Annotated in this window: 52 protein-coding genes (2 of these 52 only partly in view); 26 read left to right on the forward strand and 26 right to left on the reverse strand. The window is 74.3% G+C overall.

All coding sequences use genetic code 11. The features are described 5' to 3' along the window. The 3 genes from ACIQPQ_RS17410 to ACIQPQ_RS17420 form a co-directional block, all read right to left on the reverse strand. Positions 1-764 carry the 5' portion of a glycosyltransferase family 2 protein gene (locus ACIQPQ_RS17410; RefSeq protein WP_401304748.1) on the reverse strand. Its footprint begins 358 nt before the window's first position, so only the first 764 of its 1,122 coding nucleotides appear in the window; the start codon lies at positions 762-764; its stop codon lies beyond the left edge, outside the window. After that, positions 761-1,603 (reverse strand): glycosyltransferase family 2 protein, encoded by an 843-nt coding sequence (locus ACIQPQ_RS17415; protein ID WP_401304751.1) that lies wholly within the window; start codon positions 1,601-1,603, stop codon positions 761-763. Before ACIQPQ_RS17415 ends, ACIQPQ_RS17410 begins: the two co-directional genes overlap by 4 nt. Before the next feature lie 618 nt (positions 1,604-2,221). Beyond that, positions 2,222-3,433, reverse strand: coding sequence for a S8 family peptidase (locus tag ACIQPQ_RS17420; RefSeq protein WP_401304754.1), 1,212 nt, complete (start codon positions 3,431-3,433; stop codon positions 2,222-2,224). Between the two features lie 313 nt (positions 3,434-3,746). On the opposite strand from ACIQPQ_RS17420, the gene ACIQPQ_RS17425 reads away from it, so the two are divergent. Beyond that, entirely contained in the window at positions 3,747-4,553 is an 807-nt protein-coding gene (locus ACIQPQ_RS17425) for an SGNH/GDSL hydrolase family protein (RefSeq protein WP_401304756.1), read from the forward strand. A 19-nt stretch (positions 4,554-4,572) separates the two neighbouring features. Here ACIQPQ_RS17425 and ACIQPQ_RS17430 read toward each other — a convergent pair whose 3' ends face one another. From ACIQPQ_RS17430 to ACIQPQ_RS17445, 4 genes are all read right to left on the reverse strand, one after another. Continuing rightward, on the reverse strand, positions 4,573-6,222 hold the full coding sequence (locus ACIQPQ_RS17430; protein WP_401304759.1) for a protein kinase: 1,650 nt from the start codon (positions 6,220-6,222) through the stop codon (positions 4,573-4,575). 36 nt (positions 6,223-6,258) lie between these two features. Further along, complete coding sequence (locus ACIQPQ_RS17435) at positions 6,259-8,025, reverse strand: nickel transporter (protein WP_401304761.1); 1,767 nt, start codon at positions 8,023-8,025, stop codon at positions 6,259-6,261. After that, entirely contained in the window at positions 8,022-9,740 is a 1,719-nt protein-coding gene (locus ACIQPQ_RS17440) for a tetratricopeptide repeat protein (protein ID WP_401304764.1), read from the reverse strand. The genes ACIQPQ_RS17435 and ACIQPQ_RS17440 overlap by 4 nt, the downstream gene beginning before the upstream one ends. A 201-nt stretch (positions 9,741-9,941) precedes the next feature. After that, a complete protein-coding gene (locus tag ACIQPQ_RS17445) occupies positions 9,942-11,471 on the reverse strand; it encodes a DUF4331 domain-containing protein (protein ID WP_401304767.1) in 1,530 nt (509 codons plus the stop codon). Positions 11,472-11,685: 214 nt separating this feature from the next. On the opposite strand from ACIQPQ_RS17445, the gene ACIQPQ_RS17450 reads away from it, so the two are divergent. From ACIQPQ_RS17450 to ACIQPQ_RS17460, 3 genes are all read left to right on the forward strand, one after another. Beyond that, positions 11,686-12,228, forward strand: coding sequence for a sigma-70 family RNA polymerase sigma factor (locus ACIQPQ_RS17450; RefSeq protein WP_383774880.1), 543 nt, complete (start codon positions 11,686-11,688; stop codon positions 12,226-12,228). A 104-nt stretch (positions 12,229-12,332) separates the two neighbouring features. Next, positions 12,333-13,145, forward strand: coding sequence for an anti-sigma factor domain-containing protein (locus ACIQPQ_RS17455; protein WP_401305233.1), 813 nt, complete (start codon positions 12,333-12,335; stop codon positions 13,143-13,145). A 126-nt stretch (positions 13,146-13,271) separates the two neighbouring features. Continuing rightward, positions 13,272-13,544, forward strand: a complete 273-nt coding sequence (locus ACIQPQ_RS17460) for a hypothetical protein (protein WP_401304769.1) — start codon at positions 13,272-13,274, stop codon at positions 13,542-13,544. A 318-nt stretch (positions 13,545-13,862) separates the two neighbouring features. On the opposite strand, the gene ACIQPQ_RS17465 is transcribed toward ACIQPQ_RS17460, so the two are convergent. The 3 genes from ACIQPQ_RS17465 to hmgA all read right to left on the reverse strand — a co-directional run bounded on the left by ACIQPQ_RS17465 (position 13,863) and on the right by hmgA (position 17,447). Further along, entirely contained in the window at positions 13,863-15,026 is a 1,164-nt protein-coding gene (locus ACIQPQ_RS17465) for a type ISP restriction/modification enzyme (protein ID WP_401304772.1), read from the reverse strand. Positions 15,027-15,320: 294 nt separating this feature from the next. Then, positions 15,321-16,070, reverse strand: a complete 750-nt coding sequence (locus ACIQPQ_RS17470; protein ID WP_401304775.1) for a GntR family transcriptional regulator — start codon at positions 16,068-16,070, stop codon at positions 15,321-15,323. Positions 16,071-16,097: 27 nt separating this feature from the next. Beyond that, positions 16,098-17,447, reverse strand: a complete 1,350-nt coding sequence (hmgA, locus tag ACIQPQ_RS17475) for a homogentisate 1,2-dioxygenase (RefSeq protein WP_401304778.1) — start codon at positions 17,445-17,447, stop codon at positions 16,098-16,100. A 204-nt stretch (positions 17,448-17,651) separates the two neighbouring features. Between hmgA and ACIQPQ_RS17480 the strand changes: the two genes are divergently transcribed. The 9 genes from ACIQPQ_RS17480 (at position 17,652) to ACIQPQ_RS17520 (ending at position 28,961) form a co-directional block, all read left to right on the forward strand. Next, positions 17,652-18,368, forward strand: coding sequence for a nuclear transport factor 2 family protein (locus ACIQPQ_RS17480; RefSeq protein ID WP_401304781.1), 717 nt, complete (start codon positions 17,652-17,654; stop codon positions 18,366-18,368). After that, positions 18,365-18,979, forward strand: a complete 615-nt coding sequence (locus ACIQPQ_RS17485; RefSeq protein WP_383774899.1) for a TetR family transcriptional regulator — start codon at positions 18,365-18,367, stop codon at positions 18,977-18,979. Before ACIQPQ_RS17480 ends, ACIQPQ_RS17485 begins: the two co-directional genes overlap by 4 nt. A 194-nt stretch (positions 18,980-19,173) precedes the next feature. Next, positions 19,174-21,477 (forward strand): molybdopterin oxidoreductase family protein, encoded by a 2,304-nt coding sequence (locus ACIQPQ_RS17490; protein WP_401304784.1) that lies wholly within the window; start codon positions 19,174-19,176, stop codon positions 21,475-21,477. 136 nt (positions 21,478-21,613) lie between these two features. Beyond that, positions 21,614-23,119, forward strand: coding sequence for a CitMHS family transporter (locus ACIQPQ_RS17495; RefSeq protein WP_401304787.1), 1,506 nt, complete (start codon positions 21,614-21,616; stop codon positions 23,117-23,119). Positions 23,120-23,287: 168 nt separating this feature from the next. After that, positions 23,288-24,535: an MFS transporter gene (locus tag ACIQPQ_RS17500; protein WP_401304789.1), complete on the forward strand. Its 1,248-nt coding sequence runs from the start codon at positions 23,288-23,290 to the stop codon at positions 24,533-24,535. Positions 24,536-24,642: 107 nt separating this feature from the next. Further along, a complete protein-coding gene (locus ACIQPQ_RS17505; protein WP_383774910.1) occupies positions 24,643-25,269 on the forward strand; it encodes a hypothetical protein in 627 nt (208 codons plus the stop codon). Further along, the gene (locus ACIQPQ_RS17510; RefSeq protein ID WP_401304791.1) at positions 25,256-26,272 is read left to right on the forward strand and encodes a class F sortase; all 1,017 of its coding nucleotides are present in this window, start codon (positions 25,256-25,258) and stop codon (positions 26,270-26,272) included. The genes ACIQPQ_RS17505 and ACIQPQ_RS17510 overlap by 14 nt, the downstream gene beginning before the upstream one ends. Before the next feature lie 137 nt (positions 26,273-26,409). After that, on the forward strand, positions 26,410-27,798 hold the full coding sequence (locus tag ACIQPQ_RS17515; RefSeq protein ID WP_401304793.1) for an aldehyde dehydrogenase family protein: 1,389 nt from the start codon (positions 26,410-26,412) through the stop codon (positions 27,796-27,798). 83 nt (positions 27,799-27,881) lie between these two features. After that, entirely contained in the window at positions 27,882-28,961 is a 1,080-nt protein-coding gene (locus ACIQPQ_RS17520; protein ID WP_401304794.1) for a Zn-dependent alcohol dehydrogenase, read from the forward strand. Positions 28,962-29,018: 57 nt separating this feature from the next. On the opposite strand, the gene ACIQPQ_RS17525 is transcribed toward ACIQPQ_RS17520, so the two are convergent. Further along, positions 29,019-29,729: a TetR/AcrR family transcriptional regulator gene (locus tag ACIQPQ_RS17525; RefSeq protein ID WP_401304795.1), complete on the reverse strand. Its 711-nt coding sequence runs from the start codon at positions 29,727-29,729 to the stop codon at positions 29,019-29,021. A gap of 109 nt (positions 29,730-29,838) precedes the next feature. On the opposite strand from ACIQPQ_RS17525, the gene ACIQPQ_RS17530 reads away from it, so the two are divergent. The 3 genes from ACIQPQ_RS17530 to ACIQPQ_RS17540 all read left to right on the forward strand — a co-directional run bounded on the left by ACIQPQ_RS17530 (position 29,839) and on the right by ACIQPQ_RS17540 (position 32,071). Further along, a complete protein-coding gene (locus tag ACIQPQ_RS17530; RefSeq protein ID WP_401304797.1) occupies positions 29,839-30,990 on the forward strand; it encodes an acyl-CoA dehydrogenase family protein in 1,152 nt (383 codons plus the stop codon). Between the two features lie 101 nt (positions 30,991-31,091). Next, positions 31,092-31,337 carry a YiaA/YiaB family inner membrane protein gene (locus ACIQPQ_RS17535; RefSeq protein WP_383779643.1) on the forward strand — a complete coding sequence of 82 codons (246 nt, stop codon included), beginning with the start codon at positions 31,092-31,094 and terminating at the stop codon, positions 31,335-31,337. Positions 31,338-31,444: 107 nt separating this feature from the next. Beyond that, the gene (locus ACIQPQ_RS17540; RefSeq protein ID WP_401304799.1) at positions 31,445-32,071 is read left to right on the forward strand and encodes a TetR/AcrR family transcriptional regulator; all 627 of its coding nucleotides are present in this window, start codon (positions 31,445-31,447) and stop codon (positions 32,069-32,071) included. 34 nt (positions 32,072-32,105) lie between these two features. On the opposite strand, the gene ACIQPQ_RS17545 is transcribed toward ACIQPQ_RS17540, so the two are convergent. After that, on the reverse strand, positions 32,106-32,567 hold the full coding sequence (locus ACIQPQ_RS17545) for a MaoC family dehydratase (RefSeq protein ID WP_401304801.1): 462 nt from the start codon (positions 32,565-32,567) through the stop codon (positions 32,106-32,108). A gap of 135 nt (positions 32,568-32,702) precedes the next feature. Between ACIQPQ_RS17545 and soxR the strand changes: the two genes are divergently transcribed. Beyond that, positions 32,703-33,173, forward strand: a complete 471-nt coding sequence (gene soxR, locus ACIQPQ_RS17550; protein ID WP_383779638.1) for a redox-sensitive transcriptional activator SoxR — start codon at positions 32,703-32,705, stop codon at positions 33,171-33,173. A 183-nt stretch (positions 33,174-33,356) separates the two neighbouring features. Here the strand turns inward: soxR and ACIQPQ_RS17555 are convergent, their stop codons facing one another. Beyond that, complete coding sequence (locus tag ACIQPQ_RS17555; protein WP_401304803.1) at positions 33,357-33,959, reverse strand: hypothetical protein; 603 nt, start codon at positions 33,957-33,959, stop codon at positions 33,357-33,359. Positions 33,960-34,244: 285 nt separating this feature from the next. On the opposite strand from ACIQPQ_RS17555, the gene ACIQPQ_RS17560 reads away from it, so the two are divergent. Beyond that, on the forward strand, positions 34,245-37,046 hold the full coding sequence (locus ACIQPQ_RS17560; protein ID WP_401305235.1) for a penicillin acylase family protein: 2,802 nt from the start codon (positions 34,245-34,247) through the stop codon (positions 37,044-37,046). A gap of 109 nt (positions 37,047-37,155) precedes the next feature. Here ACIQPQ_RS17560 and ACIQPQ_RS17565 read toward each other — a convergent pair whose 3' ends face one another. Then, positions 37,156-38,439 (reverse strand): exo-beta-N-acetylmuramidase NamZ domain-containing protein, encoded by a 1,284-nt coding sequence (locus ACIQPQ_RS17565; protein WP_401304805.1) that lies wholly within the window; start codon positions 38,437-38,439, stop codon positions 37,156-37,158. Between the two features lie 201 nt (positions 38,440-38,640). Here ACIQPQ_RS17565 and ACIQPQ_RS17570 point away from each other — a divergent pair, with 201 nt between their 5' ends. After that, positions 38,641-39,405 carry an SDR family oxidoreductase gene (locus ACIQPQ_RS17570; protein WP_401304807.1) on the forward strand — a complete coding sequence of 255 codons (765 nt, stop codon included), beginning with the start codon at positions 38,641-38,643 and terminating at the stop codon, positions 39,403-39,405. A 140-nt stretch (positions 39,406-39,545) separates the two neighbouring features. Further along, positions 39,546-40,139, forward strand: coding sequence for a TetR/AcrR family transcriptional regulator (locus ACIQPQ_RS17575; protein ID WP_383779632.1), 594 nt, complete (start codon positions 39,546-39,548; stop codon positions 40,137-40,139). Positions 40,140-40,192: 53 nt separating this feature from the next. Here the strand turns inward: ACIQPQ_RS17575 and ACIQPQ_RS17580 are convergent, their stop codons facing one another. From ACIQPQ_RS17580 to ACIQPQ_RS17590, 3 genes are all read right to left on the reverse strand, one after another. Then, positions 40,193-41,407, reverse strand: coding sequence for an acyl-CoA dehydrogenase family protein (locus tag ACIQPQ_RS17580; protein WP_401304809.1), 1,215 nt, complete (start codon positions 41,405-41,407; stop codon positions 40,193-40,195). Between the two features lie 5 nt (positions 41,408-41,412). Next, positions 41,413-42,435, reverse strand: a complete 1,023-nt coding sequence (locus ACIQPQ_RS17585; RefSeq protein WP_401304811.1) for a phosphotransferase family protein — start codon at positions 42,433-42,435, stop codon at positions 41,413-41,415. Between the two features lie 210 nt (positions 42,436-42,645). Next, a complete protein-coding gene (locus ACIQPQ_RS17590; RefSeq protein WP_401304813.1) occupies positions 42,646-42,942 on the reverse strand; it encodes a hypothetical protein in 297 nt (98 codons plus the stop codon). 172 nt (positions 42,943-43,114) lie between these two features. On the opposite strand from ACIQPQ_RS17590, the gene ACIQPQ_RS17595 reads away from it, so the two are divergent. Further along, positions 43,115-44,071 carry an NADP-dependent oxidoreductase gene (locus tag ACIQPQ_RS17595; protein WP_401304815.1) on the forward strand — a complete coding sequence of 319 codons (957 nt, stop codon included), beginning with the start codon at positions 43,115-43,117 and terminating at the stop codon, positions 44,069-44,071. A gap of 64 nt (positions 44,072-44,135) precedes the next feature. After that, a complete protein-coding gene (locus tag ACIQPQ_RS17600) occupies positions 44,136-44,738 on the forward strand; it encodes a hypothetical protein (protein WP_401304817.1) in 603 nt (200 codons plus the stop codon). Between the two features lie 58 nt (positions 44,739-44,796). Here ACIQPQ_RS17600 and ACIQPQ_RS17605 read toward each other — a convergent pair whose 3' ends face one another. The 4 genes from ACIQPQ_RS17605 to ACIQPQ_RS17620 form a co-directional block, all read right to left on the reverse strand. After that, positions 44,797-45,153 carry a DUF202 domain-containing protein gene (locus ACIQPQ_RS17605; RefSeq protein ID WP_401304818.1) on the reverse strand — a complete coding sequence of 119 codons (357 nt, stop codon included), beginning with the start codon at positions 45,151-45,153 and terminating at the stop codon, positions 44,797-44,799. Continuing rightward, positions 45,150-45,542 carry a YidH family protein gene (locus tag ACIQPQ_RS17610; protein WP_383779619.1) on the reverse strand — a complete coding sequence of 131 codons (393 nt, stop codon included), beginning with the start codon at positions 45,540-45,542 and terminating at the stop codon, positions 45,150-45,152. The genes ACIQPQ_RS17605 and ACIQPQ_RS17610 overlap by 4 nt, the downstream gene beginning before the upstream one ends. A gap of 28 nt (positions 45,543-45,570) precedes the next feature. Next, a complete protein-coding gene (locus ACIQPQ_RS17615; RefSeq protein WP_401304820.1) occupies positions 45,571-46,131 on the reverse strand; it encodes an NUDIX hydrolase in 561 nt (186 codons plus the stop codon). 111 nt (positions 46,132-46,242) lie between these two features. Beyond that, entirely contained in the window at positions 46,243-47,136 is an 894-nt protein-coding gene (locus ACIQPQ_RS17620) for a DMT family transporter (protein ID WP_401304822.1), read from the reverse strand. A gap of 772 nt (positions 47,137-47,908) precedes the next feature. Between ACIQPQ_RS17620 and ACIQPQ_RS17625 the strand changes: the two genes are divergently transcribed. The 3 genes from ACIQPQ_RS17625 to ACIQPQ_RS17635 all read left to right on the forward strand — a co-directional run bounded on the left by ACIQPQ_RS17625 (position 47,909) and on the right by ACIQPQ_RS17635 (position 50,609). Then, complete coding sequence (locus tag ACIQPQ_RS17625; RefSeq protein WP_401305237.1) at positions 47,909-48,868, forward strand: hypothetical protein; 960 nt, start codon at positions 47,909-47,911, stop codon at positions 48,866-48,868. Between the two features lie 174 nt (positions 48,869-49,042). Continuing rightward, the gene (locus ACIQPQ_RS17630) at positions 49,043-49,984 is read left to right on the forward strand and encodes a molybdopterin-dependent oxidoreductase (RefSeq protein WP_401304824.1); all 942 of its coding nucleotides are present in this window, start codon (positions 49,043-49,045) and stop codon (positions 49,982-49,984) included. Then, a complete protein-coding gene (locus tag ACIQPQ_RS17635) occupies positions 49,968-50,609 on the forward strand; it encodes a cytochrome b/b6 domain-containing protein (RefSeq protein ID WP_401304826.1) in 642 nt (213 codons plus the stop codon). Before ACIQPQ_RS17630 ends, ACIQPQ_RS17635 begins: the two co-directional genes overlap by 17 nt. Before the next feature lie 128 nt (positions 50,610-50,737). On the opposite strand, the gene ACIQPQ_RS17640 is transcribed toward ACIQPQ_RS17635, so the two are convergent. Both ACIQPQ_RS17640 and ACIQPQ_RS17645 read right to left on the reverse strand, forming a co-directional pair. Further along, a complete protein-coding gene (locus tag ACIQPQ_RS17640) occupies positions 50,738-52,135 on the reverse strand; it encodes a GntP family permease (RefSeq protein WP_401304828.1) in 1,398 nt (465 codons plus the stop codon). 128 nt (positions 52,136-52,263) lie between these two features. Continuing rightward, positions 52,264-52,797 carry a gluconokinase gene (locus ACIQPQ_RS17645; RefSeq protein ID WP_401304830.1) on the reverse strand — a complete coding sequence of 178 codons (534 nt, stop codon included), beginning with the start codon at positions 52,795-52,797 and terminating at the stop codon, positions 52,264-52,266. A gap of 130 nt (positions 52,798-52,927) precedes the next feature. Between ACIQPQ_RS17645 and ACIQPQ_RS17650 the strand changes: the two genes are divergently transcribed. Next, positions 52,928-53,629 carry a FadR/GntR family transcriptional regulator gene (locus tag ACIQPQ_RS17650; RefSeq protein ID WP_401304832.1) on the forward strand — a complete coding sequence of 234 codons (702 nt, stop codon included), beginning with the start codon at positions 52,928-52,930 and terminating at the stop codon, positions 53,627-53,629. Positions 53,630-53,642: 13 nt separating this feature from the next. Here ACIQPQ_RS17650 and ACIQPQ_RS17655 read toward each other — a convergent pair whose 3' ends face one another. From ACIQPQ_RS17655 to ACIQPQ_RS17665, 3 genes are all read right to left on the reverse strand, one after another. After that, complete coding sequence (locus tag ACIQPQ_RS17655) at positions 53,643-54,017, reverse strand: YchJ family protein (protein WP_401304834.1); 375 nt, start codon at positions 54,015-54,017, stop codon at positions 53,643-53,645. A gap of 88 nt (positions 54,018-54,105) precedes the next feature. Next, entirely contained in the window at positions 54,106-55,449 is a 1,344-nt protein-coding gene (locus tag ACIQPQ_RS17660) for a M1 family metallopeptidase (RefSeq protein WP_383779607.1), read from the reverse strand. Between the two features lie 74 nt (positions 55,450-55,523). Then, on the reverse strand, positions 55,524-55,983 hold the end of the coding sequence (locus tag ACIQPQ_RS17665; protein WP_401304835.1) for a Pls/PosA family non-ribosomal peptide synthetase. The gene runs 3,395 nt beyond the window's last position; only the last 460 of its 3,855 coding nucleotides appear in the window; its start codon lies off the right edge, out of view; it ends in the stop codon at positions 55,524-55,526.

The following is a 55,983-nucleotide window of genomic DNA, read 5'->3' on the forward strand; positions in this document are numbered from 1 at the left end:
GTGCGGGTGCGGAAGTAGGCGAAGCGTTCCCGGACCTCGGGCACCTTGTGGTGGATGACGGCGCGGTCGTCGACGAGGAGGACCGCGTCGGGCCGGGCCCGGCTCAGCCGGATGCACAGCTCGGTCTCCTCGCCGCCCAGCGGTCGCCGGTCGCCGTCGCGGCCGATACCGGTCGCGAAGCCGCCCGCAACGTCGAACGCCGTACGCCGGAACGAGGCGTTGCCGCCGAGGACGTTGCGGACCCGGACCCGGCCGGGCGGCAGTCCGCGGTAGGAGCAGCCCACCACCCAGTCGAACTCGTCGGGGAACCAGGCGGGCCGCCGCCCCGACGCCCACACCGGGACCGTCCGGCCGCCGACGGCCATCACCCGCGGGTCGCGGTAGCCCTCGGCGAACCAGTGCAGCCAGTCGCGTTCGGCCACGGCGTCGTCGTCGAGGAAGGCGACGATCTCGCCCCGCGAGGCGGCGATGCCGGTGTTGCGCCCCGCCGACAGCCCCCGGGGCCCCGCGTTCGCCATCACCCGCACCGCGCCGCCCCCCTCGCCCGCGCCGCCGTCCCCCTCCAGGTCTTTGTAGTGCCGCGTCAACCGGTCCAGCAGCGCTGGATGGTGGTCGACGACCAGCAGGGTCTCCAGAGCGGGGCGGCTCTGGGCGCGCACCGAGGCGACGGCGGCGAGGATGTCGTCCCAGCGGTCCTCGGTGTACGCGCAGACGACGACGGAGAGGGCGGGTCCGGGCGTGGACGGGTGGGCGTCCGTGCTCAAGACACCTCTCCCCGGACGGAGCCGAGCATGCGGGCCCGGCGGGCGGTCGCGCGCAGGGCGCGCCGGTTGGAGCGCTCGCCCAGGATGACGCGCAGCACCCGCAGCCCGTCCCGCACGGCGCGCAGGTTGCTCACGCCGTGGATGCGCAGGTACTCGTGGCTGGGGATCTCCTGCACCTTCAACCCGGCCTTGACGACCCGGATGTTCATGAGGGTCTCCACCTCGAAACCGGTGCAGTCCAGCTCGATCTTGTCGAGGCAGTGCCGCCAGAACGCGTTGTAGCCGTAGCAGAGATCGGTGTAGCGGGCGCCGAACTTGCGGTTGACGACGGCGCACAGGACCCGGTTGCCGAGCTTGCGGATGAAGGTCATGTCGTCGGTGCCGCCGCCGTTGGCGAAGCGGGAGCCCTTGGCGAAGTCGGCGCCCGAGACGAGGGCGGAGACATAGCTGACGATCTCGTTGCCGTCGGCGGAGCCGTCGGCGTCGACCATGACGATGATGTCGCCGGTGCAGGCCTCGAAGCCGGTGATCAGGGCGTCGCCCTTGCCGCGCCCCGACTGCCCGACGACCTTGACGCCGGGCCACAGTTCGCGGGCGACCTCGACGGTGGCGTCGGTGGAGTTGCCGTCGACCAGGACCACTTCGTGGATCCAGTCGGGCAGGGTCTTGAAGACGTAGGGAAGGTTCTCCGCCTCGTTCATCGCCGGGATGACGACGCTCACCGGCGGTGTGATCGCCAGGTGGGAGGAGATGGGCCGGTATTTCCCGGCGGTGGAAGGCGGTTGGACCTCCGGGTCCGGATCGGGTGTCGATGTCGCCGGTTGCACAACGGAACTCATGACGCTGGTCCCTCTCGTCCGGTGGACCGCCCACCCCCGGGCGGTCCGGCTCAAAGTCCGGTTCGAAAGGGGGGTTGTGGGCCCACCCGCGGCCGCACGGCACGACGGAACGACGCTCCGCCGGCCCCGTGGCACGGCATGGCGGCGGACATGCTCCGCACACGCCGGGTGAGCTGGCAATTCTGACCGGCCCCGAAAAAGCCGCGGCCGACCTGCGCGGCACGACCCGGTCACCCCACGGGGATCACGGGCACGGCACCCCCCTACCGCGCCCCGCGCCGGATGTCATCGCGGTCCTTGAGCCCTCCCCTAGAGCCGCTTGCTGACGGTCCGATGCGGGTGAGATGTCTGACGGTATTGACGATTGAGCCCGTATGGCAAGACCTGGAAAGAGACCTCACCTTTTTGTTCGTTTGACCGTTACACAGCGGGTCGTCCCGCTGTCAAGGGGTGGCGATTCAGTCAGGGACCTGACGCAAACGCTCCCCGGAGACCGTGGGGGGCCTCCGGGGAACGCGGGTCGGGCGAGGTGTCCGGGCGGGGTGGCGGGGGCGCCGCGTCAGCCGCTCCGGCGCACGGGACGGCGCCTCCGGCGTACGCGACGGCGGAGGCCCCGGCTCACGGGACGAGCTTCAGCAGGCGGTTCGGGGAGCCGGTGCCCGGACCGGTCACCTTGCCGGTGGTGGCGCCGTTGACCAGCGCCGTGGCGACCTGGGCCGGGGTGGCCGAGGTGTGGTTCGCGAGGTAGACGGCGGCGGCGCCCGCGACGTGCGGGGTCGCCATCGACGTACCGGAGATGGTGTTGGTGGCGGTGTCGCTGGTGTGCCAGCCCGCCGTGATGGCGGAGCCCGGGGCGAACAGGTCCAGCACGGAACCGTAGTTGGAGTAACTGGCGCGGGCGTCGGTGCTGGTGGTGGCGCCGACGGTGAGCGCCTCCGTGACGCGTGCCGGGGAGTACGAGGAGGCGTTGGCGCCGCTGTTGCCGGCCGCGACGGCGTAGGTCACGCCGCTGCTGATGGACCGGCGCACGGCGGCGTCCAGGGTCGCGGAGGCGCCGCCGCCGAGCGACAGGTTGGCGACCGAGGGGCCCGCGTGGTGGGCGGTGACCCAGTCGATGCCCGCTATGACGCCCGCGGTGGTGCCGGAGCCGTTGTTGTCGAGCACCCGCACCGCCACGATCTTCGCCTTCTTGGCGACGCCGTAGGTGGAACCGGCGATCGTGGTGGCCACGTGCGTGCCGTGGCCGTTGCCGTCGGCGGCCACGGTGTCGCCGTCGACGGCGTCGTAGCCGTACGAGGCGCGCCCGCTGATCTGGGAGTGCGTGATGCGGACGCCGGTGTCGATGACGTACGCGGTGACGCCGCCGCCCGCCGAGTCCGGGTACGTGTAGGTGCCGTTGAGCGGGAGCGAGGTCTGGTCGATACGGTCCAGGCCCCACGGCGCGTTCGTCTGGGTGGCGTCGGCGCGGACCGTCTGGTTCTGCTCGACGGCGGCCACGGACGGGTCGGCGGCCAGTCTGCGGGCCTCGGCCGCGGAGAGGGTGGCCGTGTAGCCGTTGAGGGCGGCGCCGAAGGTCTTGTCGACCTTGCCGCCGTACTCCTTGATGAGGCCCTTGCCCGCCGCGGAGGACGCCGCGAAGCCCGCGTCCCGGCTGAGGGTGACGAGGTAGCTGTCCTTGACGGCGGTGGGGGAGCCCGCCGCCAGCACCCGGCCCTCGGCCGGGGCGGGCGCCGCGTGGGCGGGGAGCGCGGTGAGTCCGCCGGTGAGGGCGGCGGCGGCCACGGCGGTGGCGGCGGCGGTACGGATGCGGTTGCTGCGCAGGTGTGCCATTGCGGGGGAGTCCTCCTGCTGCTGCGCGCCCGGGTGGGGCGGGCGACGGTGGGGGGTGCGCGCGGCGTGGCGCGCACGGCGTCGAGCGGCGGGGTCGCCGCTCCCGGCTGACGCACAGCCTGGGTCATCTACGCGGGCAGAACCCGTCCGTTGACGAAGTGTCAATGAAGTTGACATGGGCACGCAATGGAGGGGATGTGAAGAAGGGCGGTCCGCCCCCCGAAAACGCGAAATGCCTTGGCATGGACACTTCCCGTCAACGCGCGTAGTTGCTACGACAGTCGTGGCAGAGATCCTGCTAAAGGGAGGTTCCATGAGACGTTCCCGATATGCCGCGTTCCTCGGCTCGACCCTCCTCGCCGCCACCGCCGCCCTCACCGGCGCCACCACCGCGCAGGCGGACCAACAGGCCGCCGCCACCGGCTACGTGGCCCTCGGCGACTCCTACTCCTCGGGGGTCGGCGCGGGCAGCTACCTCAGCGACGGCAGCGACTGCAAGCGCAGCACGAAGGCCTTCCCCTACCTCTGGAAGAACGCCCACAGCGGCGTCCCGTTCACGTTCGGCGCATGCTCGGGCGCTCGTACGGGTGATGTTCTCGCCAACCAGCTCGGCGGCCTCAGCACCTCGACCGGCCTCGTCACCCTCACCGTCGGCGGCAACGACGCGGGCTTCGCCGACGTCATGACCACCTGCGTCACCAGCTCCGACAGCGGCTGCGTCAGCCGCATCAACACCGCCCGCGCCTACGTCGACTCCACGCTCCCCGGCAAGCTCGACGGCGTCTACGACGCGATCCGCGCCAAGGCCCCCAACGCCCGCGTCGTCGTCATCGGCTACCCCCGCTTCTACAAGCTCGGCACCAGTTGCCTCGGCCTCTCCGAGACCAAGCGCACCGCCATCAACAACGCCTCCGACCACCTCAACACCGCGCTCTCCCGGCGCGCCACGGCCCACGGCTTCGTCTTCGGCGACGTCCGCACCACCTTCACCGGCCACGAACTGTGCTCCGGCAGCCCCTGGTTGCACAGCCTGAACCTGCTGGACATCGGCTCGTCCTACCACCCGACCGCCGCGGGGCAGTCGGGCGGCTACCTCCCCGTCCTCAACAGCAACGACTGATCCACCGCCGCGGTCGCCGTCACTCCTCGGCCGACTCCGAAGGGGAGGCCTCGTCCGGCGGGGCCTCCGTCTCGCACGTCACCGTGAACGGCACGAACGCGGACGTCGTCCGCACCGGCTCCCGCACCTCGAACGCGATCGCGTTCCGGTACGTCGCGCCCTCCTCGTACGCCGTCACGGTCACCCTCACCTGACGCGAGGTCCCGCCGCCCGCCGGGAAGTCGAGCGTCTTCCAGCTCTGGTCGGCCAACTCGCCGTCCCGCGCCACCCATCGGTAGCTCACCTTCGCCGGAACCCGGCCGACCGTCACGGTCGCCGTGAAGGACGGCGCGGCCTCACGCGGCGGCGGGCAGGCCCCCGTGTAGTCGGTGTGCGCCCCGGTGACGGTGACCCGCACGGTCGGCGGCGGCGCCTCGCTCGTCGGCCCCTCGCTCTTCGTCGGTTCCTTCGAACTCCGGCTCGCACTCGGCGAGTTCTCCTCACCGTCACCCGGCTCGCTCTCCCCGGCCGAGGCCGAGGGTCCGCCCGTCTCCGTCCGCCCGGCGGTCGTTCCGGCGCCACCGCCGTCACCCCCGCCGCCGTCCCCCCGGTCCACCAGGGCGTACGTCAGTCCGGCGACCGCCAGCGCCAGCGCCACCACCCCGGCCACCAGCACCCCGGCGGCCCGCCCGCCCCGGTCCGGGCCGGGGGAGGTGCCGGTGCGGTCCTGGCCCGGCGGGACGGGCGGGGCCGGGGTCGAGCGGGTGACCGGCCCGGTGCGCGCCGTCGGCGGACGTCCCGTCACCGTCGGCGCGTACGGCGCGATCCGCGTCGTCACCGCGCGCGGGTCCCCGCCCGCCGCGACCAGCCGCAGATCCGCCTCGGCCGTCTCGGCGGGCAGCCGCTGCGCCGGGTCCTTGCGCAACAGCCCTTCGATCACGGGCGCGAGGGCTCCCGCCCGGTGCGGCGGCGGCAGTTCCTCGTCGACGATCGCGCGCAGCGTGGACAGGGGAGTGGTCTGCCGGAACGGGGAGTTGCCCTCCACCGCCGCGTACAGCAGCACGCCCAGCGACCACAGGTCCGACTCGGGGCCCGGAGTGCGGCCCAACGCCCGCTCCGGCGCCAGGAATTCGGGGGAGCCGATGACCTCGCCGGTCATGGTGATCGCCGAGGTGCCCTCGACGGTGGCGATCCCGAAGTCGGTGAGCACCACCCGGCCGTCGTTCGACATCAGCACGTTGGCCGGTTTCACGTCGCGGTGCAGCACCCCGGCCCCGTGCGCCGACCGCAGCGCGGACAGCACCTCGGCGCCGATCGCCGCCGCCCGCGCGGGCTCCAACGGACCCTCCGCGTCCAGGAGTTCGGCGAGCGAGACGCCGCGCACCAGCTCCATCACGATCCACGGGCGGCCGTCCTCGGTGACGACGTCGTACACCGTCACCACATTGCGGTCCGCGACCCGTGCCGCCGCCCACGCCTCCCGCTCCAGGCGCGCGTACAGCCGCTCCACGTCCGAGACCGGCAGCCCCGCCGGGGCCCGGACCTCCTTCACGGCGACCTCGCGGTTCAGGACCTCGTCCCGCGCCCGCCACACCGTGCCCATACCGCCCTCGCCCAGCGGCGACAGCAGCCGGTACCGGCCCGCGATCACCCGTTCACTGCCCGGTCGCTCGGACACCGCGCACCCCATTCCCCCATCGCGGGCGGATACCTCCACAAACGTAGCTCAGACGAGGACGGATGCGGCCCCCTTGAGCACCAGTCCGGCGCCGAGCACCACGACGGTCAGCGCGGACCACAGGGGCAGGTTCCGGCCGGCCAGCGCCACCACCGGGTGCCGGGTCCAGCGCGGCCCGCCGTCCAGCAGCCGGGCCGCGCCCGCCCCGAGCCGCACGACGGCGAACCCGGCCGCGGCGAGGGTCAGGGCCAGCCCCGTCCCGTACGCGACGACGAGCAGCAGCCCGAACCAGGCGTGCCCGAGCGCCGCCGCGCCCACCAGCACCACCACCGCCGACGGACTCGGCACCAGCCCCCCGGCGAACCCGAGCAGGATCGTGCCGCGGAGGGTCGGGGCGACGGGGTGCGAGTGGGTCACACCACCGTGGGTGTGGGTGTGGGTGTGGGTGTGGGTGTGCTTGCTCGGGTGCGGGTGCGGGTGCGGGTGCGGGTGGTCGTGATCGTGGTCGTGGTGGTGTGTGTGGCCGTCCCCGCGGCCGTGTGTGTGGCCGTGGTCATGACGGGTCGCGTGCCCGTGCCCGTGGTCGTGATCGTGGTCGTGCCCATGATCGTGAGGGTCGTCGTGGTCGTGTCCGTGGTGGGGTGCGCCGCCGGACGGGGCACCGGCCAGGGCCAGTTGGCGGGCGGGATGCCGTACCGGCTCCGTCGCAGTCGCAGTCGCAGTCGCTGGTGGCGTCGGCGTCGGCGGGGTGTGGGGATGGTGGTGGCCGCGCTGGTGCCAGGCCCGTCGTACGAGGGTGGCGCCGCCGAGGAGGACCAGGACGCCGCTGGCCAGGCCGAGCCAGGCGACCACCGACGGGGCCGCGGCGGAACCGGCGGTGACGAGGAGACCGAGGGCGACCACGCCGAGGGTGTGGGTGACGGTGACCGAGGCGGCCAGTGGCAGGACGTCCCGGAAGCGGGCCCGGCCGCCCCGCGCGGCGGCGGTCGCGGCCATCAGCGTCTTGCCGTGCCCCGGCGCCACCGCGTGCAGCGCGCCCAGACCGATCGCGATCAGCAGCGCCAGCGCGGCGAAGCCGACCGTGAGGTCGCGGCGGGCGACCAGGTCGTCCAGGGCCCGGGTCCAGCGGTCCGCGCCGCGCGGCAGCACCGACGCGGCGGGCGCGTCCCGTTCCTCCGCCGCGAGGGCCGGACCGCCCGGCCGCACCCGCAGCTCGGCGCTCGCCGTGTCGGCGGGCGAGGACAGCAACTCCGCCGGATAGGAGGTGAGTTCCCTCGACACCGAGGTCTCCGGTACGTCCGAGGCGGTGAGCGTCGTCCGGTCGCCGCGCGCGGTGATCTCCCGCCAGCCGGGCCCGGACGAGGCCCCCGCGCCCCGGAACGCGACCGTGACGGACGTGTCCTCGGGCAGCGGTGCCGTGAACCGGCACTCCACACGCAGCGTGTCGAGCCCGGCCTGCCCCGGCCGTACGTCGGCCCTGGCGGCCCCGGCCGCGAGGGCGACCGGGCGGCCGTCGACGGTCAGGGCGCTCTCCTCGGCGGCGGTGGCGCAGCGGCGGCGGGCCCACGCGTCGAGGCCGAGCCGCTCCACGTCCGGCTTCGCCTGGGTCGCGGGGATCTCCGCCAGGTCCTCGACGTGCCGTACGCGCAGCTCACCGGGGGCGGTGACCAGGCCGTCGTAGCGGTTGACGGTGAAGTTGCCGAGCGGATGCGCGCTCGCGGACGCGGCCGGGACGAGCGCGAGGGCGCACCCGGCGGTGAGGGCCGCGCCGAGCAGGGCGGCCGGACGGAGCGCGGCGGGGCGGCGGACGGTCATCGGCCCGCCTCCGTCGCCGCGGCCCCGTCCGCCGCCAGGTCCTTCAGCGCGGTACGGGCCTCGCGCGCGCCCAGCGGGGAGAAGCCCGGGTTCAGCTTCAGCGCGGCCGTGAGGTGGGTGCGGGCCTCCGCGGTCCGGCCGGTGGCGCGTTCGATCACGCCCCGGTGGTAGAGGAAGGCGGCGTTGCGGTAGCCGGTGGCGGCGGCCCGGCGGGCGTAGGGGAGAGCCTCGGTGTCCTTGCCGTTGACGTGCAGCGCCCAGGCGAGGGCGTCCGCCGTGTGCACGGTCTGCCGGCGGTCCCATTCGGCGCGGGCCGCGCGCAGGGCCGCCGCCCGGTCGCCGTGGTCGGCGGCGGCGAGCGCCGTGTCGAGGTCGGGGTTGACGCCGCCCGCGCGGGCCAGCGCCGTCCACGCGTCGACCAGCGTGTACTGGTCGCGGGCCTTCGCCGCGTCCCCGGCGGCGCCGCGCGCCTCGTACAGCTCGCCGAGCGCCACCAGCGGTCCGGGCAGCGGGTAGCGGGCGACGACCTGCTCCAACCCGGTGATCGCCGCCGCCTGTCGGCCGCTCGCGGCCTGGGCGCGGGCGCGGCCCTCCAGCGCCGGGAGGTAGTTCTCGTCGGCGGCGAGGGCGCGGGCGTAGTCGGTGAGGGCGGTGGCGTGGTCGCCCTGGTTCCAGGCGAGTTGGCCGAGCTGGGTGGCGACGTACGCGATGTCCCCGGCGGAGGTCGAGGCGGCGAGCGCCTGCTCCAGGACCCGGCGGGCGGTGGTGAGGTCGCCGCGGAGTTCGTGGACGTAGGCGTAGCGGGTGAACACCGGTACACCCGGGCGCCGTCGATCCGCGACGCGGGCGGCCTCGGCGGCCTCGTCGTAGCGGCCGAGTTCGACGAGCGCGTCGATCCGGGAGCAGAGGGCGCGTTCGCCGTACGGGTTCTGCCGCAGCGCGCGGTCCGCGAAGGCCAGCGCGCCGGTGAAGTCGTGGCGGGCCGCGGCGAGGGCGGCCCGGCCGGACAGGGCCTGGTCGTTGTCCGGGCGCAGGGCGAGGGAGCGCTTCAGGGCCCGCTCGGCCTGCGGGTAGCGGGAGGGGTCGCCCTGGGTGCGGGCCTGCTCGACGTAGGCGAGCCCGAGGGTGGCCCAGCCGCCGAAGTCCTTGGGCTGGGCGCGCAGATGGGCCTGGAGCGAGGAGATGCCCGTGGCGAGGTCGCCGCTCGTGAGCAGTCCGGGGGAGACCGCCGCCGCGGCGGGCACGGGGGCGGGCCGCTGTCCGTCCCGTACCGCCCCGAACGCGACCGCCCCGGCGGTGAGGCCCACGGCCAGCATCGCCGCGCACGCGCCGAGCTGCGCGGCCCGCCACCGCCGCCCGGCCGCCCCGACCCGCCGCACGGCGGCCACCCGGTCTTCGTCGACGGGCCCGCCGGTGCCGGGCTGCCCGGCGACCTCGGCGCTCGCGGCGGTGCCCTCGTCGGGCGTCGCCTCCGAGGTCCCGGCGGGCATCGCCTCGGTGGCCCCGGCAGGCTCGGTGGCCCCGGCGGGCGTCTCGGGCGTGACCTCATCGGGAGTCTCGGGCGAGACCACGCCGGACGGGTCGGACACGCCGGACGGGCCGGACACGCCGGACGCTCCGGACACCACGGACGGGTCGGCGGCCTTCTCCGGGCGCGGCCCGTCCGGTTCCTGTGCGGCGCTCTCCGGTGCGTCGTCGTTCGTACGCGCGGGCATGCCTCTCCTCGCTCGGCTGGGATGGTTCGACCTGCGGGATACAGGGGTGGTGGGGCGACGCGGCCCGCGCCGTGGGGGAACGTGTACGCGGGCCGCGCCGGTCAGAGGGTTCCGGGCCGGGGAGCGCAGGATTCTCCCCGGCCCGGGGAGCCGACCCGTGCCGCTGACGGCACCGGACCAGGCTGTTTGAGGAAGCCGCGACTAGTACGCCCGGCCCCGCATCCGGCGCCACCACATCAGGCCGCCGCCGATGAGGAGGATTCCGACCGCGCCCGCGCCCGCCGACGCGGCGATCAGGGTGGTGTCGTCCGTGGACGTGGCCGCCGGGCTGAGGGCGTCACCGAGTTGGTTGCGGACATCGTTGCCGGTGTCCACGCCCTGGGCGACCGGGCCGCGCGACCCCTCGGTCGGCAGGGCCACGTACGGGAACGCCTTCTCGAACTCCTTGTCGTTCTTGTCGACCGCGTCGCCCAGGTCGTTCTTCGCGCCGAGCAGTTCGCCCTCGACCACCTGGAGGGACGCGTCGATCACGTCGTCGGTGAGCCGACGGCCGTTCGGGAAGCCAGCGTTGTCGCCGTCCAGCACACCCAGCCGCTTCGGGGCGGCGGTCGGCTTGATGGACGTGTTGAGACGCAGCTGCTCCGAAGGCGTCACGTTCGGGGGCTGGTTGAGGCCCTTGACGCCCTTGAGGAACACGTCGACCAGGTCGTTGCGCGGCTCGGCGGGCGCCTTGATCTTGTAGATCCCCTCGATGAGCTTGGGGAGTTCGGGGTTGGTCACGTTCTTGAGGAACTTGGCGTCCTCCCACGGCGAGGACGCGTTGAACTTGTCCTTGTCCTTGAGGGGGTTGACGACCTCGTTCACCAACGGGCTGCCCAGCCGGGAGACCTGCGTGTAGTAGCCCTGCGCGTTGCGGCGCTGGGTGGTCGACCAGATGCCCACGATCGGCTGGTGCGTGGACTCCGCGATCAGGTCCGTCGGCACCTGGAGGGCGATGGAGTTGACGTTGTAGCCCTTGAGGGTGTCGTTGCCGACCTCGGACAGGTTGCCCCCGTACAGCAGGTCGAAGACCCGCAGGTCGAGGAAGAACGGGTCGTCGGCCTGGCCCGCGAAGGTCCGCGCGCCGTTGGACAGCTTGTAGACCGCCTGGGACCGCAGCTTGGCGTAGTCCGGCATGGACGCCTTGCCCACGTCGGACGGCGCCACCGGCACGTCGTCCGCGAGCTTGGTGCGGTGCAGCACCTTCTGGTTCTTCAGCTTGACCAGTTCGAGGTCGTAGGTCTGCGTGATGTTCAGGTCCGGGTCGTCGAGGCTCTCGACCGCACCCGTGTTGTAGAGGAACGTCTTCTTGTTCTTGACGTGGGTCTTGAAGGTGTAGCGGAAGAGCAGTTCCCCTTGCGCGTCACCGTTGTTGTCGACGTGGATGTCGTACTGGGCGTCCTCCGCGAACGGGAAGAAGTTCGGGCCGCCCGCCGGTTCCTCGAACGGGATCCAGTTCGCGACGATCGTCGTCGTGTCCGGCCGGTCCGGGCTCACGAACGCGTACACGTCGGTGTTGTCGTACTGCGGGGTGCCCGAGATCAGCGGCGCCTCCCGGTGACTGGAGGCGGCCGCCTCACCCGGTTCGAGGGCCGCCGCACCGGCCGCGGCGAGACCCCCCGCGGCCAGCGCGCCGCATATGAGGGTCGCGACGCCCCGGTGTCCGAATCCGCTCCTGGAGTTAGCTGTCATCCCGTCCGTCCTCCGTACCTTCTTGCCTGACGGACAGTGATACGGAGTGCTCGGTCCGGTCGGATTGGTGGAATCCCAGAATCTTTTTCTTCTTCTCCGACCCGCGTTTCGGGCGTCCTGATCCGTACCTCTGCCGGAGGTGTGTGCGGTGCGATTGCCTGGGACGACCGGACGGCCGGGGTGCGGACGAGGGATGCACGGGAGGGGGGACCGGATGGACGCGGACGAGCTGCTGGTGCTCGTCGGGGGCGGCGACCAGACCGCGTTCGAACAGCTCTACGCGCTGGTCTCCGGCCCGGTCTTCGGCCTCGTACGCCGCGTGGTGCGCGACCCGGCCCAGTCGGAGGAGGTCTCCCAGGAGGTGCTCCTCGAACTCTGGCGCTCCGCCGCCCGGTTCGACCCCGCGCGGGGCAGCGCCCTGTCCTGGATCCTCACCCTCGCCCACCGCCGCGCCGTCGACCGGGTGCGCAGCGCCCGCGCGGCCGGCGAACGCGAGCAGCGCGAGGCCCAGCGCAGCCACAGCCCCGCCTTCGACCAGGTGACGGAGGAGGTGGAGGCCGGTCTGGAACGGGAGTGGGTACGCCGCTGTCTGAGACGGCTGACCGCCCTGCAACGCCAGTCCGTCACCCTCGCCTACTACGACGGCTACACCTACCGGGAGGTGGCCGAGCGGCTGTCGCTGCCGCTGGGCACGGTCAAGACCCGGATGCGGGACGGACTCACCCGCCTGCGCGACTGTCTCGGAGGTGCCGCGTGAGCGCGCGTGGAAACGGGGGGACCGCGGGAACGGCGGGCAGCAGGGGGAGCGGGGGCGGCGGCAGGAACCGGGCCGACGGCCGTACGGGGGGACTCTTCGGGTGGCTGCGCCGCGGCGACCTCCACTCGCTGGCCGCCCCCTACGCCCTGGACGCCCTGGAGCCCGACGAGCGGCGCCGCTTCGAGAAGCATCTGCGCGGCTGCGACCGGTGCACCGCCGAGGTGCGCCTGCTGGCCGAGGACGCCGTACGGCTCGCCTGGTCCACGGCCGCGCCGCCGCCCGCCGCGCTGCGCGAACGGGTGCTCGCCGCCGTCCGTACGACCCCGCAGGACCCGGCGCCCGCCGCCCGGCGGGACGCCGCACGCCGGAGCGCGACCATGCTGCCCGCGCACGTCTGGGGCACGGAACCGCCGCCCGCGCGCTTCCGTGCGCCCCGCCGGCGCCGTCCGCTGTTCGTCCCGTTCGCCACCGTCACCGCCGCGGCGGCCCTCGTGGTGGCCGCGCTCTTCGCCGTCCAGGCCGACCGGACCGCGCGGGAACTGGCCGCCGAGCGGGACCGGGCGCGTGACATCGCCCACGTTCTGGCGGCGCCGGACGCCCGCGCGACCAGCGGGGAGGACGCGCGCGGCCGCAGTATCGGAGTGATCGCCTCCGCATCGGCGGGGGAGGCCGTCGTCACCTTGCGCGGCTACGGCAGCCCGCCCGGCGGACGCACGCACCAGCTGTGGGCCATGCGCCCCGGTGCCTCGCCGCGCTCCCTCGGCCTCCTCGACGGCGACACGCCCTTGGTGGTGACCGGCCTCGACCGGTCGTCGACGTCACTCGCTGTGACCGTCGAGCCGGACGGGGGCTCAGCGCAGCCCACCACACAGCCAGTTGTCCAACTCACCCTGAAATCGGTCGGATTCGGAGAGTGACGAAACAGGCATCATCAACCCCCTTACGGGGAAGGTGATTCCTGTGGGAGCGATACATGTGTGCCTCTCCGGGGCGATAGGGTTAACCTTCCCGGGCCGGGTGGACTCGTACGGGTGGGGAGTGACATGGAACAGATAACAGTGCGCAGCAGGGCGAGGGTCCCTGCCATCACCTGCGGGAGCAGCGCGACCAGTTCGCGTCTCGACCGCCATCTCTCCGTGCTGGGTGGCCCCGCCATACCGCAGCGGGAGACGGTCGAGGCGACCTCACTGATGCGGGAACTGACCGCGCGTGAGCCCGCCCGTCGCAGCACCCAGGGCGTCCGGGTCAGCCGCGTCTCGCTCTTCGCACCGCTGCGGCGGCTGCGTCGCTCGCTGTTCGGCGGCCACAAGCACTGACCCGCGCACCGGTCCGCGAGGACCGACGCGTGCGGCCGTCCGCCGCACCGGACCCGAGCGGCGACCCGGCACAGCGACCCGACCCGGCAGTCCCACGTACCCGACCGGCGCATCGACCCGCGGGCACCCACCCGTCCCCGGCCTTCCGCGAGCAGCGCCCTCCGCCACCCCGGCGAACACACCGTCCCGGCCGCCGCCGCGACCTCCCCGTCCGTCATCCCCACGGCACGCGGCGACCCACGGTGTGTTCGCGGGCACCTGCCCGTACGGCTCGCGCCCACCCCGGCGCCCCGGAGTCCGGCGGTCCTGACGGTCCGTTCACAGCAGCGCGAGCTGCCCCTCCGGGCCCTCCTCGTCGAGGGTCAGCACCGACGCGGGCCGTCGGGCCCCGTCCGGGACGGGCAGAACTCCCGCCGCCCGCAGGTCCGTTGCCGTGACCAGCGCGCCGCCCGCCGCCCCCGCCTCGATCTCCGCCGTCAACTCGGCGCGCCGCGGCTCCAGTTCGGCCAGCAGGGTCAGCACCGTCACCAGCTCCAGCAGTTCCGAGGTCCAGCCCTGCGGCCACCCCGACGGGCGGATCGCCTCCAGCGTGCCCGGCCCGGCGGGCGCCGTCCGCTCCGCGAACCACCGCTCCAGCACCCGTTCCCCGCCCGCCTCGAACTCCCAGGCGGCCAACGGCACCGGCGAGACGCGTCCCTCGTCCAGGTGAAGCGTCTCCTCGTCCGCGTCGTGGCGCAGGGTGACCGGGCGGGCCGGAAGCGGCGCCCGCACATACGGCCGACGGCCACCCGGCAACCGCGGACGCTCCCCGTCCCGGCGCAGCAGCCACAGCATCCGGCGCCCCCACGCGACCCCCCGCGACCACAGACCGGGGTCACGGGTCAACGGCACGGTCCGGTCGGGCCGTACGACGGCCAGCGTCCAGGCCAGGACCTCCAGCGGGTCGGGGGAGTGGCCGAGGAACCCCGCCAGCCCCGGCGCGAGATTGGGCTCCGCGCCGCCCGGCCGCCGGTACAGCGGACGGACCCGGCCCGTGCGCAGCGTCGGGAAGAGCGAGGTCGCGAGCAGGAACGGCGGCTCGGCCGACTCCACCACGAACACCTGCCGCTCGTCCGCCACCCGCCACAGCTCCGGGCGGGCCGCGTCGATCAGCCGGTGGTCCGGGATCAGCCACCGCTCGTCGAACGGCGCCGCCAGCACCCGGACCGGATCGGGGCACGGGCCCGACGCCCGCACCAGCCGCCCGGTGTCCGCCGGCCGGCCGGGCAGCCCGGCCACCGCCGTGTGCGCGGTCCGCGCCCGCGACGGCTCGAACAGCGCCTCCCGCTCCGGCCCCTCGGCCTTCATCAGCGCGTCCCAGCGGGCCCGGAGGGACGCCGGATCGGGCGCCGTCGGCCAGCCCCGGCCCAGCCGCGGCGGTGCGACGGACCACGGCATCAGGTCGGCCAGCGGCACGGCGTCGTCGAGCGTCACGCCCGGCATCGTACGACGCCCCACCCCGTCCCGGTCACGGACCACCACCCCTCACCGAAACGGGTGGCCCCCCGACCGGGGGCCCGCCGCGCGGCACACCCCCTCACCACCGCGCAGCCCGGCGGCGCACCCCCGCCCGCCCTCGCGCCAGGCGGCCGGAGCCCGCCCGCCGCGCCTCCGGCGGGCCTCCCCGCCCGTCTCGGTCACGGTCCGCCCCGCCGTCGCGGGGACGGGTGGCGCCCCGACCGCGAGCACCGTCACGCGGCACACCCCGTCCCCCCCCCACAGCACCCACCCCACCCCTCACGGCGCGTCCAGTGTCACCGTGAAGGAGAACCGGTCGCCCCGGTAGTGGATCACCGCGGCGTCCAGGACGCGGCCGTCGCCGTCGTAGGTCACGCCGGTGTAGTGGAGGATCGGGCTCAGCAGCGGTACGCCGAGGAGGCGGGCCGTCTCCGGGTCGGCGAGGCGGGCCTCGACCGTGTCGGTGATGCGGCCGATCGACGCCCCCACCACGTCCCGCAGCACCTTCGTCATCGGCCAGCGCACCAGGTCCTCGGGGTCGATGAGGGCGGCGAGTTCCGGACGGACGTAGTTGCGGGCGTGGTTGGTCGGTTCGCCGGTCTTCTCGTCGCCGCGCAGCCGGTGGTACGTCGCCACCTCCGCCAGATCCGGGAAGAACTCGGCGAGTTCGGCCGGGACCGGCGCCCGCCCGTGCCCGAGCAGCTCGGTGCCCATGCCCGACTGCTGGGCCACGATCGCGTCGACCGAGCCCAGCAGCCGCACCGGGGCGCCCCGCACCGCGGTCGGCTCGATGAACGTGCCGCGCCGCCGGTGCCGGGTGATCAGCCCCTCGTCCTCCAGCTCCTTCAGCGCCTGCCGCATCGTCAGCACGCTCACCCCGTAGTGCCCCGCCAACTGCTCCTCGGTGGGCAGCCGCAGCGGGTCCCGGGCCGAGCGGCCGAGTATCGAGGCGCGCAGCGACTGCGACACCTGGTACCACAGCGGCAGCTTGCGGTTGAGGACGACGGAATCCGGGGCGAAGGAGGTCACGGGACCATCCGTACCGGGCGCCATGCGTCAGTGCAACGGGCGGAAGTGACGTTCCAGGCCCGACCACACGCTGTCGTACCCGTGCTGCAGGTGGTCCGCCTCCGCCGCCTGCGGGGTCAGCGTCAGCGGCCAGCGCGTCTCGAACATGAACGCCAGCCCGTCGTCGATCTTCTGCGGCCGCAGCTCGGCGGCGCTCGCCCGGTCGAACGTCTCCCGGTCCGGGCCGTGCGCCGACATCATGTTGTGCAGTGAGCCCCCGCCCGGCACGAAGCCGCCCTCCCCGGCCGCCTTGGCGTCGTAGGCGCCCTGTACCAGGCCCATGTACTCGCTCATCACGTTCCGGTGGAAGTACGGCGGCCGGAAGGTGTCCTCGCCCACCAGCCAGCGCGGCGCGAACGCCACGAAGTCGACGCCCGCGAGGCCCGGGGTGTCGGTCGGCGAGGTCAGCACCGTGAAGATCGACGGGTCGGGGTGGTCGTACGAGATCGACCCGATGACGTTGAACCGGCGCAGGTCGTAGACGTACGGGACGTGCGTGCCGTGCCAGGCGACGACGTCGAGCGGGGAGTGGCCGTAGGTGGCCGTCCAGAGGTTGCCGCAGTACTTGTTGACCACCTCCACCGGGCCCGCGACGTCCTCGTACGCGGCGACCGGCGCCCGGAAGTCCCGTGGGTTCGCGAGGCCGTTGGCGCCGATCGGGCCCAGGTCCGGGAGCTGGAACGGGGCGCCGTAGTTCTCGCAGACGTACCCCCGGGCGCCGGACGGGCCGTCACCGGTCCCCGCGTCCACCAGCTCCACCCGGAAGCGGACCCCGCGCGGGACCAGCGCGACCTCGCCCGGACCGGCGTACAGCACGCCCAGCTCGGTGCGCAGCAGCAGCCCGCCGCGCTCGGGGACGATGAGCAGCTCGCCGTCCGCGTCGCTGAACACCCGCTCCATGGAGGCGTTCGCGTGGTAGAGGTGCACCGCCATGCCGGTGCGCTGGGCGGCGTCGCCGTTGCCGCCCAGGGTCCACAGCCCGGCCAGGAAGTCGGTGCCCGGCGCGGGCTCCGGCAGGGGGTTCCAGCGCAGCCGGTTGGGGTCGGGGACCGTCTCCGTGAACGGCGCCGTGCGCAGGCCGCCGTTGCCGGTCCGGGTGAACGCCGGGTGCGCGGCCGACGGGCGGATCCGGTACAGCCACGAGCGGCGGTTGTGCGCGCGCGGCTCGGTGAACGCCGACCCGCTCAGCTGCTCGGCGTAGAGCCCGAGCGGGGCCCGCTGCGGGGAGTTGCGGCCCTCGGGCAGCGCTCCGGGCACCGCCTCCGAGGCGTGTTCGTTGCCGAACCCCGTGAGGTACGTCAGCCTCTCGGCCGTCTTGCGCGCGTCCCCGCCGTCCATGCCAGCTCCCTCGCCGCTCGGATGTCCCGTACGTCTTTCCCGTACGCCGCTGATTCCTATGCATCACCGTAGGATTGCGTTTTCCCGGGCGCAAGGGGGGAGACGTGCGGGGAACGGGTCATCCCCCGGGATGACGATCACCGGTGGCGAGAACCCGACCCCAGGGGGATTCCCGCGTCGTACCGGTGTTCTACGCTCCCGAGCATGTCGTGGACGCGTGGCACCCTTCCCGCGCTCGCGGTCTGTGTCCTGCTGCTGACCGGATCCGCGGGCTGCGGCTCCTCCGGCGAGCCCGCGCGCGACCCTGCGGGCAGCGCCGCCGCGCCCTCACCCGTCGGCAAGGTCCTCGACGACACCGACGACGACGGGCGGCACTACCGCGAGGTGGCCCGCGAAGGCGCCCCGCACGTCCGGGTCGAGGTCGAACCGGACGCCGACGGCAGCTGGGACGTCCGGCTCAACGTCCGCGACTTCCGCTTCTCGCCCGCCGGGACCGCGAAGCGGGCCGTCCCCGGCCGCGGCACCGCCCGCCTCTTCGTGGACGACCGCTCCGTCGCCGACCTGCGCGACCCCGCCTACCGCATCCCCGCGGGCTACCTGCCGCACGGCACCCACCAGGTCACCGCCCGGCTCTACGCCGACGACGGCACCGTGTGGGCGGTCGACGGCCGCCCCGTGCAGAGCACCGCCGACATCACGGCCTCCGAGCCGGACCCGTCCGGGGACACGGCACCGGAGTCCTCCGGGGTCGCGCCGTCGGGCGCCTCCGGGGCCGGAGCCGGGTCCGGGGCCGGTTCCACGGGTGTCACCACCGCTTTTGCGCCGACGTCCGCCGGGTACGCGCCGACGCTGAGTGCTCCGGGTGTTCCGCTCCGTACCGGGGGGCGAGGTTCACCGGACCGCGGCGGAAAGGCATCATGAAGCCCGTGCCCCACGCGACATCGCTCCGGCGCGCGCCTGTGCAGCGGCGCAGCGCGGAACGCCTGACCCGCATCCTCGACGCCTGCGCCGACCTCCTCGACGAGGTCGGCTACGACGACCTGAGCACCCGCGCCGTCGCCCAGCGCGCCGGCGTGCCCATCGGCTCCGTCTACCGCTTCTTCGGCAACAAACGGCAGATGGCCGACGCCCTCGCCCAGCGCAACCTGGAACGGTACGCGGAGCGGGTCACCGAACGGCTGCGCGCCGCCGGGACCGGCGACTGGCGGGCCGCGATGGACGCCGTCCTCGACGAGTACCTGGCCATGAAGCGCACCGCGCCCGGCTTCTCCCTCGTCGACTTCGGCAACCAGATCCCGGTGGGCTCCCGCGCCGAACCCAACCACCGGGTCGCCGACCGGCTCACCGACCTCCTCGCCGGACACCTCGTCCGCGAGCCCGACGAGGACCTGCGCCGGGTCTTCCTGATCGCCGTGGAGACCGCCGACACCCTGGTCCACCTGGCCTTCCGCATGGCCCCCGAGGGCGACCCCAAGGTGATCGAGGAGACCCGGCAACTGCTGCGCGCGTACCTGGGACGGGTCCTGGACTGAGGGCGCGGCCTGGACTGACAGGAGCGCCCGCGCGGGTGCTGAACGGCGCCGGTCGCCCCGGCCCGGCCGGCCCCGCCCGGCCCGTCGGCCCCGACCGGCCCCGCCCGCCGCCGATCGCCGCCGCCCCTCCCGTACGTGCGTACCGGTCGGTATGCTCGGTCGGTGAGCGCCGTCGCCACCCTCCGGGAGGACCCGTGTCCCGCACCGCCCTGCGCATCTGCCCCCTGTGCGAGGCCACCTGCGGCCTGACCCTCACCGTCGAGGGCACCGCCGTCACCGGCGCCCGCGGCGACCGCGAGGACGTCTTCAGCAAGGGGTTCATCTGCCCCAAGGGCGCCGCCTTCGGCGCCGTCGACGGCGACCCGGACCGGCTGCGCGGCCCCCTCGTGCGGCGCGACGGCGAACTGCGCGAGGCGACCTGGGCGGAGGCCTTCGACGCGGTCGCCGCCGGCATCCGCCCGCTCGTCGAGCGGTACGGCCCGCACGCCGTCGGCGTCGTCCTCGGCAACCCCAACGTGCACACCATGGCGGGCGCCCTCTACCCGCCCGTGCTGCTCGCCGGGCTCGGCACCCGCAGCCTCTTCACCGCCTCCACCGTCGACCAGATGCCCAAGCACGTCTCCAGCGGACTCCTCTTCGGCGACGCCAACGCCATCCCCGTACCGGACCTGGACCGCACCGACCACCTGCTGCTGATCGGCGCCAACCCCCTGGAGTCCAACGGGAGTCTGTGCACCGCGCCCGACTTCCCCGGCCGCCTCAAGGCGCTCCGCGGGCGTGGCGGCACCCTCACCGTCGTCGACCCGCGCCGCACCCGCACCGCCCGCCTCGCCGACCGCCACGTCGCCGTCCGGCCCGGCACCGACGCCCTCCTCCTCGCGGCGATGACCCAGGTCCTGTTCGCCGAAGGACTGGTCGACCTGGGGGAGTTGACCCCGCACGTCCAAGGCGTCGACGAACTCCGGGACGCGATACGGGACTTCACCCCCGAGGCGGTCGCCGCCGCCTGCGACCTGGACGCCGCGCTGATCCGCACCCTGGCCCGCGAACTCGCCGCCGCGCCCACCGCCGCCGTCTACGCCCGCATCGGCAGCTGCACCGTCCCGCACGGCACCCTCGCCAGCTGGCTGGTCGACGTCCTCAACATCCTCACCGGCAACCTCGACCGGCCCGGTGGCGCCCTCTTCCCGCAGGCCGCCACCGACCGCGCGCCCCGGCCCGCCGGACCCGGCCGCGGCTTCGACCTCGGCCGCTGGCACTCCCGTGTCGCCCGCCACCCCGAGGTCAAGGGCGAACTGCCGCTGTCCGCGCTCGCCGAGGAGATCGACACCGCCACCGAGGAGGGCACCCCGATCCGCGCGCTGATCGCGGTCGCCGCCAACCCGGTCCTCTCCGCACCCGACGGCGACCGCCTCGACAAGGCGCTCGGCTCGCTCGACTTCATGGTCTCCGTCGACCCCTACCTCAACGAGACCGCCCGCCACGCCCACGTCGTGCTGCCCCCGCCGCCGCCCTCGCAGAGCCCGCACCACGACTTCGCGTTCAACACCCTCGCCGTCCGCAACCAGGTCCGCTACAGCCGCCCCGCCGTCCCGCTGGAGCCCGGCAGGATGGCCGAGACCGAGATCCTGGCCCGGCTCACCCTCGCCGTCACCGGCATGCACGGCGCCGACCCGGCCGCCGTCGACGACCTCGTCATCGGCCAGACCCTCGGCAAGGCCGTCCGCGACCCGCGTTCCCCGGTCCACGGCCAGGACCCCGAGCGGCTCGCCGCCCGGCTCACCGGCGCCACCGGCCCCGAGCGCCGCCTCGACCTGATGCTCCGCCTCGGCCCGTACGGCGACGGCTTCGGCGCCCGCCCCGACGGCCTCGGCCTGGACCGGCTGCTCGCCCACCCGCACGGCATCGACCTCGGCCCGCTCCGCCCCCGCCTGCCGCAGCCCCTGCGCACCCGCAGCGGCCGTGTCGAACTCCTCCCCGGGCCGATCGCCGCCGACCTGCCCCGGCTGCGCGCCGCGCGCGACGACCGCCCCACCGGGCTCGTCCTCGTCGGCCGCCGCCACCTGCGCTCCAACAACAGCTGGATGCACAACGTCCCGGCCCTCACCGGCGGCACCAACCGCTGCACCGTCCACCTCCACCCCGACGACGCCGCGCGCCTCGGCGTCCGCGACGGGCAGCCGGTGCGGGTGACGGGCCCCGGCGGCGCGGTCACCGTCCCCGCCGAGATCACCGACGGCGTACGCCGGGGCGTGGTCAGCGTCCCGCACGGCTGGGGCCACGACCGTCCCGGCACCCGCCTCGGCCACGCCTCCGCCGACCCCGGCGTCAACGTCAACCAGCTCCTCGACGGCCGTACGCTCGACCCGCTCTCCGGCAACGCCGTCCTCAACGGCGTCCCCGTCGAGGTCACCGCGCTCACCGACGGCTCCGATCCCCTCGCCGCCGGCCCCCGACCGGACGCACCGCAGCCGCAACCGCTCGCCCCGCTGACCTGAGCAAAGCCGTGACCTGGAGTTTTGCGCTTATTGCTCGCAGGTCAACGTCTTGTTAACGGTATTTGAACGGTCCTAACGTCGACGCACCGCCGACCCCCAGGTGGGATGTTCAAGGGCGAACGTTAGGTATCCACTCATGCTGACCATCCTCGGCTTCGCCATGATCGCGACCTTCCTGGTCCTGATCATGATGAAGAAGATGTCGCCGATCGCGGCGCTCGTACTGATCCCGGCCCTGTTCTGCGTCTTCGTCGGGAAGGGCGCCAAGCTCGGTGACTACGTCATCGACGGCGTCACCAGCCTCGCCCCGACCGCGGCGATGCTCATGTTCGCGATCGTCTACTTCGGTGTGATGATCGACGTCGGCCTCTTCGACCCGATCGTGCGGGGCATCCTGAGGTTCTGCAAGGCCGACCCGCTCCGTGTCGTCGTCGGCACGGCGATCCTCGCCGCGATCGTCTCCCTGGACGGCGACGGCTCCACCACCTTCATGATCACCGTCTCGGCGATGTACCCGCTCTACAAGCGCCTGAAGATGAGCCTGGTCGTGATGACCGGTGTCGCCGCGATGGCCAACGGCGTGATGAACACGCTGCCTTGGGGCGGCCCGACCGCCCGCGCCGCCACCGCGCTGAAGCTGGACGCCAGCGACATCTTCGTCCCGATGATCCCGGCCCTCGCCGTCGGCCTCGCCTTCGTCATCGCGCTCTCGTACGTCCTCGGCCGCCGCGAGCGCAAGCGCCTCGGTGTGCTCACCCTGGACGACGGTCTGCGCGACGGGACGCTCGTCTCCGAACCGCTGGTCCGCGAGACGGTCACCACCGGGACGGTCACCTCCGGCGCCGAACTGGTGGGCGCGGGCGCCGCGTCCGGCACGGGCACGGGTGCCGCGGTCGCCTCCGGCGGCACCGGTGGCGACAAGTTCCTGAAGACGGGCGGGGGTTCGGGTTCCGGCACGAACGCCGACCTCGCCGAGGACGACGACGAGCCGGACGAGAAGTTCGCCGCGCTCGACCCCGACCGGGCCACCCTGCGCCCCAAGCTGTACTGGTTCAACGCGCTGATGACGGTCGCGCTCCTCACCGCCATGATCATGGAGTGGCTGCCGATCCCGGTGCTGTTCCTGCTCGGCGCCGCCCTCGCGCTGACCGTCAACTTCCCCCACATCCCCGACCAGAAGGCCCGCATCGCGGCCCACGCCGACAACGTCCTCAACGTCTCCGGCATGGTGTTCGCCGCCGCCGTCTTCACCGGCGTCCTCCAGGGCACCGGCATGGTCGACCACATGGCCCGCTGGCTGGTCGACGTGATCCCCACCTCGATGGGCCCGCACATGGCCTTCGTGACCGGCCTGCTCAGCCTGCCGCTCACCTACTTCATGTCCAACGACGGCTTCTACTTCGGTGTCCTGCCCGTCCTCGCCGAGGCCGGACAGGCGCACGGGGTGTCCTCGCTGGAGATCGCCCGCGCCTCCCTGGTGGGCCAGCCCCTGCACATGTCGAGCCCGCTCGTCCCGGCCGTCTACGTCCTGGTCGGCATGGCCAAGGTCGAGTTCGGCGACCACACCCGCTTCGTGGTCAAGTGGGCGGCCCTGACCTGCCTCGCGATCCTCGCCTCGGGCATGCTGTTCGGCATCATCTGACCGCCCCTCCCCCCTGGGGGCGCACCGCTCCGGCACCGGTTCCGGCCCCGGCGGGGTCCGGAACCGGTGCCGGGCCCGTCCGGTCCCGGCCGCCCCGCCCCCGCCCTCGCACCGGGACCGGGACCGTCCCACCGCCCCGGCCGGGAACCCCGTTCGGAAGGAACCACCATGAGGCCCGCTACGGACCGTGGCTGGCTGCTCCGCCTCGTCATCGCCTTCTGCTTCGCCCAGGGGGCGGTGTCGATGGCCCGCCCCGCCGTCTCCTACCGGGCCCTCGCCCTCGGCGCCGACGAGCGGGCGATCGGCGTCATCGCGGGCGTCTACGCGCTGCTGCCCCTCTTCGCGGCCGTCCCCCTCGGCCGCCGCACCGACCACGGCCGCTGCGCGCCCCTGCTGCCCGTCGGCGTCGTCCTCATCGCCGGGGGCTGCGCGCTCAGCGGCGTCGCCGGAACGCTGTGGGCGATGGCCCTGTGGAGCGGAGTCATGGGCCTCGGCCACCTCTGCTTCGTCATCGGCGCCCAGTCGATCGTGGCCCGCCAGTCCGCCCCGCACGAACAGGACCGCAACTTCGGCCACTTCACCATCGGCGCCTCCCTCGGCCAACTCGTCGGCCCGATCGCCGCCGGGGCCCTGATCGGCACCGACCGGGCGGGCGGCAGCGCCCTCGCCCTGCTCGCCGCGGGCGCGGGCGCCGCCGTCTCCTTCACCTCCCTGTGGCGCATCGAGCACCGGGACACGGCACCCGACTCCCGTACCGGACAGGCCGATCGGGTCCCGGTGGTCGGCATCCTGCGCACGCGGGGCGTGCCCGCGGGCATCCTCGTCAGCCTCGCCGTGCTCTCCGCGACCGACATCCTCACCGCCTACCTGCCCGTGGTCGGCGAGCACCGGGGCATCGCGCCGTCCGTCGTCGGCCTGCTGCTCAGCCTCCGGGCCGCGGCCACCATCGCCTGCCGTCTGGTGCTCACACCGCTGCTGCGGCTGCTCGGCCGGACGGCCCTGCTCACCGTGACCTGCCTCCTCGCGGCCGTGCTGTGCGCGGGGATCGCGCTGCCGGTGCCCGTGTGGGCGCTGGCCGCGATGCTCGCGGTCCTCGGCTTCTGCCTCGGGGTCGGGCAGCCGCTGTCGATGACCACGGTCGTCCAGGCCGCGCCCGACGGCGCCCGGTCCACCGCGCTCGCCCTCCGGCTGACCGGCAACCGGCTCGGCCAGGTCGCCGCGCCCGCGGCGGCGGGCCTGATCGCCGGGGTCGCGGGGGTCGCGGCGCCGTTCGTGATGCTCGGCGGGCTGCTCCTGCTGTCGGCCGGGGTGGCCCTGCGCTCCCCGGAGCGGCCGGCCCCGCGGGAGGGGGCGCCCCCGGCCGGGGGCCAAGCCCGGCGCGGGCGATCGCCGTTGAGCCGGAAGAGCGATATCTGAGGCACGGCACGCGGCGCTTCCGTGACCCACGGGTCGGAATGTGACATTCAGTCAGGCGAAGTCTGAATTGTATGAAAATAGTCTGACTCTGACTCGGAGGAACCCGGATGCCGACCACGTCCCGTCCCCGCAGCACCGCCCCCCGCACGATCGCCGCGCCCCGCAGGGCCGCCGTCTCCCGCAAGGCGGCCGCCCTCACGGCGCTCGCCGCCGGTGGCGCGCTGCTCCTCGCCGCCCCGTCCGCCGTCGCCGCCCCCGGGGACAACGGCGACATCACCGTCCACACCGTCGGCGCCGCGCCGCGGGCCCAGGCCGGTCAGCCCCGCACCTGCAACTTCTACCTGGACGCGTTCAACTTCGACGTCGCCCAGGGCCTCACCTGGACCATCACCCCGCGCTCCGGCCAGAACGGCACCACCGCCCGCCTCTCCGGCGAGGTCACCCTCGCCAACGGCGCCGGGGTCACCGAGAACCTGACGCTGCCGACCGGGCCGTACCAGGTGACCTGGACCGTCGTCGGCGGCTCCCCGACCCCGAAGACGAAGAACTTCGCCCTCGACTGCCCGCGCCGGGCCGGCGCGCCGGGCCCGAACGGCGGCCCGCCCGCGGGCGGCGGCGGCCTCGCCCGCGACGCGGCGTTCACGCCGGTCGCCGGTGCCGCGGCCGTCGGCCTGGCCGCGGTCGGCGGAGCGGCCTGGTTCCGTCTGCGCCGCCGCTCGCATGGCGCCGCGTAGGCGCCGCCGCAGGCCCTGGCACCGGACGCGCGCCTACCGTCTCGCGCGCACGGTCGCGCTCACCGTCACCCTGGTGACGAGCGGCGTCTGGTGGGCCCGGGACGAGGAACCGCCCGACGCGGTCACGGCCGCGTCGGCGGTGCCGGCCGGGGTGACCGGGGCGGCGGCGGAGGGCGCCGCCACCGACGGGCGGGCGCCCGCCCCGGCGGCGGGCCCACCCGACTGGCCCGGCCCGGTCGGCCAGTTGAGGGCCACCCCGCCCAAGCCCGCCCCGCCCGAGCCCACTTCGCGCAAGCCCGCCTCGCCCGGACCCGCCTCGCCCGGAGCCGCGCGGGCCGAGCCCGCCCCGCGCGGGACGGCGCACCCCGCGCGACCGCCGCGGCCGTCGCACGCGTCGCCGCCCGCGAAGCCCCCGGCGGCGTCCGGAGCACCCCGGACGCCGCCGGAGCGGCCGGGACCGAAGCCCCCGGGCGCCCGCGCAGCCACGCCGGGCCCGTCGGCCTCGGCGCACCCTCCCCCCGCCCCCGCCAAAGGCCCCCGCACCCTCCCGCCCTCCCGCGCCACCCGCATCCTCATCCCCTACCTCGAACTCGACGCCCCCCTCACGCAGCTCCGGCTGGACGAGAAGCGGCGGCTTCCCGCGCCCCCGGCCGACAAGCCGAAACTGGCCGGGTGGTACGCCGACGGCCCCGCCCCCGGCGCCCCCGGCACCGCCGTCGCCGTCGGCCACCTCGACACCGACTCCGGACCGGCCGTCTTCGCGGGCCTGTCCCAGCTGAAGCCCGGCCGCCGCATCGAGGTCCGCCGCGCCGACGGACGCACCGCCGTCTACACCGTCGACGCCCTCAAGAAGTACGAGAAGTCGGACTTCCCGAACCAGGAGGTCTACGGGGCCCGCGACCGCCCCGAACTGCGCCTCATCACCTGCGGCGGCGCCTACGACCGCAGGTCCGGCTACTCCGGCAACCTCGTCGTCTTCGCCCACCTCACCAGGACGACCTGACCCCGGCCCGCCCCGTCCCCGCCCCACCCGCGCCCCGTCCCCTCCGGCCGTCCGCGCGCCCCCGCCCGCCCCTGGTGCCCCAAAACTATCGGCGCTAGTTTGGAGGGCGGACGACGCGGACCGCCGGAGGGAACACCATGAAGGCACACGACGGCATCTACCTCGACGGCGCCTGGCGCCCGGCCACCGGCCGCGACGTCATCGACGTGGTCAACCCGGTCGACGAACAGCTCGTCGGCCGGGTCCCGGCGGGCGGCCCCGAGGACGTCGACGCCGCCGTACGGGCCGCGCGCGCCGCCCTCCCGGCCTGGGCGGCGACCCCGCCCGCCGAGCGCGGCGCCTTCCTGGCCGCGCTGCGCGACGCGCTCGCCGCCCGCCAGGACGAGATGGCCGAGACCATCACCGCCGAACTCGGCTCCCCGCTCCCCTTCTCGCAGGCCGTCCACGCGGCCGTACCGATCGCGGTCGCCGGGTCCTACGCCGAACTGGCCGCCACCCACGCCTTCGAGGAGAAGATCGGCAACTCCACCGTCCACATGGAACCGGTCGGCGTGGTCGGCGCCATCACCCCGTGGAACTACCCGCTGCACCAGATCGTCGCCAAGGTCGCCCCGGCGCTCGCCGCGGGCTGCACGATCGTCCTCAAGCCCGCCGAGAACACCCCGCTGATCGCCCAGCTCTTCGCCGAGGCGGTCCACGAAGCGGGCCTCCCCGCCGGGGTGTTCAACCTGGTCACCGGCCTCGGACCGGTCGCGGGCCAGGCCCTTGCCGAACACCCCGGCGTCGACCTCGTCTCCTTCACCGGCTCCACCGCCGTCGGACGGCAGATAGCGGCGACGGCCGGAGCGGCGATCAAGAAGGTCGCCCTGGAACTCGGCGGCAAGTCCGCCAACGTCATCCTGCCCGGCGCCGACCTGGCCCGCGCGGTCAACGTCGGCGTCGCCAACGTGATGACCAACTCCGGCCAGACGTGCAGCGCCTGGACCCGCATGCTCGTCCACCGCGACCAGTACGACGAGGCCGTCGCCCTCGCCGCGGCCGCCGCCGCCAAGTACGGCGACCGCATCGGCCCCGTCGTCAGCGCCCGCCAGCAGCGCCGCGTCCTCGGCTACATCGAGCAGGGCGTCGCGGAGGGCGCCCGCCTGGTCACCGGCGGCCCCGAGGCCCCCCGCGAGCGCGGCCACTGGGTCAGCCCCACCGTCTTCGCCGACGTCACCCCCGACATGACGATCGCCCAGGAGGAGATCTTCGGCCCCGTCCTGTCGATCCTGCGCTACGAGGACGAGGACGACGCCCTGCGCATCGCCAACGGCACCGTCTACGGCCTCGCCGGGGCCGTCTGGGCCGGGGACGAGGCCCGCGCGGTCGCCTTCGCCCGCCGGATGGACACCGGGCAGGTCGACATCAACGGCGGCCGGTTCAACCCCCAGGCGCCCTTCGGCGGCTACAAGCAGTCCGGGGTCGGACGCGAACTCGGCGCCCACGGCCTCACCGAGTACCTTCAGACCAAGTCGCTCCAGTTCTGACCCCGGTCCGCGGGGCCGGTCCCGTCGCCCCCGGCGACCCCGCGCCCCGCCCCGCCGTCCTGACCGCTCCCGAGGAGTCCCCCGTGGTCCGTGCCGCCGTCCTGCCCGCCGTGGGCGCCCCGCTGGAGATCACGGAGATCGACCTCCCCGCGCCGGGCCCCGGCCGGGTGCGCGTACGGCTCGCCGCCGCCGGGGTCTGCCACTCCGACCTGTCGCTCTCCGACGGCACCATGCGCGTCCCGGTCCCGGCCGTCCTCGGCCACGAGGGCGCGGGCACCGTCGTCGAGGTCGGCGAGGGCGTCACCGGCCTCGCCCCCGGCGACGGCGTCGTCCTCAACTGGGCGCCGTCCTGCGGCCGTTGCCACGCCTGCTCGCTGGGCGAGGTCTGGCTGTGCGCCGACGCCCTCACCGGCGCCGCCGAGGTGTACGCCCGGACCGCCGACGGCACGGACCTGCACCCCGGTCTGAACGTCGCCGCGTTCGCCGAGGAGACCGTCGTCCCCGCGGCCTGCGTGCTGCCGCTCCCCGACGGCGTCCCGCTCACCGACGCGGCCCTCCTCGGCTGCGCCGTCCTCACCGGCTACGGCGCCGTCCACCACTCCGCCCGCGTCCGGTCCGGCGAGACGGTCGCCGTCTTCGGCGTGGGCGGGGTCGGCCTGGCCACACTCCAGTCGGCCCGTATCGCGGGCGCCGCCACGATCGTCGCGGTGGACGTCTCCCCGGCCAAGGAGGACCTCGCGCGCGCCGCCGGGGCCACCGAGTTCCTCCTCGCCTCGGCGGACACACCCCGCGAGATCCGCGCGCTGACCGGCCGGCAGGGCGTCGACGTGGCCGTGGAGTGCGCCGGACGGGCCGTCAGCATCCGCGCCGCCTGGGAGTCCACCCGGCGCGGCGGCCGCACCACCGTGGTCGGCATCGGCGGCAAGGACCAGCAGGTCACCTTCAACGCCCTGGAACTCTTCCACTGGGGCCGCACCCTCTCGGGCTGCGTCTACGGCAACTCCGACCCGGCCCGCGACCTCCCCGTCCTGGCCGCCCACGTCCGCGCGGGCCGCCTGGACCTCGGCGCCCTGGTCACCGAACGCATCGGCCTCGCGGACATCCCGTCGGCCTTCGGGAACATGCTGGCGGGCAAGGGCGGCCGCTCCCTCATCGTTTTCTGACCGGACCGCGTCCCCGCTCCACCTGGCGCCGCGGCGGTGCCGACACCGCCCGGCACCTCAGCCCCCGGACGCCCCGGACCCGCCGGGCACCCCCGGCCCTCCGGTCGTCCCGGCCTCCCCGACCCCCTCGACGTCCCGCGCGTAACGCAGCGCCAGTCCGTCCAGCAGGGCCGTGAGGCCGACCTCGAACGCCCGCTCGTCGACCTTCTCCTGCCGCTCGGCCAGCAGGTGCGCCTGCCCGAGGTGCGGATAGTCGGCCGGGTCGTAGGCGTTCACGTCGTCCACGAAGCCCCCGGCGAACGACCCCAGCGCCGACCCCGTCACGAAGTACCGCATCAGCGCGCCCACCGAGGTGGCCTGCGCCGGGGGCCACCCCGCGGCGACCATCCCGCCGTACACCGCGTCCGCCAGCCGCAGCCCCGCGGGCCGTCTGCCGGGGCCCCGGGCCAGCACGGGCACGATGTTCGGGTGGTCGCGCAGCGCCGCCCGGTACGACAGCGCCCAGTCGTGCAGCGCCGTCCGCCAGTCCCGCCCGTCCTCGAACATCGACAGGTCGACCTGCGCGCTCACCGAGTCGGCGACCGCCTCCAGGATCTCGTCCTTGGTCCGGAAGTGGTTGTACAGCGAGGGCCCGCTCACCCCCAGCTCGGCGGCGAGCCGCCGGGTGGAGACGGCCGCCAGCCCCTCCGCGTCGACGAGCGCGCGGGCCGCGTCGACGATGCGGTCGGTGCTCAGCAGGGGCTTGCGCGGTCGGGCCATGGCGCACATAGTAGGGCTGCGCCCGTAAACTAGCAGTGCTAATTAAAAGCAGTCCGGCGGAGCGCGCACCGCCTCTCGGGGCGCCGCCCGTCGGACCACCGGCCGAAGGTGACACCCCATGGATCTGGGACTCAGCGAGGAGCAGGAGGCGGTCCGCCGTCTCGCCCGGGACTTCGTGGCCCGCGAGGTCACCCCGCACGCCGCGGCCTGGGACCGTGCCGAGGAGGTCGACCGGGGCCTGGTGAAGAAGCTCGGCGAGGTCGGCTTCCTCGGCCTCACCGTCGACGAGGAGTACGGCGGCTCGGGCGGCGACCACCTCGCGTACTGCCTGGTCACCGAGGAGCTGGGCCGCGGGGACTCCTCGGTGCGCGGGATCGTGTCCGTCTCCCTCGGCCTGGTCGCCAAGTCGGTCGCCGCGTGGGGGAGCGAGGAGCAGAAGCGGCGCTGGCTGCCCGGCCTGACCTCCGGCGCGGCCGTCGGCTGCTTCGGGCTGACCGAGCCCGGCACCGGCTCCGACGCCGGGAACCTCACCACCCGCGCGGTCCGCGACGGCGGCGACTACGTCCTCGACGGCACCAAGACGTTCATCACCAACGGCACCTGGGCCGACGTCGTCCTCCTCTTCGCCCGCTCCACCGACGCCCCCGGCCACCGGGGCGTCTCCGCCTTCCTCGTCCCCGCCGGCACCCCGGGCCTGACCCGCCGCCCGCTGCACGGCAAGCTCGGGCTGCGCGGCCAGGCGACGGCCGAACTGGTGCTGGAGGGCGTGCGCGTCCCGGCCTCCGCGCTGCTCGGCGAGGAGGGGAAGGGCTTCTCGGTCGCGATGTCGGCGCTGGCCAAGGGCCGGATGTCGGTCGCGGCGGGCTGTGTCGGCATCGCCCAGGCCGCCCTCGACGCGGCCGTCGCCTACGCGGGGGAGCGCGAGCAGTTCGGCCGGACCATCGCCCACCACCAGCTCGTGCAGGAACTCCTCAGCGACATCGCCCTCGACGTCGACGCGGCCCGGCTGCTGACCTGGCGGGTCGCCGACCTCGTCGACCGGGGCCTGCCGTTCGCCGTGGAGTCCTCCAAGGCCAAGCTGTTCGCCTCGGAGGCCGCCGTCCGCGCCGCGAACAACGCCCTCCAGGTCTTCGGCGGCTACGGCTACATCGACGAGTACCCGGTGGGCAAACTCCTGCGCGACGCCCGCGTGATGACCCTCTACGAGGGCACCAGCCAGATCCAGAAGCTCCTGATCGGCCGCGCCCTCACCGGGGTCTCCGCGTTCTGAGCCCCGGCGGGCGACCGGGGGACCGGCTCCGGCGGTTCTGAGTACGGTGACTGAGTACCCGAGCGGATGTGCCCCGGCCCGCCCGGCCCGACCCTTCTGCCATGAGCGATTCCTCCGCCAAGCAGAACACCGCCGCCTTCTACGGCCAGGCGGTCGCGTCCTTCGCCGTCGCGATGGCCGCCACCGCCCTCGGCATCTACCGGCTGGAGGCCGACGCCTGGGTGCGCGGCTTCCTCGCCATCGCCGTCCTCTACCTCGTCACGTCCGCCTTCACCCTGGCCAAGGTCATCAGGGACCGCCAGGACGCCGCCCACCGCACCGTCCACAGCCCCTTCGACAAGCTCTGACCGGCGGCCCCGGCCGGTCGCCGAGGTGCCCCGCCCGCTGCACTAAGCGAGCGCTCACCCGGGGCGGTATGGTGTGACCTTCCGGTACCGAGAGGGGCGAACGAGCGATGAGTACGGCGGAGAAGACGTCCGGCGGCGAGGTCGAGCCGTGGGACGAGGTCACCCCGGACGCGGCCCGGCGCCTGCTGGTGGCCGCCGTGGAGGCCTTCGCCGAGCGCGGGTACCACGCCACGACCACCCGCGACATCGCGGGCCGCGCGGGGATGAGCCCCGCCGCCCTCTACATCCACTACAAGACGAAGGAAGAGCTGCTCCACCGCATCAGCCGGATCGGCCACGACCGCGCGCTGGACATCCTGCGCACCGCCGCCCGCGCCGACGGCACCCCCACGCGGCGGCTCGCGGACGCGGTCAGCTCCTTCGTCCGCTGGCACGCGGGACGGCGCACCACGGCGCGCGTCGTGCAGTACGAGCTGGACGCGCTCGGGCCGGACGCCCGCGCCGAGATCCTCGCGCTGCGGCGGCAGGTCGACGCCGAGGTGCGCGGGATCATCGAGGAGGGCGTCGCCACGGGCGAGTTCCAGGTCCTCGACGTGCACGGCACGACCCTCGCCGTGCTCTCCCTCTGCATCGACGTGGCCCGCTGGTTCAACGTGGACGGCCCGCGCACGCCCGAGCAGGTCGGCGCGCTCTACGCCGACCTCGTGCTGCGGATGGTGGGCGCGGACGCCTGACGGCGGTGCACGCCGGGGCCGGGTCCGCCCGGCGCTACAGGTAGTAGCGGGACACCGACTCCGCCACGCACACCGGCTTCTCGCCGCCCTCGCGCTCCACGACGAACGCGAGGGTGAGCTGCACCCCGCCCGTGACGTCCTCCACCTTCGCGACCGTCGCGGTCGCCCGCAGCCGGGAGCCGACCGGCACCGTGGCGGGGAAACGGACCTTGTTCGTCCCGTAGTTGACGCCCATCTTCGCGCCCTCGACCGAGATCAGCTGCGGTCCGAACAGGGGCAGCAGCGACAGCGTCAGATAGCCGTGCGCGATGGTGGTGCCGAACGGGCCCGCCGCGGCGCGCTCCGGGTCCACGTGAATCCACTGGCGGTCGCCGGTGGCCTCCGCGAACAGGTCGATCCGCTTCTGGTCGACCTCCAGCCAGTCGGTGTACCCCAGGTTCTCGCCCACCGCCGCCCGCAGGTCGTCGGGGGACGTGAAGATCCTCGGCTCTGCCATGTCTGCGGCCTCTCTCGCGTCACGCACATGACTAAGCGACTGCTTAGCATGCTCGGTCGCCCAGCATGGTCGCGGCCGGGGCCGGATGTCAATGACCGTCCGGGCGGGGGCGGTGGGGGTCGGTAGGGTGCGACGGTGCCCCAGATCCCGGAGACCGTCCACGAACTCACGGTCGGCCAGCTCGCCGCCCGCAGCGGCGCCGCCGTCTCGGCCCTGCACTTCTACGAGGCCAAGGGTCTGATCGCCAGCCGCCGCACCGCGGGCAACCAGCGCCGGTACACGCGGGACACGCTCCGCCGGGTCGCCTTCGTCCGCGCCGCGCAACGCGTGGGCATCCCGCTGGCCACCATCCGCGAGGCCCTGGCCGCGCTCCCCGAGGAACGCACCCCGACGCGGGAGGACTGGGCGCGTCTGTCGGAGGCCTGGCGGGCCGAACTGGACGAGCGCATCCGGCGGCTGAACCGGCTGCGCGACCACCTCACCGACTGCATCGGCTGCGGCTGCCTGTCGCTGGACTCCTGCGTCCTGTCCAACCCCGACGACACCTTCGGCCGCCACCGCACCGGCTCCCGCCTCCTCCCCGAACGCCCCCCACCCACCCCCTGACCCGCGCACCCGCGCCAGGCCGACCCACCCACCCCACCGAGCCCACCGGCCCACCCCACCGAGCCCCACCGGCCCACCGCACCCAGCCCACCGGCCTCACCGGCTCGCCCGCCGGGCGGGCCCCGCGCCGGGCAACAGGGGTGCGGCATCCCCGGCGCACCCCCGCCGGTCATGCGAGGGGACTCACGCCGACATCAGCAGCCGTCCGCGCCGCGCGAACGCTAGTGCCTCCGCGGTCAGGACGGGACGCGGCACGAGTATCCCGCAGTCGGCGCAGACCGGACCGGTCGACGGCTCGTGGTCCAGGTCGTACTTCCACACCAGCCGCTCGCCCGCGCACACCGGGCAGCCCGCACCGGGGGCCCGCTCCAGCGCGGCGATCAGCTTGCGCAGCACCTCGGCCAGCGGCGCCCGCGGATGGACTCCGGGGTCGTCGCACCAGGCCACCCCGAACCCGCCCCAGGTCAGCCGGTGCCAGTCGTCCACGCTGCCCGGCCGGCGCAGCCCGCCGTGCTTCTCCTTGCGGCGCCGCTCGGCGAACTCGTCCTCGTACGCCAGCCACACCGCGCGCGCCTCCTCCAGCTCGTCCAGTGCGGCCACGAGCCGCGCCGGGTCGGGGGAGCGGTCCTCGGGCCCGAACCCGGCGTGGGAGCACAGGTGGTCCCAGGTCGCCCGGTGTCCGTAGGGCGCGAACCGTTCGAGGCACTTGCGGAGCGAGTAGCGCCGCAGCGCCAGATCGCATCGCGGATCACGCACCTGTCTCGCGAGACTCCGGAATCCGGCCATCGCCTTGCACCTCCGTCGCATCTGCACCTGTACATCGGTCACTTCGGCGTCGTCGTACGGACGTCGTCGAGTAGACGTGTCGCCACGCGATTCGGCTCCCCTCCGGAGCGTTTTCCCGTCGGATTCTCATCGGCCTCCCACCGATCGCCCGTCCGCGCCCGCGTGGGCGCCGCCGTCCGTCCTCCGTCCACCAACGCCGAAAGTGACGCATGTTCACCTTCCCGTCCGGGGATACCGGCGGTAACTTTCCCGCACCCCCGTCGTCAGGAGTTGCCGATGTCACGGATGCCACGGCGCACCTCCCGCACCTCGCTCAACAGACTGAGAACTCCCGGCAGATTCCCCGGGTTCCTGAAGACAGCCGCCGTATGCGCATTGATGGCCGGACTTTTGTCCCCGCTTTCCCCCGTCGCCGCGGCGGCCGGGAGCGCACCCGCGCAGGCCGCGGCCGTGAACGACCACTGTGAAAAGCGGTGTTCCGACATCCTGCCGCCCGGCCAGAACGGCAACGCCACCCTGGCCCAGATCCTCCTCAACCAGGTCTTCGGCACCCAGCCCGCCCACGCCGAGGACCAGCTCGGCCCCTACGCGAACCTGGCCAAGGGCTACCCCGCCCTCACCGACGCCACCGTCAACACCTTCTTCAACGACGCCTCGTTCGGCGTCCCCGCCGACCAGGTCGCCTCCAGCGTCCAGCCCGCGGGCCGCACCGACGTCACGATCGTCCGCGACAAGAAGACCGGCGTCCCGCACATCACCGGCACCACCCGCTACGGCACCGAGTTCGGCGCGGGCTTCGCGGCGGCCGAGGACCGGCTCTGGCTCATGGACGTGTTCCGGCACGTGGGCCGGGGACAGCTGACCGCCTTCGCGGGCGGCGACCCCTCCAACCAGGGCCTGGAGCAGCAGTTCTGGCGCAACGCGCCCTACTCCGAGGCCGACCTCCAGGCCCAGATCGACAGCGCCGTCGCCTCCGGCGGCGACCGCGGCCGGCAGGCCCTGGCCGACGCCAACGCCTACCTCGACGGCATCAACGCCTACATCGCCGCCTCCGACAGCGGCCGCTACTTCCCCGGTGAGTACGTCCTCACCGGCCACAAGGACGCGATCACCAACGCGGGAACCATCGACCGCTTCAAGATCACCGACCTGGTGGCGCTCGCCTCGGTCATCGGCGCCCTCTTCGGGTCCGGCGGCGGCGGCGAGGTCGAGAACGCCCTCTCCCTGCTCGCCGCGCAGGAGCGCTACGGCGTCGTGGCGGGCACCGAGGTCTGGGAGTCCTTCCGCGAACGCAACGACCCCGAGGCCGCGCTCACCCTGCACGACGGCCAGGCCTTCCCGTACGCGGTCCGGCCCGACGACCCGCAGGGCCGCGCCCTGCCCGACCCGGGCTCGGTGGTCGCGGAACCGCTGGTGTACGACCGCACCGGCAGCGCGGTCGGCGCGGGCGCGGCCGGGGCGAGCGGCGCGGCGGCGAAGGCGGCCGTCTCCTCCGCCCGGCGCGGCATGTCCAACGCCCTCGTCGTGAGCGGCGACCACACCAAGAGCGGCAACCCGGTCGCCGTCTTCGGCCCGCAGACCGGCTATTTCGCGCCACAACTGCTGATGCTCCAGGAGATCCAGGGCCCCGGCCTCAGCGCCCGCGGCGCCTCCTTCGCGGGCCTGAGCATGTACGTCGAACTCGGCCGCGGCCAGGACTACGCGTGGAGCGCCACCACGTCCGGCCAGGACATCATCGACACGTACGCCGTCGAACTCTGCCAGGACGACCACCACTACCTGCTGCGCGGCACCTGCACGGCCATGGAGAAGATCGAGCAGAAGAACGCCTGGAAGCCGACCACCGCGGACGGCACGGCCGCCGGGTCGTACACGATGCGCGTGTGGCGCACCGCGTACGGTCCCGTCACCCACCGGGCGACCGTCGGCGGCACCAAGGTCGCCTACACCACGCTGCGTTCGTCGTTCCTGCACGAGGCCGACTCGATCATCGGCTTCCAGATGCTCAACGACCCCGACCACGTCACCGGCCCCGCCGGGTTCCGGACGGCGGTCGAGCACATCAACTACACCTTCAACTGGTTCTACGCCGACTCCGCGCACACCGCCTACTACAACAGCGGCGACAACCCGGTCCGCGCGAGCGGCGTCGACGCCGAGTTCCCCGCCTGGGCGCGGCCCGCGTACGAGTGGCGGGACTGGAACCCGGCCGGCAACACCGCCCGCTACACACCCTCCGCCGAGCACCCGAACTCCGTCGACCAGGACTACTACATCTCCTGGAACAACAAGCAGGCCGCCGCGTACGCGACGGCGTCCTGGGGCGACGGGTCCGTGCACCGCGGCGACCTGCTCGACGACCGGGTGGCCGCGCTGGTCCGCTCCGGCGGCGTCACCCGCGCCTCCCTGGTGAAGGCCATGGCCGAGGCGGGCCTCACCGACCTGCGCGCCGAAGGAGTCCTGCCCGACCTGCTGAAGGTCGTCGACACCGCCCCGGTCACCGACCCGACGACCGCCGCGGCGGTCGGCAAGCTGCGCGCCTGGCTCACGGCGGGCGGGCGGCGCACCGAGACCGCGGCCGGGTCGAAGACGTACGCCGACGCGGACGCGATCCGGCTGCTCGACGCCTGGTGGCCGCTGCTGGTGAAGGCCCAGTTCGAACCGGGCCTCGGTACCGGCCTGTACACGGCGATGACCCGCAACCTGCCCGTCGACGAGACCCCGTCGGCCGCGCACGGCCCGACCGGCGCGCACGCGGGCAGCGCCTTCCAGTACGGCTGGTGGAGCTACGTCGACAAGGACATCCGCGCGGTCCTGGGCGAACCCGTCCAGGGTCCGCTGGGGCGCGCCTACTGCGGCGGCGGCACCCTCTCCGCCTGCCGTGACGTCCTGTTGAGCACCCTGAAGACCGCGGCCGGGCTCACCCCCGCCCAGGTCTACCCCGGCGACACCCTGTGCGCCGCCGGGAACCAGTGGTGCGCCGACTCGATCGTGCAGCGCACCCTCGGCGGCATCAAGCACGGCAACATCAGCTGGCAGAACCGGCCCACCTACCAGCAGGTCGTCGAGTTCGCCTCGCACCGGTAGCCGCCCCGGCGCACGGGCGGGCCGCCCCCGGCACAAGGGCGGCCCGCCCACCCGCACGCCCCGCCCGCACCCTGCCCCACCCGCACGCCCCGCTTCACCCCCGCCCCGCTCACCCGTACAGCAGGTACTCCCGCCGCACCCGCCGGAACGCGGCGAGTTCGGCGCGCCAGCCCGCCACCACCTCGTCGGTGTCCGCGCCCGCGTCGATCGCGGTCCGCACCCACGCCGACCCGGTCAGCCGGTCGATCCAGTGGTCCGGCCGCCAGGCGAAGCCGTCCCACTCCCGCCGCGCGGTCACCAGCAGCGCGATCCCGGTGCGGACCGGGTCGAAGGCGTCCCGGTCGTGGACGTGGACCTGGAGCCCGCCGACCGTCCGGCCCTGGAACCTGGAGAACGCGGGCGCGAAGTACGCCTCCCTGAAGTGCGCGCCCGGCAGCCCGAGTTCCGAGACGGCGGCGGCCCACCGCCCGTCCAGCCCCTCGGCGCCGAGCAGTTCGAAGGGGCGGGTGGTGCCCCGGCCCTCCGACAGGTTCGTCCCCTCGAACAGACAGGTCCCCGCGTAGACCAGGGCGGTCTCCGGCGTCGGCATGTTGGGGCTGGCCGGGACCCACGGCAGCCCGGTGTCGTCGTACCAGTCGGTGCGCCGCCAGCCCCGCATCGGGACCGTCTCCAGGTCCACGGCCCCGTCCAGGAACTCTCCGTTGAACAGCAGGGCCAGTTCGGCGACGGTCATCCCGTGCGCCTGCGCGACCGCCGCCCGCCCGACGAAGCTCTCGAACCCCGGCCGCAGCACCGGCCCCAGCGCGGCCCGCCCGGTCACCGGGTTGGGCCGGTCCAGCACCACGCACCGCTTCCCGGCCAGGGCGGCCGCCGCCATGCAGTCGTGGAGCGTCCAGACGTGCGTGTAGAAGCGGGCGCCCACGTCCTGGAGGTCGACGACGACCGTGTCGACGCCCGCGGCGGTGAACACGTCCGCCAGCGCCCGCCCGCTCTTGAGATACGTGTCGTGCACGGGCAGCCCGGTCGCCGGATCGTCGTACCGCTCCTGCGAGCCGCCCGCCTGCGCGGTGCCCCGGAAGCCGTGCTCGGGGCCGAAGACGGCGACCAGGTCGACCCGGTCGTCGGCGTGCAGGACGTCCACGACGTGCCGGACGTCGCGGGTCACGCCGGTCGGGTTGGTGACGATCCCCACCCGCTGCCCCGCCAGCCGCGCGTACCCCTCGGCGGCCAGCCGCTCGAACCCGGTCTCCACCGGCCCGGCCCGCCCGACGGCGCCCGTCCCCGGTGCCCCGGACGGCCCCGGAGACCCGGCCGACGCGGACGCGGGCGACGTACAGGCGGCGGACACCGCGCCCGTGGTGGTGGCGAGCAGGGCACGTCGGGACAGCGGCACGGGCGCTCCCTCGGAGAGGTGCTGGGAGGAACGAGGAGGCGGCCAGTATGGCCGACAAGGAGGATCAATCCGGTGAAACGGTCCGCCGTGTGCGCGCTTCTCCCCGCGTCGGCGGGCCCCGCCGCCCCCTTCCCCGCGACATACCGACCGGTTAGTCTGGCCGCGCGGGGATGGCCGCAGTCGTGCCGAAGGAGACCGAGCGTGGAAGCCGTGCAGGGAGCTGGAGTCGTCGTCACCGGGGCCGGAGGCGGGATCGGGGCCGCGCTCGCGCGCCGCTTCGCCGCCGAGGGCGCCCGCGTCGTCGTCAACGACCTGGACGCCGAACGGGCCAAGGCGGTCGCCGAGGAGATCGGCGCGGTCGCCGCCGTCCCCGGGGACGCCTCGGCCGTCGTCGAGGAGGCCCGCGCGGCCCTCGGCGGCACGGTCGACGTCTACTGCGCCAACGCCGGAGTCGGCTCCGGCGGCTCCGAGGCCGCCGAGGAGGCGGTGTGGGCACAGGCCTGGGACGTCAACGTGATGGCCCACGTCCGCGCCGCGCACGCCCTGGTCCCCGGCTGGCTGGAGCGCGGCCACGGCCGGTTCGTCTCCACCGTCTCCGCCGCCGGACTGCTCACCATGATCGGCGCGGCCCCCTACAGCGTCACCAAGCACGGCGCGTACGCCTTCGCCGAGTGGCTGTCGCTGACCTACCGCCACCGCGGGATCAAGGTGCACGCCATCTGCCCGCAGGGCGTGCGCACCGACATGCTCGACGCCACCGGCAGCGCGGGCGACCTCGTGCTGCGGCCCACCGCGATCGACCCGGCGGACGTCGCCGACGCCCTCTTCCGGGGCATCGAGGAGGACCGCTTCCTGATCCTCCCGCACCCCGAGGTCGCCGGTTTCTACCAGGCCCGCGCCACCGACCCCGACCGCTGGATGACCAACATGAACCACCTCCAGCGCACGTGGGAGGCCACCGGCTGACGGTCCCGCGCCGCCGCCGTACGGTCCCGGCCGTACGGCCGGCGGCGGGGAATGGGAAGATCCTCCCTCGGGAGGCACGTTCCTCCCGCACCCCAGCGGGCGGCACCACGGCCGTACGGACGGAAAGGCAGGTGGCGGCAGTGCCCAGGACGACGGACGGCGACGAGGCACCCGTTCCGCAGCGGCTGCTGGCCGCCGCCACCCGGCTCTTCGCCGAGCAGGGCTACGACCGCACCTCCGTGCAGGAGATCGTCGAGGCGGCCGGGGTCACCAAGGGCGCGCTCTACCACTACTTCGGCTCCAAGGACGACCTGCTGCACGAGGTGTACGCCCGCATGCTGCGCATGCAGCAGGAACGGCTGGACTCCTTCGCCCAGGCCGACGAGCCGGTCGAGAAGCGGCTGCGGGACGCGGCGGCCGACGTCGTCGTCACCACCGTCGAGCACCTCGACGACGCGATGATCTTCTTCCGCTCGATGCACCACCTCAGCCCCGAGAAGAACAAGCAGGTCCGCGCCGAACGCCGCCGCTACCACGAGCGGTTCCGCGCCCTCATCGAGGAGGGCCAGCGCTCCGGCGCCTTCTCCACCGCCACCCCGGCCGACCTGGTGGTCGACTACCACTTCGGCTCGATCCACCACCTGCCCACCTGGTACCGGCCCGACGGCCCGCTGACCCCCCAGCAGCTCGCCGACCACCTCGCCGACCTGCTGCTGCGGGCCCTGCGCCCCTGACCCGGCCCGCCCCGCCGCCCGGACGAGCGGCACGGCGGGCCGGGGCGGCGGGCCTACGCGTACTTCCGCAGCTCCCGCCGCGCCAGCGACCGCTGGTGCACCTCGTCCGGGCCGTCCGCGATCATCAGCGTCCGCGCCCCCGCGTACAGGTCGGCCAGCGGGAAGTCCTGGCTCACCCCGCCCGCGCCGTGCAGCTGGATCGCCCGGTCGAGGATGCCGACCACCGCGCGCGGCGTGGCGATCTTGATGGCCTGGATCTCGGTGTGGGCGCCCCGGTTGCCGACCGTGTCCATCATCCACGCCGTCTTCAGCACCAGCAGCCGCAACTGCTCGACCGTCACGCGCGCGTCCGCGATCCAGTTCTGCACCACGCCCTGCCGCGCCAACTCCTTGCCGAACGCGGTCCGCGACACCGCCCGGCGGCACATCAGCTCGATGGCCCGCTCCGCCATCCCGATCAGCCGCATGCAGTGGTGGATACGGCCGGGACCGAGCCGCGCCTGCGCGATCGCGAAACCGCCGCCCTCCTCGCCGATCAGGTTGGCCGCGGGCACCCGCGCCCGGTCGAACACGATCTCCGCGTGGCCGCCGTGGGAGTGGTCCTCGTAGCCGAAGACCTTCATCGCGCGCGTCACCGTCACACCGGGGGTGTCGCGCGGCACGAGCACCATCGACTGCTGGCGGCGCGGGTCCGGGCCCTCGGGGTCGGTCTTGCCCATCACGATGAAGATCCGGCAGTCCGGGTTCATCGCCCCGGAGATGTACCACTTGCGGCCGGTGATCAGGTAGTCGTCGCCGTCCCGCTCGATGTGCGTGGTGATGTTCGTGGCGTCGGAGGACGCCGCCTCCGGCTCGGTCATCGCGAACGCCGACCGGATCTCCCCGGCGAGCAGCGGCTCCAGCCACTGCTTGCGCTGCGCCTCGTCGCCGAACTGGGCCAGCACCTCCATGTTCCCGGTGTCCGGCGCGGCGCAGTTCAGCGCGGTGGGCGCCAGGTGCGGGGAGCGGCCGGTGATCTCGGCCAGCGGCGCGTACTGGAGGTTCGTCAGCCCGGCGCCGTACTCCGTGTCGGGCAGGAACAGGTTCCACAGGCCCTGGCGGCGCGCCTCGGCCTTCAGCTCCTCCACCACGGCCGGGGTGTCCCAGGGCGAGGCGAGCCGGGCGCGCTGCTCCTCGGCGACCGCCTCGGCCGGGTACACGTGCGCGTCCATGAAGGCGAGCAGCCGCTCGCGGAGTTCCTCGGTACGCGCGTCGAACGCGAAGTCCATGGCGGTCAGCCTTCCTGGAGGGTGGTCAGTCCGTGGTGGATGAAGAGCGGCACGAGGTCCCCGATGCGGTCGAAGCCGCGGCCCACCGTCTGCCCGAGCGTGTACCGGTAGTGGATGCCCTCCAGGATCACCGCGAGCTTGAACCAGGCGAACGCCGTGTACCAGGACACCGCGGAGACGTCCCGGCCGGAGCGGGCGGCGTACCGCTCGACGAGTTCGGCGGGCGTGGGGTGGCCGGGGGCGGTGGCGGTGGTGGAGACGGGGGAGTGCGGCAGCTCCAGCGGCACGCTGTACATGGTCAGCAGCCCGAGGTCGGTGAGCGGGTCGCCCAGGGTCGACATCTCCCAGTCCAGGACGGCCCGGATCGTGTCGTCCTCGCCGATCAGCACGTTGTCGAGCCGGTAGTCGCCGTGCACCACCGCCGGGGCGGGGGAGGACGGCAGGTTCCGGCCGAGCGCGGCGTGCAGCTCGTCGATCCCGGCCAGGTCCCGGCTGCGGGAGGCGTCGAGCTGCTTGCCCCAGCGGCGCAGCTGCCGGTCGAGGAAGCCCTCCGGGCGCCCGAAGTCCGCGAGGCCCACCGCGGCGGGGTCCACCGCGTGCAGCTCGACCAGGGTGTCCACCAGCGACAGCACGGCGTCGCGCGTGCGTGCCGGGCCGAGCGGGGCGAGCTGGTCCGCGGTGCGGTACGGCGTGCCCCCGACGAACTCCATGACGTAGAACGGCGCCCCGAGCACGTCGGTGTCCTCGCACAGCAGCACCGGGCGCGGCACCGGCACGCTCGTCGGGTGCAGGGCGCTGATCACGCGGTGCTCGCGCGCCATGTCGTGCGCGGTCGCCAGGACGTGCCCGAGCGGCGGACGCCGGACCACCCAGCGCGAGGTGCCGTCCTCGACGGCGTACGTGAGGTTCGACCGTCCGCCCTCGATCAGCCGGCCGGTCAGCGGGCCGGTCACCAGGCCCGGCCGCTCCCGGCCGAGGAGGGCGCCCAGGCGGTCGAGGTCGAGACCGGGCGGGTGGTCGGGGCTCATGCGGCGCTCCTCGGGGCGTACGGGAAGGGGACGGGGTCCGTCGGCGGGACCCGCCCTGTCGCGGGACCTGCCCGCGACGGGACCTGCCCCATGATGCCGACCGGTCGGTATGTAGTCCAGAGGGGGCGGCGGACGTGACCGGTGCCACCACGCGCCGACGGCTCCCCGGGCGAACCCGGGGAGCCGTCGGCGGACGGGGGAGGGGTGCGGTCAGTGGTCGTCCCAGTGGCCCTCGTGCGCCGCGTGCCGGTGCCCGTCGTGCAGGTAGTCCACGTGGTCGCCGTGGGTCACGCGCGCGTGCCCGCAGTCCTCGCCGTGCCGGTGCGGGTGGTCCTGGTGCGGGACGTGCCCGCCCGGCTCGCACTCGTCCCAGTGCCCGGAGTGCTCGCGGTGCAGATGACCGTCGTGCGCGTAGTCGACGTGGTCGCCGTGCGGCACCCCGGTGTGGCCGCAGTCCGGGCCGTGCGTGTGGGCGTGGGCGGGGTGCTCCTGGTGGAGGGTGGTCATGGCGCTCGCCTTCGGGGGTGCGGGGGTGTGGGGGCCGTCGAGGGGGCCGCGGGGCGTCCATGGGGCGTGCGTCGGGACCCTCGGCGGGAGTGACGCCCGACAGGCTACGCCAAACGTACATTCCAGGACATTCGGCTTGCGGGGTGTCTTCGTTCCCCCGAAGGTCGGTGGAATGAAGGCCATCAGCTACCGCGCGTACGGCGGCCCCGAGGTCCTGGAGTACGGCGACCTGCGCGACCCGAAGGTCGGCCCGGACTCCGTGCTGGTCAAGGTGCGGGCCGCCGCCGTCAACCCGGTCGACTGGAAGTGCCGGGCGGGTCACCTCGACGGCGTCCTCGACACCGTCTTCCCGGTCGTCCCCGGCTGGGACGTCTCCGGCGTCGTCGTCCAGCCCGGCGCGGCGGTCACCGAGTTCGCGGTCGGCGACGAGGTGATCGGCTACGTCCGCGAGGACTTCCTCTCCCGCGGCACCTTCGCCGAGTACGTCGCCGCCCCCGTCCGCACCCTCGCCCGCAAGCCGCGGAACCTCACCTGGGAGGCCGCCGCGGGCCTGCCCCTCACCGGCCTCACCGCCTACCAGGTCCTCCACCGCGGCCTGGACGTCAAGCGCGGCGAGACCGTCCTCGTCCACGCGGCGGCGGGCGGCGTCGGCTCGGTCGCCGTCCAACTCGCCCGCCACCTCGGCGCCCGCGTCATCGGCACGGCCAGCGAGGCGAACCACGCCTACGTGCGCTCCCTCGGCGGCGAACCGGTGACCTACGGCGAGGGTCTTGCCGAACGGGTCCGCGGCCTGGCCCCCGAGGGCGTCGACGCCGCGTTCGACACCGTCGGCGGCGACACCCTGCGGATCTCCGCCGACCTCCTCGTCCCCGACGGCCGCCTCGCGTCCGTCGCGGACGGCGACGTCGTCGACTACGGCGGCCGGTACTGCTTCGTCCGCCCCGACACCGACGACCTCACCCGCCTCGCGGACCTGGCCGAGCAGGGCGTGGTCTCCGTCCGTGTCGCGGAGACGTTCCCGCTGGACCGGGCGGCCGACGCGCACCGCCGCGCCGAGGCGGGCGGCGCACCCGGCAAGATCGTCGTCACCGTGGAGTGGCCCGACGAGCCGGTCGCCCCCGACGCCTGACCGCCCCGCCCCCGCTTCCGTCCCCGATCACCAGGGAGGACGGCACGGCTGCGATCATGCCCGCGTGGACCACTTCTCGTACGCCGTCCCGGGCCCCGACCCCGCCCCGGGCCCGGAACCCGCTCCCGCCGAGCCCGGCCACTGGCCGAAGCTGGAGGCCGCGCTCGCCGTGGTCAACCGCGACCTGACGGCGACCCTGCCGGGCCACGGCCCGCTGATCCTCGTGACCGTCCCCGACGGGACGCGCGCGGAACACGCGGAACACGCGCAACACGTGTACGTGGCGATGCCGGACGGCAGCTGGCAGGGCAATCCGGTCAACGAGGACGACGTGGCGGAAGGCGACCCACGGGAGCCGTACGACGACACGACGGCCCTGTACGCCGTGGCCGACGCCGCCCAGGAGACCGTCATGGAACTCCTCTGGCAGGTCTGGCCGATCTGCGGGGAGCACCGGATCGGCACCCACGTCCGTCCGCCCGGCACCGACGCCGACGGTTCCCCGGACGGCGGCGACCCGGCAGGTCCCCCGGTGTGGTGGTGCCGGGGCACCCCGGACGGCGACGGCCACGACGTCGCCCGCGTGGGCGAGCTGGCCACCACCCTGCAGGGCAAGCAGCGCCGGGCGCTGCGGCGGGCGGAACGGCGGGGACAGGGGCGCCGGTGATGCCCTGACCTCGTATGTCCTTCGCGCGCCTGTCAGTCCGCGGCCGCCCGGCGCGCGGCTACAGCACCAGCGCCGCCGCGCACACCGCCAGGGCCACCGTGCACAGGGCCGCCGCCGTGGCGTGCGGCGGGGTGAACGGGGCGGGGACCGGAGTCGCGGCCAGGGCGGTGATGCGGCGGTGGGCCAGCAGCAGGAACAGCAGCCACAGGCCGCAGCAGAGCGCGCCCGCGACCACCCCGGCGGGGGTCGCGCCGCCGTGCAGGACGCTGCGGACCGCGAGCACGGCGGCGACGGTGGCCGCCAGCGTCGTACGCCGCCAGGCGAGCCGGGTCCGCTCGGGCTGCAGGCCGGGATCACGCTCCGCGCCCCCACGGGCGGCACCCGCCCCGCGCTCCGGGACCGGACCGCCGCTCACCCTTCCCACCCGAGCAGCACGACCACGACCATCGCCACGGCCACCACCGCCACGACCACGCCGAGCAGCGCCGGGAAGCGGGACACCGGCAGGTCCTCGCCGCGTCGCATCGCCCGCTCGCAGCGCACCCAGTGGTTCACGGCGCGCAGGGAGCACAGCACGCCCGCCGCGAGCAGCGCGAGGGCCAGCCCGACGCGCCAGCCCCAGCGCAGGTCGGGCAGGAACTGGTCCACCGCGAAGCCGCCGCCGATCAGTGCCAGCGCGGTCCGCAGCCAGGCCAGGAACGTGCGCTCGTTGGCCAGCGAGAACCGGTAGTCGGGCGTCCCGCCCTCCCGCCGGACCTCTCCGGGCGCGAACCACAACCGGACGTTCCGCACGAAGTCGATCACGTCGGGGACCCTACCCGCCGGGCCCGGCTCAGCCCTCCGCCCCCCACAGCGCCCGCAGCCGCCCGTACGCCGCGAGCCCGTCCGGCACCCACTCCCAGGGCTCCGCGCCGCCGGGGCCGTCCACGGTCCCCGCCGGGGAGCCCGCCACCCGCCGCTCGACCTCCTCCGGGGGCAGGAAGGCGTGCCAGGCGACCTCCTCCGCCTGCGGGCGGACGGGCAGCTCGCAGCGGACCTCGTACACGGCCGACCACCAGCTCGCGCCGGAGCCGTCGTCGTACAGGAACTTGAAGAGGAACTCCGGGCGGGGCAGCCCGCTCACGCCGAGTTCCTCCTCGGCCTCGCGCAGGGCGGCGTCGTCGTAGTTCTCGCCCGCGCCGACCACGCCGCCGACGAACATGTCGTACAGCGAGGGGTACACCAGCTTGGTGGCGGTGCGGCGGTGGACGAAGATCCGGCCGTGCGCGTCCCGCGCCAGCACGAAGGCGCAGCGGTGGCGCAGGCCCTCGGCGTAGACCCGGCCGCGGGGGAGCTGTGTCACCACCCGGTCCTGCTCGTCGACCACGTCGAGGATCTCGTCAGCAGCGCTCATGCCCCCATCCAAGCAGGGCCGCCCATCCAGGCAGGGCCGGACCCACGGCCCCACGGGCCACCGGGTGGGGGGGGGCTTACGGGCGACGGGCCGCCGGTCGCGTCGGTGGCCTCAGAGCGGCTGGAGGTCGGGCACCCGCTCGCGGGGCGCCTTGCCCTGCGGCATCGCGGGGTGCAGGCCGAGCAGCACGATGCCGGTGACGATCGCGGCGAGCCCGGCCGCCTCCCAGGCCAGCGCCCCCGCGTCGGTGCGCAGCCGGTCACCGAGGAACCCCACCCCGCAGACGATGCCCGCGATCGGCTGTGCGGCGGTCAGCGCGGGCAGCGACATCCGCAGCGGCGCCGTCTCGAACGCGCTCTGGACCAGCACCAGCCCGGTCACCCCGAGCGCCAGCACGGCGTACGGCTGCCAGCCGGTCAGCAGTTCGACGAGGCCGCCGTCGGAGAAGCGCTGCCCGCTGACCCGGGTCAGGGCGTCCTGGACGCCGTAGAGCAGCCCGGCGGCGAGGGCGAGCAGGACGGGGGCGGCGGAGAGGCGTGAGCGTTTGGCGTAGCCGGTGAGCAGCATGGCCAGGCCGATCATCACACCGATGATGACCCAGTGCCGCAACGGGTCGGTGAGCGCGGTGCCGCCGCGCGGCTGGCCCGCGACGATGAACGCGGTGACCCCGCCCGCGAGCAGCAGCAGCCCCGCCCAGCCCTGGCGGCCGAGCGGCTGGCGGGTCTGGTGCCGGGAGAGGGCGAGCGCGAAGAGCAGGTTCGTGGCGAGCAGCGGTTCGACCAGGGACAGCTCGCCCTGGCCCAGCGCGACCGCGCCGAGCGCCATGCCCACCACCATCAGCCCGAGGCCGCCGAGCCAGCGCGGGACGCGCATCAGGTCGAGCAGCAGGCGGGGCGAGAGGAAGTCGCTGAGCGGTGCCTTCTGGGCCGCGTTCTGCTGGAGGACGAAACCGAAGCCCAGGCAGCAGGCGGCGCTCACGGAGAGGACCAGAACCAGAACCGACACGCTGCGTACCTCGATCATCGGGTCGGGCCACGGAGTGCGTAGGGGCCGACTGTAGCGTCCCGGGGCGACCGGTGTCCCCGGCTCGGCCCGGTCCCTGGACCCGGCCCTGGCGGGCCCGGAGCCGGGTGGCTGACATGGTCGTGAACACCCGACGGGGGCCCGGCGCGGAGGCCGGGAGGACGGGGCGACCGTACGACCATGCTGCGGCACCCGGAGGGCCCGCGCCATGGTGCACGCCACATTTCCGGTCGGCCCGCCCGCCCCACCAGCGGCGGACTCGGTCAAGTCCGGACCAGGAAAGGGTGGTTGACACCTGTCATGTGGTGACCGGCCTTGACGGTGAGCGTTGGCTGGGGGTTTGCTGTGGGTGATCGGTCGATTGCGTGCCGACGTGGACCCCACGCGCCAGGACAGGACCTGGACGCGCTGCGGGGCCCTGCCTGCGCCACCCCCGAACCACCACCGAAGAGGATCAGGAAGTCCCGCGGTGCCCTTACCAGCTCTTTCCTCCGGCCGCGGCGTCGACCGCACGGCCTCTCTCCCCGCCCAGCGCGTCGCCTCCGGCGCCGTCCCGTCCCAGGCCGCCGCGTCGGACGCCGCCGCGTCGCCCGACGCGGACCGGGACGCCGGACCCGACCACGTTCCGGATACGGGGCCGGGCCCCGGCCCGGACGACCGGGCCCCCGAGCCGGGGGCCGCCGCCGCGGCCGTACCCCCACGGGGCGGCGATCCCGCACCGGGCGGCGATCCCGCACCTCCCGGCCCTCCCGCCGTGTCCCGTGGCGGACCCGCGCCGGACACTCCCGCCGGGCCCGTCCCCGCCCCCTGCGTGGCCGCCGCGCTCGACGACGCCCCGCTCCTCTCGGCGCTGGTCGACGCCTCCGCGTCGGGCTGCTGGCAGTCCGCCCGCTCCCTGCTCGCCCGGACCGGCGACGACTGGGACCGCCGGGGACACCGCGCCGTCGTCCTCGCCCGGGCGCCGCTCGCCCTGCCGCGGGCCCGCGCCTGGCTGGACGCCGAGCCCGACTCCGCCGACGGGGCCGTCCTGCTGGCGCTCGCCCTGGTGGGCCGCGCGCTGCGCGGCGAGGAGGACCCGGCCGCCGCCCGCGAGGCCTGCCGGGCGGCGGCGGACCGCGCGCCCGCCGACCCCACTCCCTGGCTCGGCCTGCTGATGCTGGAGGGGGAGGGCACGGCCACCGCCGTCCGCGTCTTCGAGGAGATCCGGGCGCGGCACCGCGACCACCACCACGCCCATCACCTGATGGTCGCCCTGCTCGCCGAGCGCCGCGCGGACCGGGGGCCCGACGCGCTCCACGAGGTCTACGAGTTCGCCGCCTGGGCCGCCGAGCAGGCCCCGGCCGACTCCCCGCTCGCCATCCTGCCGATCGTCGCGCACGCCGAGCGCTACCGCGCCCTCGCCGTCCGCGGCTTCGCCCCCGCCGACCCGGCCACCGCCGCGCACTGGCGGGACGACGGCGCCGGTGAGGTCATGAAGGCCGCGTTCGACTGGTGGCTGGAGTGGGAGCACGACGACCATCCACGGCGCCTGGTCGACCTGAACTACCTGGCCCACGCCAAGGTCTGCGAGGGCCGCCCCGCCGAGGCCGCCGCCGTGTTCCACCGCATCGGCGGCCATGTCACCCCGGCCCCCTGGTCCTACCCGGACCGCGACCCGCGCGCGGCGTTCCGGGCGGCGCGGGCCGGCGCGCTCGGCGCGGGCGCCTTCGGCTGAGCGCGCCGACGGCGGTGGGCCCGCCCCGACGGCGGTGGGCCCACCCCCACGGACGGCGGTTCCGCCGCGACCGGCCCGCGTGACCGGCCCGCCGCGAGTCGGCCCGCTGAGAAGTGGGTGAGGGAAATCCGGTATCCCTTGGTCCGGCCGGGCCAAGGGTGTTCGAATGGTGGGGTGCACCCCGCGACACCACCGCCGGACGACGGTCCGGCCGACCAGAGCGGCCCCGCGGACCCCGCCGGTCCCGAACACCCCCGTGGCTCCACAGCCCCCCGTGGCTCCGCAGCCCCCCATGGCTCCCGTGGCTCCGCAGCCCCCCATGGCTCCCGTGGCTCCGCAGCCCCCCGTGGCTCCGCAGCCAGCCGTGGCTCCGCAGGTCCCGGCGGTCCCCCCGCCCCCGACGACCCCGACCGCCGCGGCACCCCCGTCGGACGCCGTGTCTTCCTCGGCACCCTCGGCCTGGGCGCCCTCGGCCTGGTCGCCGCGCCCGTCCTCCAGCGCCGTCTGGAGGACTTCCTCGGCGGCGCCGCCGACAAGGACCCCACGGGTCTGACCGGCCTGCTCCCCAACGGCGGCGGCTTCCGCTACTACTCCGTCACCTCCTCCGTCCCGCGCAAGAACGCCACGAACTACCGCCTCACCGTCGACGGCCTCGTCGACCGCCCCGCCACCCACACCCTCGCCGACCTGCGGGCGCTGCCCCAGACCCGGATGGTCCGCGACGTCCAGTGCGTCACCGGCTGGCGCGTCCCCGGCACCCCCTTCGAAGGCGTACGGCTGTCCGTGCTGCTCGACGCGGCCGGGGTCCGCCCGGAGGCCGGGGCGGTCCGCTTCACCTGCTTCGACGGCGCCTACACCGAGAGCCTCACCCTCGACCAGGCCCGCCGCGCCGACGTCCTGGTCGCCCTGCGCATGCAGGACGAGGACCTCGGCCACTCCCACGGCGGCCCCGCCCGCCTCTACGTCGCCCCGATGTACTTCTACAAGTCCGCCAAGTGGCTCTCCGGCATCACCGTCACCAAGAAGGTGGAGCCCGGCTACTGGGAGGACCGCGGCTACGACGTGGACGCCTGGGTCGGCCGGTCCAACGGGCGGGACGATGAACCGACGAGCTGACACCGCCGCCCCCACCGCCCCGCCCGTGCGCCCGTCCGAGGTCCGCCGCTTCACCCCGGCCGAACGGTGGGTGCACCGCGCCTCGGCCGTCCTCATGGGCGTCTGCGTCGTCACGGCCGCAGCCCTGTACGTCCCCGAGTTCGCCGAACTCGTCGGCCGCCGCGAACTGGTCGTACGGATTCACGAGTGGGCGGGCCTCGCCCTGCCGGTGCCTGTCCTGGCCGGACTCGCCTCACGGGCGTTCCGCGCCGACCTCGGCCGGCTGAACCGCTTCGGCCCGCACGACCGCCGCTGGCTGCGGGCCGCGCTCCGCCGCGACAGACGGCAAGCGTCCCGCCCCGCCGGGAAGTTCAACGCGGGCCAGAAGGTCTACGCGGCCTGGATCGCGGGCGCCACGCTCGTCATGCTCGGCACCGGCCTGCTCATGTGGTTCACCCACCTCACCCCGGTCATGTGGCGGACCAGCGCGACCTTCGTCCACGACTGGCTGGCCCTCACCGTCGGCATCGTCCTCGCCGGGCACATCGGCATGGCCCTCGGCGACCCGGAGGCCCGCCGCGGGATGCGCACCGGCACCGTGAGCCGGGCCTGGGCGGAACGGGAACACCCCCTCTGGCGCGACTGACCGAACCGCCCCGACGACTGAGCCGCCCCCACGACCGAACCGCCCCGGCCCGTCACGGTGGGAGAACACCGTGACGGGCCGGGGCGGGCGGCGTACCGGAAGGCGATGGCCCTCCGCGCGAGGCGTCGCTAGATGACGAGGGACAACAACAGCACCAGTCCGCCCGCGACCACCGAGATCAGGGTCTCCATCACGGACCAGGTCTTGAGGGTCTGGCCGACGGTCAGTCCGAAGTACTCCTTCACCAGCCAGAACCCGGCGTCGTTGACGTGGCTGAAGAAGAGGGAGCCCGCGCCGATGGCGAGGACGAGCAGGGCCGCGTGCGCGGTCGACATGTCGGCCGCGAGCGGGGCGACCAGCCCGGCCGCCGACACGGTCGCCACCGTGGCCGAGCCGGTCGCCAGCCGGATCACCACCGCGATCAGCCAGCCCAGCAGCAGTGCCGGGATCGACCAGTCCTCGGATATGTCCAGGACCATCTGCCCGACACCGGAGTCGATGAGGGTCTGCTTGAAGCCGCCGCCCGCGCCGACGATGAGCAGGACGCCCGCGATGGGCGCGAGGCTCTGCTCGACGAGCCGCGAGAGCCGCTCACGGGAGAAACCGGCGGGCATGCCCAGCGTGAACATGCCGACCAGGACGGCGGCGAGCAGGGCGATCAGCGGCGAGCCGACGACGTCGAACACGCGCTGCACGCCGTGCTCGGGGTCGTCCACCACGATGTCGACGAGCGCCTTGGCGAGCATCAGCACGACCGGCAGCAGGATGGTCGCCAGCGTGGCGCCGAAGCCGGGCCGCTTCTCCAGGTCCTCGGAGGGCCGCTGCGGGATCATCCGGTCCGGGGCGGGCACGTCCACCCAGCGGGCGGCGTACCGGGAGAACACCGGCCCGGCGATGATCACCGTCGGGATGGCGACGAGCACGCCCAGCGCGAGCGTCACACCCAGGTTGGCGCCGATGGCGTCGATCGCGACCAGCGGACCGGGGTGCGGCGGGACGAGGCCGTGCATCACGGAGAGACCGGCCAGCGCCGGGATGCCGATCCGCATCAGCGAGTAGTTGCCGCGCTTGGCGACCATGAGGACGACCGGGATCAGCAGGACGACGCCGACCTCGAAGAAGAGGGGCAGGCCGATCACCGAGGCGATCAGCACCATGGCCCAGGGCATCGACCGGCCGCTCGCCCTGGCGAGGATCGTGTCGACGATCTGGTCGGCGCCGCCCGAGTCGGCGAGCAGCTTGCCGAGGATCGCGCCGAGCGCGATCAGCACACCGACACCGGCCACGGTGGAGCCGAGCCCGGTCGTGAAGCTGACGATGGCCTTGTCCAGCGGCGCCCCGGCGAACGCGCCGAGGGCGAGCGTGCCGATGGTCAGGGCCAGGAAGGCGTGGACCTTGAACTTGGTGATGAGCAGGACGATGACGGCGATGCCCGCCAGGACGGCGATGCCGAGCTGCGCGTGGCCGGCCGAGGTGATCGGCTCGACGCTGTCCGCTGCCAGCATCTCGACGCTGAGTCTGGTCACGGGGGTCCCTTGGGAGACGGGGGAATGACGGGGAACGGGGAGCGTGGGGGAGGAGGTGCTGCGGTACTGCGGATACGGCGGTACTACGGGTCCTACGGGTGGTGCGGGCCCAACTGGTGGTGCGGGTACTACGGGTGCCGCGCGGGGGGCTGTGGGTCCGCCGGTCCTTCCAGAGCCGCCGCGGCCCGCGCGACGATCTCCTCGGGGCCGCCGGTGACGTCGACCGCGACGCCCGCCTCGTCCGGGCCCAGGGGCTGGAGCGCGGCGAACTGGGAGTCGAGCAGCGCGGCCGGCATGAAGTGCCCCTGCCGGTGCGCCATACGGTCCTCGATGAGCGCCCGGTCGCCCGAGAGGTGCAGGAAGACGACGCCGGGGGCGGCGGCGCGGAGCCGGTCACGGTACGACCGCTTCAGCGCCGAGCAGCTGACCACCCCGCCGAGCCCGTCCCGCGTGTGCGCCCAGGAGCCGATGGCGTCCAGCCAGGGCCACCGGTCGCCGTCGTCCAGCGGGGTGCCGGCCGACATCTTGGCGATGTTGGCCCGCGGGTGGAAGTCGTCGCCCTCGGCGTACGGGACGCCCAGCCGGGCCGCGAGCAGCGGACCGATGGTCGTCTTGCCCGTACCGGCGACGCCCATCACCACGACGACGTGAGGGGTGTGCATCTCTGCCTCGCTGTCTTCCTCGACACCTGATGTCGACCACACTGAAACGCATTAGGTACGACGAATTCAAGAGTCTGTGACGTATAAGTCTGACTTTTTAGCTCCGTGACGCACCCCGTACGCTGAGTGCATGACCACTCCGGGCCGGGGTCTGCACGGCCATGTACTCGACTCCCTCGGCCCCGCCATCACAGCGGGCGCATACCCCCCGGGCAGCGTTCTGCGCACGGACGAACTGGCCCAGCGCTTCGACGTCTCCCGCTCGGTGATGCGGGAGGCGGTCCGCGTCCTCGAATCGATGCACCTGGTGGAGTCCCGGCGGCGCGTCGGCGTCACCGTGCGGCCCAGGGCGGAGTGGAACGTCTACGACCCGCAGGTGATCCGCTGGCGGCTCGCGGGCGCCGACCGCCCGCACCAGTTGCGCTCGCTCACCGTGCTGCGGTCGGCGGTCGAACCGGCCGCGGCGGCCCTGGCGGCCCGCAACGCCACGGCGGAGCAGTGCGCGGAACTCACCGAGTGCGCGCTCGGGATGGTGGCCACCTCACGCGGGCGGCAACTGGAGAACTACCTCTTCCACGACGTGGCCTTCCACCGGGTGATCCTCACGGCGTCCGGCAACGAGATGTTCGCCCGCCTCGGGGACGTCGTCGCCGAGGTCCTCACCGGCCGCACCCAGCACGAGGTGATGTACCCCGACCCCGACCCGGCCGCCGTCACCCTGCACGTCCAGGTCGCGGAGGCGGTCCGGGAGGGCGACGCGGACCGCGCGGAGAGACTGACCCGGGAGATCACCGTGGGCGCCCTCCAGGAACTGGACATCCTGGCCCCCTGAGGGGCCGCCCCGGCTACGCGGGAAACTCCCCGTCCACGTACACCCAGGCCCCGTCGACCCGCTCGAAGGTGCTGCGCTCGCGCAGCGCCCCGCCCCGGTAGGACGCCCGGAACTCCACCGCCCCGGTGGTGTGGAACGCCGACCCGCCGACGGTGTCCAGGATCTCCAGCCCCGTCCAGCGCGTCCCCGGACCGAGGTCGAGCGTCGCGGGCCGGGTCCGCGGATGCCAGGTCCGCAGCAGATACGCCGTGTCCCCCCGCACGAAGGCGCTGTACCGCGACCGCATCAACGCCTCGGCGGTCGGCGCACCGCCGGGACCGGCGTGATACCGCCCGCAACAGGCGTCGTAGGAACCGGGCAGACCACAGGGGCAGGAACGGGAGGCCATACCCCCCATTCAACCGGACCCCGCCGCCCGCTCCGGCCCGCCCCCGGCGCAGCGCACCCGGTGGGGCGGCCCCGGTGGGGCGGCCCGTTCAGCTCGCCGCCCGTGTCTCCGCCCGCGGCAGCGGCGGCAGGGCCGTCCCGTACAGCCAGGCGTCGAAGAGGTCGTCGAGGGGCTCGTCGGCGAAGCGGGCCGCGTGGGAGGTGAAGGCGGACGTGGTGACCGCGCCGCCCCGGTGCAGGCCCAGCCAGGCGCGCAGCATCCGGAAGAACGCGTCGTCGCCCAGCGCGCAGCGCAGCGCGTGCACGGTCAGGCCGCCGCGCTCGTAGAGCCGGTCGTCGAACATCGACTTGCGGCCGGGGTCCGCCAGTCGCAGGTCCTGCGGCAGCGTCGACAGCAACCGGTGCGCGGCGGCGGCGAGTTGCTGCGCGGACCGGCCGCCGGAGCGCTCCGACCACAGCCACTCCGCGTACTTGGCGAAGCCCTCGTTGAGCCAGATGTGCCGCCAGTCCGCGATGGAGACGCTGTTGCCGAACCACTGGTGGGCCAGCTCGTGCGCCACCAGCCGCTCCGAACCCCGCGCCCCGTCCACGTGGTTGGCGCCGAACAGCGACAACCCCTGCGCCTCGACGGGGACATCGAGTTCCTCCTCGGTCACCACCACCGCGTACTCGTCGAACGGGTAGGGGCCGAAGAGCTGTTGGAAGAGATGCATCATGCCGGGCTGCCGGGCGAAGTCCCGCGAGAACTCCGGCAGCAGCTGCGCCGGGATGTGCCCGTGCTGCGGCACCCCGCCGAGCCCGGGGTCGCCCAGCAGCACCGTCTGGTACTTCCCGATCGCGAGGCCCACCAGATAGCTCGACGTCGGCGCGGACTGCTCGTACACCCAGGTCGTCGTGGACGCCTTCGTCGTCCGGGTCAGCAGCCGCCCGCCCGCCACCACGGCGTACGCGGACGGGATGGTCACCGAGATCTGGTACGACGCCTTGTCGGCGGGCCGGTCGTTGCACGGGTACCAGGACGGCGCCCCGACCGGCTGGCTCGCCACCAGCGCCCCGTCGGCCAGCTCCTCCCAGCCGATCCCGCCCCACGGGCTGCTCACCGGCCCCGGATTCCCCGCCCACTGCACCTCGACCGTGAACGCGGCCCCCGCCCGCAGCGGCTTCGCGGGCCGCACCCGCAGCCGCCCGCCCCGGTGCGTGTAGTGGACGGGGCGGCCGTCGACCCGGACCCGGCCGATCTTGAAGTCGGCCAGGTTGAGCTGGAACTCGGGAAGCGCCGAGCGGCCCGCTATCGCGTTGATCCGGGCCGCCCCGGAGAGCCGGTTCGGCGCGGGCCGGTAGTCCAGCGTCAGCTCGTAGCGATGCACCCGGTACCGGGCGTCGCCGTTGGCCGGGAAGTACGGGTCCGACCCCACCGCCTGCTGAACTGCCACTGCCGCGTCCGCTCCCTGCGCCGTGCCGCCACTCCCCGCCGGTGTGCCGCCGTCCGGTTCCGAGTGACCGGCGCTCAGGGGCGCCATGCCTCGATCGGGTTGCCGAGCCAGCGGGTGTCGTCCGGAACGGACTCCGCGGCCATCACGAGCGACGCGGGACCCAGAGTCGTCCGGGCCCCGACCGTGCTGCCGGGCAGCACGATCCCGCCAGGGCCCAGCGTGGCACCCTCACGGAGGACCACAGTATCCGTCCGCAAGATCCGGTCGTGGAAGAGGTGAGTCTGGAGCACGCAGCCCCGGTTCACCGTCGCCGCGTCCTCCAGGGTGACCAGGTCGGTCTCCGGCAGCCAGTAGCTCTCCACCCACACGCCCCGGCCGACCTTCGCGCCCAGCCCGCGCAGCCACGCCGTCATCACCGGCGTACCCGGCACGGCGCCCGCCAGCCACGGCACGGCCACCACCTCGACGAAGGTGTCCGCCAGCTCGTTGCGCCACACGAAACCGCTCCACAGCGGGTGCTCCCCGCTGCGGTGC

The organism is Streptomyces sp. NPDC091281 (genome assembly GCF_044757425.1).
GTDB lineage: Bacteria > Actinomycetota > Actinomycetes > Streptomycetales > Streptomycetaceae > Streptomyces.

Excerpts from the sequence above, each read along its gene's own strand:
- ACIQPQ_RS17415 (WP_401304751.1), bottom strand. The coding sequence starts at position 1,603 with ATGAGTTCCGTTGTGCAACCGGCGACATCGACACCCGATCCGGACCCG.
- ACIQPQ_RS17420 (WP_401304754.1), bottom strand. The coding sequence starts at position 3,433 with ATGGCACACCTGCGCAGCAACCGCATCCGTACCGCCGCCGCCACCGCC.
- ACIQPQ_RS17425 (WP_401304756.1), top strand. The coding sequence starts at position 3,747 with ATGAGACGTTCCCGATATGCCGCGTTCCTCGGCTCGACCCTCCTCGCC.
- ACIQPQ_RS17430 (WP_401304759.1), bottom strand. The coding sequence starts at position 6,222 with ATGGGGTGCGCGGTGTCCGAGCGACCGGGCAGTGAACGGGTGATCGCG.
- ACIQPQ_RS17435 (WP_401304761.1), bottom strand. The coding sequence starts at position 8,025 with ATGACCGTCCGCCGCCCCGCCGCGCTCCGTCCGGCCGCCCTGCTCGGC.
- ACIQPQ_RS17440 (WP_401304764.1), bottom strand. The coding sequence starts at position 9,740 with ATGCCCGCGCGTACGAACGACGACGCACCGGAGAGCGCCGCACAGGAA.
- ACIQPQ_RS17445 (WP_401304767.1), bottom strand. The coding sequence starts at position 11,471 with ATGACAGCTAACTCCAGGAGCGGATTCGGACACCGGGGCGTCGCGACC.
- ACIQPQ_RS17450 (WP_383774880.1), top strand. The coding sequence starts at position 11,686 with ATGGACGCGGACGAGCTGCTGGTGCTCGTCGGGGGCGGCGACCAGACC.
- ACIQPQ_RS17460 (WP_401304769.1), top strand. The coding sequence starts at position 13,272 with ATGGAACAGATAACAGTGCGCAGCAGGGCGAGGGTCCCTGCCATCACC.
- ACIQPQ_RS17465 (WP_401304772.1), bottom strand. The coding sequence starts at position 15,026 with ATGCCGGGCGTGACGCTCGACGACGCCGTGCCGCTGGCCGACCTGATG.
- hmgA (WP_401304778.1), bottom strand. The coding sequence starts at position 17,447 with ATGGACGGCGGGGACGCGCGCAAGACGGCCGAGAGGCTGACGTACCTC.
- ACIQPQ_RS17480 (WP_401304781.1), top strand. The coding sequence starts at position 17,652 with ATGTCGTGGACGCGTGGCACCCTTCCCGCGCTCGCGGTCTGTGTCCTG.
- ACIQPQ_RS17485 (WP_383774899.1), top strand. The coding sequence starts at position 18,365 with ATGAAGCCCGTGCCCCACGCGACATCGCTCCGGCGCGCGCCTGTGCAG.
- ACIQPQ_RS17495 (WP_401304787.1), top strand. The coding sequence starts at position 21,614 with ATGCTGACCATCCTCGGCTTCGCCATGATCGCGACCTTCCTGGTCCTG.
- ACIQPQ_RS17500 (WP_401304789.1), top strand. The coding sequence starts at position 23,288 with ATGAGGCCCGCTACGGACCGTGGCTGGCTGCTCCGCCTCGTCATCGCC.
- ACIQPQ_RS17505 (WP_383774910.1), top strand. The coding sequence starts at position 24,643 with ATGCCGACCACGTCCCGTCCCCGCAGCACCGCCCCCCGCACGATCGCC.
- ACIQPQ_RS17510 (WP_401304791.1), top strand. The coding sequence starts at position 25,256 with ATGGCGCCGCGTAGGCGCCGCCGCAGGCCCTGGCACCGGACGCGCGCC.
- ACIQPQ_RS17515 (WP_401304793.1), top strand. The coding sequence starts at position 26,410 with ATGAAGGCACACGACGGCATCTACCTCGACGGCGCCTGGCGCCCGGCC.
- ACIQPQ_RS17525 (WP_401304795.1), bottom strand. The coding sequence starts at position 29,729 with ATGTGCGCCATGGCCCGACCGCGCAAGCCCCTGCTGAGCACCGACCGC.
- ACIQPQ_RS17530 (WP_401304797.1), top strand. The coding sequence starts at position 29,839 with ATGGATCTGGGACTCAGCGAGGAGCAGGAGGCGGTCCGCCGTCTCGCC.
- ACIQPQ_RS17535 (WP_383779643.1), top strand. The coding sequence starts at position 31,092 with ATGAGCGATTCCTCCGCCAAGCAGAACACCGCCGCCTTCTACGGCCAG.
- ACIQPQ_RS17540 (WP_401304799.1), top strand. The coding sequence starts at position 31,445 with ATGAGTACGGCGGAGAAGACGTCCGGCGGCGAGGTCGAGCCGTGGGAC.
- ACIQPQ_RS17545 (WP_401304801.1), bottom strand. The coding sequence starts at position 32,567 with ATGGCAGAGCCGAGGATCTTCACGTCCCCCGACGACCTGCGGGCGGCG.
- ACIQPQ_RS17555 (WP_401304803.1), bottom strand. The coding sequence starts at position 33,959 with ATGGCCGGATTCCGGAGTCTCGCGAGACAGGTGCGTGATCCGCGATGC.
- ACIQPQ_RS17560 (WP_401305235.1), top strand. The coding sequence starts at position 34,245 with ATGCCACGGCGCACCTCCCGCACCTCGCTCAACAGACTGAGAACTCCC.
- ACIQPQ_RS17580 (WP_401304809.1), bottom strand. The coding sequence starts at position 41,407 with ATGGACTTCGCGTTCGACGCGCGTACCGAGGAACTCCGCGAGCGGCTG.
- ACIQPQ_RS17585 (WP_401304811.1), bottom strand. The coding sequence starts at position 42,435 with ATGAGCCCCGACCACCCGCCCGGTCTCGACCTCGACCGCCTGGGCGCC.
- ACIQPQ_RS17590 (WP_401304813.1), bottom strand. The coding sequence starts at position 42,942 with ATGACCACCCTCCACCAGGAGCACCCCGCCCACGCCCACACGCACGGC.
- ACIQPQ_RS17595 (WP_401304815.1), top strand. The coding sequence starts at position 43,115 with ATGAAGGCCATCAGCTACCGCGCGTACGGCGGCCCCGAGGTCCTGGAG.
- ACIQPQ_RS17615 (WP_401304820.1), bottom strand. The coding sequence starts at position 46,131 with ATGAGCGCTGCTGACGAGATCCTCGACGTGGTCGACGAGCAGGACCGG.
- ACIQPQ_RS17635 (WP_401304826.1), top strand. The coding sequence starts at position 49,968 with ATGAACCGACGAGCTGACACCGCCGCCCCCACCGCCCCGCCCGTGCGC.
- ACIQPQ_RS17645 (WP_401304830.1), bottom strand. The coding sequence starts at position 52,797 with ATGCACACCCCTCACGTCGTCGTGGTGATGGGCGTCGCCGGTACGGGC.
- ACIQPQ_RS17650 (WP_401304832.1), top strand. The coding sequence starts at position 52,928 with ATGACCACTCCGGGCCGGGGTCTGCACGGCCATGTACTCGACTCCCTC.
- ACIQPQ_RS17655 (WP_401304834.1), bottom strand. The coding sequence starts at position 54,017 with ATGGCCTCCCGTTCCTGCCCCTGTGGTCTGCCCGGTTCCTACGACGCC.